Below are 57,671 nucleotides of genomic sequence, written 5' to 3'. Positions count from 1 at the left end.
AACACGCTCATATTTTCTTCTTTTACAAGCTTATGTATAAATTCCCTAAGTTCTCTAATCCCTGCTGGATCTAAACCATTCGTTGGTTCATCTAATATGAGCAATTTCGGATTTCCAAGGAGCGCCTGCGCAATTCCAAGGCGTTGTTTCATACCAAGTGAGTACGTTTTTACCTTGTCATGAATTCTTTCATCTAAATGAACCATTTCAGCAATTTCAATAATACGTTCATCTGATATATCACCTAACATACGAGCAAATTGCTTTAAATTTTCCCATCCCGTTAAATATGTATACAACTCTGGGTTTTCAACGATACTCCCAATTTGACGCATCGCTTCTCTGAAATTTTCCTTAATCGAATAACCACCGATAGAAATCGTACCTTCTGTCGCCTTAATCAATCCGACTAACATTCGAATGGTAGTCGTCTTTCCAGCACCATTTGGTCCTAAGAACCCGAACACTTCTCCTTGCTTTACATCAAAGGAAATATTCTCTACAAGAGTCTTCTTTCCAATTACCTTCTTCAAGTCTCGTACGGAAAGTATCGTCGTCATTTTACCCCTCCTTGTTCTAGTTTTAATTTACTTACAACATTTTGAACTAAACGTTCTGCCATATACGTATAACCTACTTCGTTCGGATGAAAATGATCAGAGTATAATAAATCTTTCCCGCGGTTTTGGAATAAATCAAATGTCGGTGTAATATACACATTTTTATTGTTTAGCGCTAATTTCTCTAAAGATGCATTCCAGTCCACAACAATGTTTGAAGACCCTTTTAAATCTTCTACATCTTCAAAAGGATTGTATAAACCAAGCCAAAAAATCGGACTATCTGTATTTAATTTACGAATTTCTTCTATAATTTTCTTTGCTTCATTTTGAAACGTCTCTGTGTCAGGACGATACGTCTCTAAATCTATTTTCCCAAGTGATTCCCAGCCTGGGAACAAATCATTTCCACCAATCGTTAACACAATTACATCTGCTTGCTTAATTGAATATTGAGCGCCATTACTTTCAATTTGTTTTAATAAATCGGGCATTTTTGCACCACTAACTGCTAAATTTGTTAATGCAATTTTTTGCTTATAATCTTTTTGTAAATCCTCTTTCATTCGCCCAACATAGCCAATTCCTTCTTTATCACCAACGCCACGCGTTAATGAATCACCTAAACTAACGATTTGTAACGTTCCCGTTTTCTTTTTCTCTTTTGCCACTACATCGGTCTTTTTAATTAAATTTGAAGCTTTCGGATTTAATACATCATTTACACCTGAAACAAAGCCATATGCAAATAAACAGAAAGATGCAATTGTAATGAGTAGAATTACTTTTACTACTTTTGATCTCATATCAAAACCCCTTTTAGCCCTCATAGATTGTCCATAATTATACCAAACGAAATTTTGAAAAGCGATTTTCACACCTTCTCAATTATGTCGTTTCTCTATCTATTAACTCTGGTAATAACTCTATATGCTTCACATCTAATTTCTCTTCATTAATCTTTTCATATAATAATTCAAACGCTTTTACTCCAACGTTTTTACTAGAATGCGAAATCGTCGTTATACCCAATATATCTGCCACCTCTTGATCATCACACCCGATAATCGTAATATCCTCTGGAATACGAATTCCTTGTTTTTTTGCTTCTGTAACCATTCCCGCTGCAATATGGTTACAAGATACAAGGAACGCTGTCGGTTTTACTGACATATGAGCCCATTCTCTAATTACATTGCGTCCATCTTCCACTGTAAAACAACCCTCAAATTTCCAGGTCTCTAACGGTGTTACGATACTCTGTTGAAGCGAATCTTCATACGCCTTCTTTCGTCTTTGGCTATTAACACTATTACTTCTTCCAATACAATATCCAATACGTGTATGACCGGCATCTATTAAGCTTTTCATCCCACGTGAAAATACTTTGTAGTAATCGATATGTACACTTGAAATGCATTTTGAATCTATTTCTTCACACATAACAATCGGGCCGAATTTCGTATATTCTTCAAGCTTCTCCTTACTATTTGTCCGAGAACAAATAATAACCCCATCAAGCTTTTTCATTTTTAACATATTCAAAATTTCTAGTTCTCTTTCTTCACTATAATTCGTCTGGCAAAGCATCATATTATAATTATTCTTTGCTGTCTCTTTTGATATCCCCTCGATAATAGCGCTATAATATTGATCATTTACGTGTGGCAATAAAACGCCAATTACATTCGTTTTTCCTTTCACTAAATGAATTGCATTCACGTTTTGCGTGTAATTTAATTCTTCTATAATCGCTAAAATTTCTTTTCGTTTCTGTTCATTTACGTACGGATGATTATTTAGTACACGTGAAACAGTTGAAACAGATACTCCAGCAAGTTCAGCAATCTTTCTTATATTTGTCATCTCATTTTCCCCTTCTCACAAAAATTCTTCCTTGACCTGGTAAGCCTTCCACAATATATCCTTTCCTAGCAAATACATTTAGAAAGGATATACAACTATGCTTCGATTCAAATTAGAATATATATTTTTCATTGGCGGTTTACTCATTCTTGCCATCGGTATTAATATGATGACGACAATTACTTCCTTTGGACTTAGCCCTTATGATTCCTTCTTTATTGCACTATATCAAAATTTTGGGATAAGTATTGGTTTTTGGATTTTCATGATTAACTTTGCCTTTACACTTATCGTACTCTTTTGGAATAGAAAACAAATTACAATCGGTACAATTGTAACGATGGTTCTTATTTCTCTTTTTGTTGATTGGATTGGTTCCATTACAACTATTATGGACGCTATCCGCTCTCTTCCAAAATATATAACACTTATTTGCGGAAATCTATTCGTTGGAGCTGGAATTGGTCTTTACGTTTCTACAAACCTTTGTGCAGCGCCTCAAGAAGCTTTCGTTTTAACGGTTGCCGAGAAGAAAAAATGGACGTTTAGAAGAACAGAGATTTCATTAGCCTTTTTATTTTTAACGTTAAGCTTTTTATTAGATGGACCTATCTATTTTGGAACAATCATCTTATCCTTTACAACAGGCTGGATTATCCAAGCATTTATTCAAGTTGGTACGCAGATTTTAAATAGAAAAGAGCCTATTAAGCAAGCTGCTTAATAGGCTCTTTCTGTTTTATGGTAAGAGATACTACTTAGCATCCCCTTCAATTCGATAGTTCGCTTTCAAACAATCGATTTCTTCATACCCTTGCAACGTATGTAGAATATAATCATAATCAGCAAGAGACGCACGATGCGTTACAATTACAATTTCAGCCTTTCCTTTCTCTTCAAGCGGCATTTGAATAATCTTTTCAAAGCTAACGCCGCGCTCAGAGAACAATGAAGTAATTTTTGCAAATACACCAATTTCGTCTTTTACATGCAGTCTTAAAAACTTTTTCACGACAATTTCGTCTGGCTCTTTTAATACTTTTTGATATTGTGGGACTACAGCACTATTTCCTGTTACTCCTAATCTAATGTTTTGCATTACAGCTACTAAATCAGAAACAACAGCGGTTGCTGTCGGTAAGCTTCCTGCACCTGGTCCATAAAACATCGTTTCTCCAACTGCTTCACCATACACATATACAGCGTTATATTCGTTTTGCACGGCCGCAAGAGGATGTGTATTTGGAAGTAAAGTCGGTTCAACTGTAACCTCTAATTTTTCACCATCTCGCTTCGCAAGACCGATTAATTTAATTGTGTATCCTAAACTCTTACTGTATTCAATATCTTCTTCTGTAATAGAAGTAATCCCTTTTACCTTCACATCTCCAAGCTCTACATTTGTAGAGAAACCAAGGGTAGCCAAAATTGTCATTTTTCTTGCTGCATCTAAACCTTCTACATCTGATGTTGGATCCGCTTCTGCAAATCCAAGTTGCTGGGCTTCTTTTAACACGTCGTTATATGCTCTCCCTTCATCTGACATTTTCGTCAAAATAAAATTAGTCGTTCCATTTACAATTCCCATTACTTTCGTAATAAGATCTGAAGAAAGTCCTTCTACGATACTTCGTAAAATTGGAATCCCTCCGGCTACACTTGCTTCATAAAACAAATCTGCTTTATTATCTTTTGCTACCGCTAGTAGTTCCGCCCCGTGCAACGCCATTAAATCTTTATTCGCAGTCACAACGTGCTTCCCACTTTGTAAAGCTTGCAGAATATATGCTTTTGCATCATCAATGCCACCCATTACTTCGATGACAACGTCAATATTTGGATTATCTAAAATTTCATGTGCATCTTGTGTTAATAGAGTAGAGGGTACCTCTACTTCTCTCTCTTTTTCAATATTTTGCACTAGTACTTTCGTTACTTTCACAGGACAACCTACTTGGTGTATAAGTCGCTCTTGATGATCCGTAATGATACGAACTACACCGCTACCAACCGTCCCAAGACCTAATAAACCAACTTGAATTTCTTTCATAATACTGTCCACCCCTCAAAAATTGTGTTTAGATGAAATTATATGAGTAAAAAATCTGAAAAACAATGTTTTTCGAACATTCGGAATAATATAGATTAACCTTTACAAAGAAAACGTTGCCACGTGTGACACAATCTTTTTTATAATACATAAGGGGTTTCTTGATACACGTAATAATTCAGCCAATTAGAGAATAATAGATTCCCATGGCTCCTCCACCGTACAAGCGGCTTCTCATTTGGATTATTATGTTTAAAATAGTTTTTCGGCACATCAATATTTAACCCTTTTTGGCGGTCCCGTTCGTATTCTTGTTTTAACGTATCACAACTATATTCACTATGCCCAAGCGCAAACACTTGCCTTCCTTCTGGTCCAATAACAAGGTGAACACCTGCCTCTTCAGAGTTTGCTAACAATGTTAATTCTTTCACTCCTCTAATATCATTCTCTCGTACTTCTGTATGACGAGAATGCGGAGCAAAAAACAATTCATCAAATCCTTGTAATAATTTCACATGTTGCTCGCAAACTTCATGTTCAAATACACCAAACATTTTTTCCTTAAGAGGATACTTTGGAACGCCATAATGATGATACAAACCAGCCTGTGCTCCCCAGCAAATATGAAGCGTAGATGTTACATTCGTTTTTGAATACTCCATAATACGTTTAAGCTCTTCCCAATAATCTACCTCTTCAAAAGAAAGGGTTTCAACTGGTGCTCCTGTAATAATGAGTCCATCAAATTTCTCATTCTCAATATCACGGAATGTTTTATAAAAACTTGTTAAATGTTCCTGTGCTACATTACGGGACAGATGTGATTCCATATGAAGTAAATGAACAGCTAATTGCAATGGTGTATTTCCAATTAAACGAAGTAATTGCGCTTCTGTTTCTTGCTTTGTAGGCATTAAATTTAATATAGCAATTTTCAATGCCCGGATATCTTGTGTTTCTGCTCGCTCTTTTGTCATTACAAAAATATTTTCCTCCTGCAATACTTTGCGAGCTGGTAAATCTTTATCAATTATGATCGGCATGTTGTTTGCCTCCGACTAGCGCTGCTTCTAAATCTGCAATAATATCAGAAACATCTTCTATACCAACCGATAAACGAATTAAATCAGATGTAACACCAGCTAAACGCTGATCTTCAGCATTTAATTGTCTATGCGTCGTACTAGCAGGATGTATAACGCAAGTTCGTGCATCAGCTACGTGCGTTACAAGAGTTGCTAGTTTTACATTTGCGATAAATTCCTTTGCTGCTTCTAATCCGCCTTTAATACCGAAAGTTAAAACACCACTAGCACCTTTTTTCAAGTACTGTTGTGCTAATGAGTAATTTTCATTACTATCTAAGCCTGGATAATTCACCCATTCAATACGTTCATGATTAGCAAGCCACTTAGCAACTGCAAGAGCATTTTCACTATGACGTTCCATTCGTAAATGCAATGTTTCTAAGCCAATATTGCTAATATATGCATTGAATGGGCTCATACAATTTCCATAATCTCTTAATAACTGAACACGCGCTTTCACAATATACGCTGCTGCACCAAAGTTTTGAACGTAACTTACACCGTGATAACTTGGATCTGGTTCAACAAGTTCAGGATACTTCCCATTTGTCCAATCAAAGTTTCCACCGTCAATTACAATACCGCCTAAGGAGCTCGCATGCCCATCGATATATTTAGTCGTAGAATGAACAATAATATTTGCCCCATGTTCAAACGCCTGGCATAAATAAGGAGTTGCTAATGTATTATCAACGATAAAAGGTACCTCTAATTCTTTAGCGGCAGCTGAAAATTCTTTAAAATTTAAAACATTCATCGCTGGATTTCCTAACGATTCTGCATAGATAAGTTTCGTCTTATCATTAGCAAGCGCCGTAATTTCATCTGCCGTTAAATTTGGATTAAAGAACGTAACATCAATGCCCAGTTTACGCAAACTCACTCCAAATAAATTAAACGTTCCCCCGTAAACCGTTGACGAACAAAGTAAATGATCCCCACTACTACAAATATTTAAAACTGCGAGCATAATAGCTGCTTGCCCAGAAGCCGTTGCAACAGCTCCTACACCGCCTTCTAAATCTGATAACTTCTGCTCAAATGCGGCTAGAGTAGGGTTTCCAATACGCGTATAAATATATCCTTCTGCCTCTAAGTTAAATAGAGCTGCTAAATCATCCGAAGTATCGTATTTATACGTTGTGCTTTGATAAAGTGGTAAAACACGTGGTTCACCATTCTTTGGCGTATAGCCACCTTGCACACAAATTGTTCCTTTTCCCCATGATTCTCCCATCTCTCATTCTCCTTTCTTTTATACAAAATAAAAAACTGCCCCTTTCCTGAAAACAAGAAAGGAGCAGTTTGAAAACACGCTCTAAAGGCTCTTTCTTATCTCTCAGGATTACTACCTGCAGGATTTGGCACAATTCCGTTATACGGCTGTTGCCAAGGTTTCATCGGGCCTGTCCCTCCACCTTTTCTTGATAAGACTATGCAATTACCGTTGATTTTATAGCAATAATTTCCTAATGTCAAACAGTTTTTCTGAATGTTCTAAAATAAATGTTAACAGTTTCATATAAAGCAACAAAAGAAATATATTCTAGTCTATTTCAAAAAAGACCTTTAAAAACCTCAAATCAGTCTATAAAATTAAATAAGTAATTTAACCTATAAATTCAAATTCCCCAAAAGTTAGCCTATATGTTGAATAGGCCATTTTCTCAAAAAGATACTATATATATTCAATCCATTTTCCACTAGTATATTTCACTTTTCCCCTACTAAGATTTACATAACGGAGGTATAATATGACAAATAAAAAAGATATGCATTACATACTTGCTCTATATGGCATTATTCTAGGATCTATAGTAGGAGCTACAGTCTGGTTATTTTTAGTCACAATAAATATTGGAATCCACTTTATTTGGGGATACTTGCCTGAAGTTCTCTCTTTTCCCTCTTATTACACCCTTTGCGTAACAATAATCGGCGGGGTCCTTGTTGGTCTATCACAAAAACATTTCGGTACATACCCACGCCTTATGCCTGAAGTGATGGCTGAATATAAAAAAACTGGTCGAATCGAATATCGCTTTGTCCATCGGGCTACTTTAACGGCGATTATTGTTTTAATTTTCGGTGCTAGTCTTGGTCCAGAAGCCGCACTAGTTGGAATTATAGGCGGACTGTGCACATGGGTAGGGGATCGCTTTAAATTTGCCTTAAAGGGTATGAATGAGCTAACCGAGATCGGAATTGGTGCTACTTTAAGTGTCATTTTTAACGCACCATTATTCGGTTATTTAGCACCAAATGAAAATGAGGGGGAACAAATTGCTGCTTTTTCTAAAGGAAAAAAAGCGATTGTATACTTGGCTACTACTTTCGCAGGTTTTTCTGTTTATTTACTACTGAGTAAACTTGATAATCGCGGATCCTTTATTGTTGATTTCGGGGAAGGTGCACTTTCTTTCAATGAATGGATTGCATTTCTTCCACTTGCTAGTATCGGTGCTATAGTTGGTTTCTTTTATTTCAAGTTAGAATTCACATTAGAAAAGTTAATTCACCCTTTTAGAGAATACAAGCTGACACTCGGAATTATCGGTGGTATTTTATTAGGAATTGTGGGAACCTTTCTTCCGTACACATTATTTTCAGGGGAACATCAATTAAAAGAATTAGTTGTTGAATGGAGCCATTTATCTTTTTGGATACTACTTCTTTCAGGGATTTTAAAGTTGTGCAGTACTGCCGTTTGTTTGAACACAGGGTGGCGGGGTGGACATATCTTCCCAATTATATTTTCTGGGTCAAGTATCGGATACGCTATAGCATCTATTCTTCCTATAGATCCAGTAGCATCTGTTGCCATCGTAACAACAGCAATTTCAAGCTATGCGTTACGAAAGCCAATAGCTATAACATTACTATTACTTATGTTTTTCCCGCTTAATTTACTATTGCCCATGCTTGGTGCAGCTGCTATCGGGAATGCCTTTCCACTCCCAAAACATAACGAAAATAAAAATTAATAAAAATAGGCAGTGGGGACGAAAGCTCCACTGTCTATTTTTTTATTACACATGCTGCTTTAATAACGCTTCTAACTCCTCAAAATTATGCACTTCATATGTCGGTATAATCCCACTATCATTTAACTTCCTTTCTGGATTAAACCAACAAGTATCAATTCCCGCTACATATCCACCTTTAATATCCGCGCTTAATGAATCCCCAATAATCAGCCCTTCTTCAGGTGCAAAGTTAGGAATCCGTTCAAAAACATAATCAAAATACTCTTTCATCGGTTTTTGAAAACCTGTATCTTCCGAAACAAAGACATCTTTAAATAATGAATGTAACCCTGCATTACGCAAACGTTTATCTTGCGTCTTAGAAACACCATTTGTCACTATATACAATTCATACTCCCCTTGAATTTGATTTATAAATTCAAACGCACCTTGCATGAGTTGATTTCCTTCTTCTAAGTAGTTACGATAATTATTTTCGAATAATATTCCATTTACTTCTTCTCCATACTCTTTAAACAACAGAGAGAATCGTGTATTTACAACTTCATTGCGTGATAGTTCACCTTTTTCAAAAGCATCCCAAAGACCTTTATTTATTTTTTTATAACGAGTCTCTATCTCGTCTGTTAAAGGGATTCCCTTCTCTTCAAAAAGTACCCGTAAAGCCACTTTTTCAGCCTTTTGGAAGTCTAGTAATGTATCATCTACATCAAATAACAATGTTTTATATTTTTTCATAAATTCATCACACTCTCTTTTCTACAAAAACAAATTTACATAAATCGTATCATTCCTTCTTGTAAAGATAATAGGAGATATCTCATACTATAAATAGGGGTGAAAATATGAAAATCAGCAAAAATGAGGAAGAAATTTATCAATACATGCGAATCCATCAATTCCATACCCTATTTTCATTTCATGTCTTGCCATATGTAGAGCTGCATTCTTTTCAAACGAAAGAGATGATATGTAGCGAAGGAAATGCTCTTCCTTATCTCTATTACTTAATTTCTGGGAGAGCCAAAATATATATGAGTCATAAAAACGGGAAGGTTTCATTAATTAATTTTATTCAAGCACCATCTTTTATCGGGGAATTAGGATTAATAGGAGTAGAAAATATTACTAAGTCCGTTGAAGTACTAGAAGACTGTGTGTGTTTGGCACTTCCTCTTAAAGATTGTCAGCAACTTTTATTACAAGATGCAACGTTTTTACAGCACTTATGTAAATTTATTGGAGAAAAGACAATTACTCGCACTGAAAATTACGCAAAAAACTATAGTTATCCTTTTGAAAATCGATTAGCTGCTTTTATTTTATTAACAGAGCAAAATAATTGTTATATAGAAAAGCATACCGAGGCCTCGGAATATTTAAATGTCAGCTACCGTCATCTTTTATATGTATTAAATCAGTTTTGCCAACAAAATTATTTAAGAAAAGAAGGCCGAACATATTATATACAAGATCGAAATACATTAGAAAAGCTTGCTGATGAACTAAAAATATAAAAAAACAGCATTAACATGTAAACATTAATGCTGTTTTTTCGAGTGACGATTATAATTTTAATTAAAATTTACTTGCTACTTTAGCTGCTTCTTCAAGACCTGCAGCAATAATTTCTTCTGCTTTATCTGGGAATTGGTTATGTCCTTCAATAACTACTGTTTCCATGTTTGTTGCGCCGAAGAAGCCCATCATACTTGCTACATATTTAACAGCCATTTCTACCTCAGCTGCTGGACCTTCTGAATATACGCCGCCTCTTGCATTTAATAATGCAATCTTCTTATCTCCAATTAGGCCAACTGGACCCTCTGGCGTATATTTGAACGTTTTACCAGCACGGTTTAAATAATCAATATATGTGTGCAATACTGCTGGAATCGTTAAGTTCCATAATGGGAAGCCGAAAACAACTTTATCAGCTTCTAGGAATTGATTTAAATACTTATCAGCAACTGCTACTGCTTTTGCTTCTTCTTCTGTTAAATCAAATCCTTTACCTACCTTGAATGTACCATTGATCATGTCTACGCCTACGTATGGTAATTCTTCTTTATATAAATCAAGTTCTACTACTGTATCATTTGGGTGTGCTTCTTTATAGTTTGCTAAAAATGCCTCATATAATTTTACACTAACTGCTTGTTCCGCTGGACGGTTATTTGCTTTAACGAATAAAACTGTTGCCATTATTTATTCCTCCTAGTACTCACTCTTATGTTGTTATATGCTTTCAAAAAAGGTATCCCTTGTAATTGTTGTTTTGTTGCTTACAAACATATTTTATCTTTATATAAAGACAATTTCGTCCTCACATAGACGTATTTTTCCATAAAAAAAGTCCACCTTCTAAAGGCGAACTTGGTCTTACGACTTTCGTCTTATACAATTCCATTTTTAACTGCATATAATGCCGCTTGCGTACGATCAGATAAATTCAACTTACTCAAAATACTACTTACATGCGCCTTAACCGTCTTTTCTGTAATAACTAAAACAGATGCAATTTCCTTATTGCTCATCCCTTTCGCTAATAGCTGCAATACTTCATTTTCTCTCGCTGTTAGCACATCCACTTGAATAGAAGATTCTTCTTCCTTTTCTTCTACAGGTAATGTTTGAGAGAGAAGAGCATTTGCTATATCCGGATGTAATTGAATATTACCTTTATATGCGCTTCGAATAGCCTCAACAAGCTGATCTGGTTCTACATCTTTTAAAATATACCCACTTGCTCCAGCCCTTAATGCAGGTAACACATGCGCCTGATCAGAAAAGCTAGTTAATACAATTACTTTCACATTTGGATACTCTTTTTTTATATATGCCGTCGCCTCAACACCATCCATTTCAGGCATATATAAATCCATTAATATAACATCAGGATTTGTTTCTCCTACTTTCACTAACGCTTCTTTCCCATTATTCGCTTCTCCAACTAACTCTAAATCTTCCTGTGTACTTAAGAAAAATGCTAATCCTTTTAAAACGACTGTATGATCATCAACTAACAATACTTTTATTTTCACAAACTTCCCTCATTTTCACATCATAATGGTACATTTACTTTTACGCTCGTTCGTTTATTACTACTTACAATTTTAATTGTTCCACCAACTAATTCTACTCTTTCACGCATCGTAGTCATACCTAGTGATTTCTTTTCTTTTATATTCTTTTCCACAAAGCCCTTTCCTTGATCAACTATTTCTAATGATACATTTTTCTCATTCACTGTAAAATAAATCGTCGCTTCTTTTACACCTGCATGCTTACTTACATTGTTCAGTGCTTCTTGGCCTATGCGCCACAAAGCTTCTTCTACTACACGAGGTAAATCACGAACACCCGTAACTTGCTCCCTAATTTTCAGTCCCAAATTTTCACCGTACTGCTTTAGAGCTGGCAATAATCCTTTTTCTAATCCTGCCGGACGAAGCTGCCAAATTAATGTCCTCATTTCTTTCAAAGCTCCTTGCGCAAGTTCACGCATCTCATGCAAAGATTGATCTACCTTTTCATTTTTACCTTTTAAAACTGCCTCGGCGCCTTTTGTCATGAAGGTTAATGAAAATAATTTTTGCGAAACAGAATCATGTAAATCTCTTGCTAACCGATTTCTTTCTTCCATTCGTACAAGTTCACGGCGCTGCTCGTTTAACCTCAAATTCTCTATTATTAACGAAACATGGTTCGATAATGCTTGAATTACATCTATTGTATTAGCATCAAACTCTCCATTATTCAAACTAACACATAAAACACCAAATATATGGTTTTGAATATGTATTGGTGTAGCAATAACAGCTCGATTTAGATGTACATTATGTCCTATTTGATGTTTTATTAGAACTGGTTCATCTTGTTCTAACGCCTTCTTGGCCGCCTCTTTTACATCCTCTTGTAACTCTTCCTGAACGTAAGACGCTCGCAGAGATAATTCTTTTTCCTCCCTAATAAAAAGCGCTACTTGATTCCATTGAAATACTTCACCTACGTGATTTACCACCTTTTCAGGTAGTACATTAAACTTATGAATCATTTTTAAATCTTGAATGAAACGCTCTAATTTCACATAATAATGTGCTCTTCTCTTTTCATTTTCATATAATTTTGTTCGCTTTAAAGCCGTACCAATTTGGAAGGCAACCGATTGGAGTAATACTAATTCTTCTTCTGAAAAATGTGTTTTACCCGGACTTGCAACATTTAACACCCCAAATTTTTCTCCCCCAGCTTTTAAAGGAACCGTAGCATGATGAAGAATGCCCTCCGTATCCCCCCAATTATATTCAATTGCATTATTAATTCTTTTACATTCAATAATATTAACGGCTCTCTCTAATTTTCCATCTACAAAACCTCGTAAACACCAACATTCACCTTCGCACATCGGGCGTTTATTTTTATATGTAAGTGCCTCTGGTAATTGATAATCAATTAACTTCGTATACTTCCCATTTTCATCCGCAAGAAAAATCCATCCTGTCGTTAAACCTGTTACACTTAGCAATTTCTCGAGGACAGCTTGCAATACATGATATGTATCATTTGATGTATTTAATGTTTCTGCAATTTCCTTTAATATAACTAATTCATTTGTACGATTATCTCGAAACATACTCAGTCTCCTGCATACAAGATTTTAAATAGCTCTTAAAATAAATCATCTACTTTTCACTTTGTACTTATTCGTAACATTGATATAATGGTGAAAACATAGTTTTCATTATATCACTTGAGGGGGCTTTCATAATGACATTAAATAAAGCACTTACTATCGCTGGTTCTGACACAAGTGGCGGTGCTGGTATACAAGCAGATTTAAAAACATTCCAAGAACTTGGCGTATACGGAATGACATCTCTTACAACAATCGTAACGATGGATCCACATAACGGTTGGGCACATAACGTATTTCCAATCCCAGCTTCTACATTAAAACCACAATTAGAAACAACAATTGAAGGTGTTGGCGTAGATGCTTTAAAAACAGGTATGCTTGGATCGGTAGAAATTATTGAAATGGTTGCAGAAACAATCGAAAAGCACAATTTCAAAAATGTAGTAGTTGACCCTGTTATGGTATGTAAAGGTGCAGATGAAGCATTACACCCTGAAACGAACGATTGTTTACGTGACGTTCTTGTGCCAAAGGCATTAGTTGTAACGCCAAACTTATTTGAAGCTTACCAATTAAGTGGTGTGAAAATTAATTCTCTTGAGGACATGAAAGAAGCAGCGAAGAAAATCCACGCTTTAGGTGCCAAATACGTACTAATTAAAGGCGGAAGTAAACTTGGTACAGAAACTGCAATCGACGTCCTATATGATGGAGAAACATTCGATCTTTTAGAATCAGAAAAAATTGATACTACAAATACACACGGTGCAGGTTGCACATATTCTGCTGCAATTACAGCAGAACTTGCAAAAGGAAAACCTGTGAAAGAAGCAGTAAAAACTGCTAAAGAATTCATCACAGCTGCTATTCGTTACTCATTCAAAATTAACGAATACGTAGGTCCAACTCACCATGGTGCATATCGTAAATTCATTGTATCAAAAGAACTTGTCTAATATATAAATAAAAACACTCACAAGGTTCATACATTGCCTCTGTGAGTGTTTTTTATAAGCTTTATGTCTTCCGGTCATCTTATCTTTAAGATGCAGAGCTGACCTTATTTCTACCATTTCGTTTCGAGTAGTATAACGCATCATCCGCCGCTTGAATAAATTGCTCTGATGCCCCTTCATACTCTGAAACCCCTACCGAAACTGTAATTTTTATTTTTGTTCCATCTAACAATTCAAATGAATGTTTTTCAACAGCTATACGAGTTTGTTCCCCAACATGAATTCCATAAGCTATTCCTTTCCTTGGTATCAAAAGCGCAAACTCCTCTCCACCCTTTCGAAAAACCAAATCCGGAAATGCTGACATTTCTCGCAAAATATGCCCTACTTGTTTTAACACTTCGTCTCCCGCTGGGTGCCCATACGTATCATTTACATGCTTAAAATGGTCAATATCTATAAGTAGTAAACAAAGTGAATCATTTTTCAAGTGTTTATTACTAATATGACGATTCATCTCTAAATCAAACTGTCTTACGTTTCCTAGACCTGTCAATGCATCTATCGTTGCGTATTGCTTCATCGTTTGAAATAGCTCATTGGATTGTAAAACATAATTTGCACTTATGAATGTTATGTAACCTGTAATAATACTAGAAATTAAATATAATCCCACTATGTGGATCTCTTTAATTAACCATATATATAACGCTGGGATTAGAATAGATAAAATATATGCGTGTAACCATACCCACTTTTCCCCTAAAGAAAGCTTCATACGCGAAATAAAGATACTCCCTATTCCTATCGCAATGATTGTATAAAAGGCCACTTGAGAAGCTAATGAATAATCCATAAACAACAGTCTAGTTACTAAAATCATAATAATTGTTATGGTACTCGCTATCGGCCCTCCAATAATAACAGCTAGAATAACAGCTAAGTAGCGTAAATCCAATAGGATGGTACCAACACGAACACCGAAATACATTAGTAATATACCTAGTATCCCAGTAAAAATGCCTACTACACATTTCTGCCCAAAAGAGAATCCTTCTTTTAACGGCTTATCTCTTAAAAGCTGACCTCCAACAAAAATAAAGGAAAGAATAATTGTTGTATTTACAAATAAGTCCTTTAACATAAAATGATCTCCTTACTTTTCTATCTATCCCTTTCCTTACTTTATTGTATACGAAATCCCTATAATTCCCAAAGTTTTTATTTATTTTTTGCTGTTCCACGTGAAACAGCAAAAAATAAAAAGGGCGAAAACTCGCCCTTTTTCATTAACAACAGCGTGATATTTTTCCACCCTTTGCGTTAAATCTTGCTTCTTGTGCCTCAGCAAAAAATTGCTTTTGACATAAAACCTCTTCTTCAGGATGATGCTTTTTCATATGCTCCACATATACTTCATAACTTGGTACCCCAACGAGCAAACTAATAAAGCGTTTTCTTTCCCTCCATACTTGCCACAGCTTTTTAAGCATAGTTCCTCGACTCACTTTCATCTCTCGGAATATATGGTGCCTCCTTTAACGGCATTGGCTTATTTCTTAATACTTGTATCCAAATTCGAAGTGCTGAAATTAACACAGCGATTACAACTATCATAAAAATCCCACAAAGCGCTGCATCAATATAATCATTGAAAATAATTTGCTTCATTTGAGCGACATTTTTAGCTGGCGCTAACACTTTTCCCTCATCTAATGCTCTCTGAAATACCTTTGCATGCGATAGAAATCCAATTTTAGGATTTTCATGAAATAGCTTTTGATACCCCGCCGTCATTGTTACAATCAGCAACCCGACAGTTGGAATAAGTGTTACCCAAACGTACACCTTTTTTCCCATTTTGAACAAAATTGTCGTTCCAAGTAATAATGCAATACCTGCTAGCATTTGATTTGCAATACCGAAAAGTGGCCATAATGTATTAATTCCACCGAGCGGATCTATTACCCCTTGGTATAAGAAATATCCCCACCCTAATACACATAATGTTGTAGCGATTACATTCGCTAATGTAGAATCCGTTTTCCCAAATGGCTTATATACATGCCCTAAAATATCTTGAATCATAAATCGGCCGACACGCGTTCCGGCATCAATCGTTGTTAAAATAAATAGGGCTTCAAAGAGAATCGCAAAATGATACCAAAATGCCATCATGGCCGTTCCACCTATTACTTGTGAGAAAATATATGCCATACCTATCGCTAATGTTGGCGCACCACCTGTACGTGATAAAATCGTTTGCTCTCCAACATTTACAGCGAGATCTTTTAGTTCATTTGGTGTAATAGCAAATCCCCATGAGGAAATAACTTGAGCTGCCTGCGAGACATCTGTACCGATAAGTGCTGCGGGACTATTAATTGCAAAATACGTTCCCGGTGTTAATACACAAGCTGCAATCATCGCCATCGCTGCTACAAACGACTCCATTAACATTGCTCCATAACCGATTGGCTGTGCGTGTCCCTCTTGCTCAATCATCTTCGGCGTCGTACCTGATGAAACAAGAGCATGGAATCCAGACACTGCACCACAAGCAATAGTAATAAATAAGAAAGGGAATAAGTTTCCAGAGAACACAGGACCAGTTCCATCAATAAATTTCGAAACTGCTGGCATTTGTAAATCTGGTGCTACAATTAAGATACCGATTGCTAACCCTACAATTGTTCCGACTTTTAAAAATGTACTTAAATAATCACGTGGTGCTAAAAGCATCCAAACTGGTAATGCAGATGCAATAAATCCATATACAATAAGCATAATAGCAATCGTTTCACCACTAAATGTGAACATACTTGCAAGTGTTGGATTTTCTGCTACATACTGTCCTCCAACAAGAGATAAAATAAGTAGGATAATACCGATTACTGATCCTTCTCCAACACGACCAGGCCTAATATAGCGCATATAAACTCCCATTAAAATAGCGATAGGAATCGTTGCTGCTATCGTAAACATTCCCCAAGGACTTCCGATTAGTGCCTTTACTACGACCAACGCTAATACTGCTAATAAAATAATCATAATTCCTAAAATACCTATCATTGCAATTAGTCCTGTAACAGGTCCAATCTCATCTTTAATCATTTCTCCTAACGATTTACCATTACGTCTCATTGAAGCAAATAAAATAACAAAATCTTGGACAGCCCCCGCAACAACTACCCCAACAATAATCCAAATGGTCCCTGGTAAATACCCCATTTGTGCCGCTAAAATCGGTCCTACTAAAGGTCCCGCTCCAGCAATCGCTGCAAAGTGATGTCCAAACAATACCCACTTATTTGTTGGAACATAGTCTTTCCCATCATTTAATGTATGGGCTGGTGTTTGCCGATTATCATCTAAATTAAAAACCTTTCTCGCTATAAATCTACTATAAAAGCGATAAGCAACTGCATATACACATACGGCAGCTACTAAGAGCCATACAGCATTAATGGTTTCACCTTGTGATAAAGCTATTACCCCAAAAGCACCTGCTCCTACTGCTGTAATAACGCCCCAAAGTAAGATCGATTTCAATGTCTTCACATACAATTCCCCCAATACTATTTCTTAGTGGAGATTGTACTAAATTTTCTGAATATTTAACTTGAATCCTCCCTATCATGAAGGATTTTCAGTTTATCATGTTAAAATACTCTCATTATCTACTATAATTCAATGTTATTTCGAAGGCGTTTTACATAATTACGACTGACTGGAATCGGTTGCTCATCATACCTATCTAAATACAAATTATACGTGCCATTATAATAAGGTTTCAGTTCTTTTACATATGACATATTAATTAAATAGCTTTTATGTACACGTAAAAAATCATATGCATTTAGCTTATTTTCTAATTCCTGAAGTGTATATGTTGAAATATACTGATTATTCGTTGTGTAAATTGAAACGGTTTTATTTTCTTTATTTTTACTTACATATACGATATCTTCTGGAAGAATATATCGTATGCCCTCTTGACTTTCTATCGGTAGTTTTCGCAAATAACTCTTTGCTTTCTCACCTTGTTCTTTACCTATTTTATATAAAAGAAATTGTAAATCTTCTTCACGAAATGGTCGCAATAAATAATAAAATGCTTGGAAACGAAAAGCTGTAATAGATTCTTCTATGTTTTCACCTACAAAAATAAATTTTGTATAGCAATTTATTTCTCGTAATAAACTTGCATATTCAAAACCAGTACCATCTAGTAATTTGGAACTTAAAAAAACAAAGTCTGGTATATGTTTTTTCATCATAAATAAAGATTCTGTTCCTGTCTTTGCTTCAAAACATTCTACATTTCTCATATTTTCAGTGAAATTTTCAGCTAACTCTCTTCTCTCTTCTGCCTCTTCCATAATCAGTAAAATTTTCATTTCTTCAACCACCTAATTCTTTGTCCATATGTCCTGTTGTATACATTCGCTTTTATAAGAAATAATCCCTTTTTCTTACTATACCATTATTTATCTAAAAAAACAGAAAAAAGGAAACCACTTCGGTTTCCTCTCCCCTTTATCCCGTACTAACTGCCTATAAAGAGAAGATTAGTGTAGAATAATAAACGCTCTAGGATACGTTTGAATTTTCAATTTATACTAATTCTCGTTGCTTCGTTTCCTGTCCAAGTATTATTACAGCGAATACACCAATTAAAATTGATCCACAGAAAATCGTAAATATTAATGATAGTGAAGCTTCTGAGGCAACTAAATATCCCACTAATAGTGGCCCAAGGATACCACCGATACGACCAAATGCTGCTGCCATTCCTGCACCTGTACCACGAATAACCGTTGGATACTGCTCAGGTGTATAGGCGTATAATGCTCCCCAAGCACCTAAGTTAAAGAAGGATAGTAGCATACCTGCCACAATTAATACTGTTAATGAATCCGCAACCCCAAACAAATAAGCACTGCAAGCTGTCCCAATTAAATACGTAACCAAAACAAATTTACGACCGAGACGTTCAATAAACCAAGCAGCGGTGAAATATCCTGGAAGTTGAGCTAATGTCATAATAAGTACGTATTGGAAACTTTTTATTAAACTAAATCCTTTTAGCACCATTACACTCGGTAACCAAAGGAACATTCCATAATAGGAAAAGACAACACAAAACCATAGAATCCATAGCATAATTGTTGCTTTACGATATTCCCCAGACCAAACTGATTTTATATTTTCAATAACAGATGGCCTTTTTTCAACTTTTTGGAACCTTGGGGAATCCGGTAAATTCCATCTTAAATATAAAGCATATAGTGCTGGAATTGCACTCAATACCATCGCAACTTCCCAACCATATTTAGGAATAACAAAATACGAGATAAGAGCTGCAATTAGCCATCCACCTGCCCAAAAACTTTCTAATAACACAACAATTTTCCCACGCTCATGCGCTTCAACACTCTCTGATACTAGTGTAGAGGCAACTGGAAGCTCTCCGCCAAGCCCCATACCAATTAAAAAGCGTAAAACGAGAAACATTGCAAGTGTTGTTGTTAATGCAGTTAAACCACTACCGATAGAAAATAACAATAATGTAATAATAAAGACTGATTTACGCCCTATTTTATCTGATAGTATCCCAAAAATAAGCGCTCCTACTGCCATACCGATTGAGTTAATACTGCCTATCCAGCCCATTTCTTGCGTACTTAATCCCCAATCCTTTTGCAAGGCTACCATTACAAATGAAAGCATTCCAACATCCATTGCATCAAATAGCCATCCAAGCCCAGCTATACCAAGTAGTTTGCGCTTCGAAATTTCTTTTACCTTGCCCACTAGAAGTCCTCCTCACACAGGTGTCTTTACACATCATTTTACATGTGTGAATTGTATAAGTAAAATACTTTTGTGTAAAAAATTCTCCTTCATCATTCCCAAAAAGTAAAACGTCTATCCCGATTGGTGAGAGCTAATAATCAGTGGGGATGCCTCACTGATTAAAGTTTCAATTTATTAAAAATGAACAAATAAAAAAAGCAGCGATATTTCGCTACTTTTTCGAACGCATTACTTCTTTTAAAAATTCCGCTAATACTAACTGACGACGCCAGCGTGTTGGATTACTGCATAATCTATAAAACCACTCTAAATGAATCGCTTGAATCCATTTTGGTGCACGTTTTACTTCTCCAGCCCATACGTCTAAACTTCCACCCACTCCAACAGCCATTTTCGTTTCTAAACGATGCTTATTGTTTTGGATAAAGTTCTCTTGTCTCGGGAAACCGAGTGCAACAAGTAATAAATCTGGTTTTGCTTCTTGAATGCGAGAAATAATATTCTCTTCGTCTTCTTGTTTAAAATAACCATCTTGTGTACCGGCGATGGATACAGCTGAATATGTCTTTGTTAAATGATCTGCTGCAGCTTGTACAACATGCGGCTTTGCACCTAATAAGAAAACAGATACCGGCTTACTATCTTCTGATAACTTCGCAAGTAAATTACACATTAAATCAAAACCTGCTACACGTTCTTTTAAAGGTGTACCAAGCATCCCGCTTGCCTTTACAACCCCAATACCATCAGGTGTAATTAAATCTGTATTCAATAATGTTTGATAGAACTTTTCATCCTTTTTTGCGCACATAACAATTTCAGGGTTTGCTGTTACTACCTGAAACGTATGAGTTCGCTCCGCTTCTAGTTGTTCTTTTAAATATTGGACCGCTTCATCCATTGTCATTGTAGAAAAAGGAACGCCTAGAATATCAACTGTTTGTACTGCCATAGTTAACTATCCTCTCTATCATTACAAGTTTTTCGCTATTAATTGCTTATATGTTTCCTTTGTATCTTCATATAGTTTTTGAAGTGAGAAGTTCATAGTAGCATGCTCATAAATATGTTTACCCATTGCTGCTAACTCTCCAGTTTTCCACTTATCATACGCTTCTTCTAAAGCTAACGCTAATGCCTTTCCATCACCTGTTGGCACAATCCATCCGTAAGTTTCATCTACGATTAATGGTTCAATTTCTCCAGCCCTAGTCACAATTGATGGTACGCGTTGATTTGCCGCTTCTAATAAAACTAGTGGGAACCCTTCACTATGGGAAGTTAATAAATTTACATGTGACGACGCAAATAATTGTTTTACATCTTGACGATGTCCTAAAAACTCTACTTTATCGTTAATCCCTTTTTCAGTAGCTAATGACTTTAGATTTTCTTCTAATGGGCCATCGCCAACTAATAATACTTTAATTTTCTCTAATTTTGTTTGTTGTAACGCATCGAATAAAACTTCATGTCCTTTGACAGGATGTAATCGTGCTACTTGGATTGCCGTAAATACATCTTCATCAATATTGAACATTTCTTTTTTATTATAGCCTTCTGCTTTTTCCTTATCGTATTCAATTCCATTATAAATAACATGCATCTTTTCATTTGAAATACCTAATGCTGCCAGGCTTTTTTTCAATCTATTTGTTACAACGAAAAATAAGTCTATATTTTTTAAGGCTTTCAAATTTAATTTCGTAAAAATCCAACCTTTTAAGCCCTGTTTAGTAAAGTCTTGAAATGGATCACTATGAATAGTCGTTACCCATTTTGCCTTTATTCTCTTTTTCATTAAAGAAACATAGAAATTAGCCCTAGGGCCATGTGTATGAACTACATCAAATTTTTCTTTATTAATAAATTCACTTATATTCTTTAAAATGGATAAATCATAGCGCGATTTTTGTGAAAACACATGGACTTTTATCCCTAACTCCCTTGCTTCCTTCGCAACAATTCCATCTTCAAATACTGCTAATTCTACTTCACCAGTTGGAAACTGATCGAGAAGTGAAATAATATGTGTTTTCCCTCCCCCATCTTCTGCTCCTGCATTCATATGCAATATTCTCATATTTTTTCCTCCTTTAAATCCTCGCTACGTTTCCATCTATTTTTATTTTACTGTACTAAAAAATAAAAGCTAACAAAAGTTAGCTTTTATTTTTATCATTCAATTTCTAGGTCTACTATTAGATAAGCTAACACCACTACAAAGTAAATCCCAACTCCTGGTGCTGTTAAAATATGTCCTGCAATATAAGCAATACCTAACGCTAACAATAAGCTTGCTGAAATCATTCCATATTTTATATTGAATATGTCCTTAAATCTCGTAGCAAATGCTAGTAAAATTCTTAGCCCGTAATAAATAAATGGAATCATTAGTAATACAAAGCCAATAATCCCGAAATCATAAAACCAATCATGGAAGTCCATTTCAATTAGTTTTGGATCTGGCTGCTTTTGTTCATTGTATTTAAAGTTACCTGCATAACCCATTCCTAATAACTTTTGTGACATTGGCGCTTCTTTAAAGAACTGCTTATGTCTTTCTTCATATACTTGACGTCCACTGAAAATAAGATTTTCTTGATTTTCTTTCTTTTGCTCTTTCTCAAGCTCTTTCTTAACTTCCTCTTCTATCTTCGCCTTTTCTTCTGGCTTTTCAACTTTATGATGATTTTCTTCTTTTGCTTTAAGTTCTTGCTCTTTTTTCAGCTTCTCTTTAATTTCTTTTTCTTTTTGACCTTGCTGTGCCACATTTTGCTCTGATAAATAATTATTGTGAATACCCATATTTTGTGCTAATGGTGTTTGTTTAAACGTCCCAACTACACCAGCTAATAGGACCATAGCAATTACTGCATTAAGCGCAAGGGATTTTTTGTTCGGATTTTTTCTATCAAATAATAATTGTAGTACAATGATTCCGATTGCTGCCCCTAACGTAGCACCAATTGAGCCCATTCCAACTTTTGTACCGACTTGAATTAGCGAATAAATCATTAAAAGTGATGGAATCCAATATAAAATGTGTTTCCAGCTCTTTGTTTTTTGAATAGAATATAGTACCACAATAGGGAAAATAATAGCTAAGATTGAACCTAGTTCATTCCCTGCATAGAACCAACCTCGAGAACCAACCTTCATCCATTCATAACTACCAAAGTCAGTAGATGTTGAAATAGAAATAACCATAATTGCGTTAATGATTAATGTAGAATATACAATACTATTTCGAACCTTATCACTAATATTAACTGTCTTTTTCAATGATTTTAAAGCTAAAATGTATGATCCCAGCATGATATATATATATAATGCTTTCGCAACGAATTTAACCTCTTCACCAAGTACAATAGGATTTTTAACTAGTTTGTTATTAATAAACCCTATCCCTAAAACTCCGGCTAATAATATAAGATAAATTAAAAACTTTCTATTTTCCTTCTCTTTTGCCTGAATTAAAATGTAAATACCACCAACAGCCATAATAAGGAATCTTACTAAAATTCCAACGGTAGCATTTGACTTTAATAAAGTGATGCTAAGAGACGTTAATAAATCTAAAACAGGCTGTAAAATAATAAAAAAGAGCAAAAAATGCTCAAATCTAACCCTAGCTTGATTTGCTAACATTCCAAGACCTCCATACAAAATCTTAACATTATCTTTTAATCATAATTTTTTATCATTCAAACACACCTAGCAATTATAACATAACTCATATTCAAATCGAGAACTATTTTTCCAGCTAAAACTAGCCAGGACAAGTATTAATAAGTAATAAAAATCATCGTCCTTTAGCTATACTCCCCTATTTTTACAAAATCTATCTAACAACCATCCCCTTATTTTTGTCAGTATATACATATTTTTTTATCATTTTATGCAAATATAAACATCTCACCTCTAATTGTAATATTTTACCAAATTAACAACATCAAAAAATGTAAAATTAATCTTTTCATATCTTTTTCAGATTACTTTATGGTTATTTTCCAAACATTTTCAAACGCTTTCTTTATGAATTTTATCCGTTTTTCTACATGTAGCGAAAAGTAATTGTTATTTCCAATACTTTAGTGTATATTTTTTCTCTGGAACATCTTTAAGAGGAAGGGATTAAGGCCATGTTATTAATCGATATATTTACGTTTCTTGGCATTATCGCCGCTGCCATTTCTGGTACATTAGTTGGTTTAAAAAAAGATTTAGATTTATTTGGTGTCCTTTGTTTAGCTGTAGCCACTGCGCTCGGCGGCGGTATTATTCGTGATATCATGATTGGTAACCTGCCCCCTGTCGCATTTGTAAAACCCATTTACTTTTTCGTAAGTGTATTATCAGCATTATTTACTTGTATGTTTTTTGAGCGTATCAATAAACTTCAAATCGTTATTATGCTTTCTGATGCTGTTGGCTTAGGCGTTTTTACAGCTATTGGTGCAAATGCGGCAATGTCACATCATGTTGACGCCTCATTTCTAGTTGTTTCAATGGGAGTCATTACAGGTATTGGAGGCGGTATTTTGCGTGACATTTGTGCTCAAGATATCCCTTACGTATTCCGAAAAGAGATTTACGCAATCGCTTCTATCTTAGGAGCAATTAGCTTCCTAATCACACACGCTATGGGGGCGCACGTATTAGCTTTCTATGTTTGTTTATTAGTAACATTCGTTATTCGTGTCGTCACTGTAATATATAATGTGCATTTCCCTGTTTTCTTTAAAACACATGCTAAAATTAATAAAGGCCATTAAGAGAATTCTAGATAGAATTCTCTTAATTTATATACTATTCAACGAACTAATATAGAGTAATTATATATAAGCATATATAATTACTCTATATTAGTTTTAAAATTGAAAACGTTTTATATACAGGGGGAAGAATGATGCTTGGGGTTTTCAAAAAAAATATTAATAAAACAAATGCCAGTATAATCGAATTAAGTAAGGACCAACAAATAACTTTTAATGTACCTACTAATTCTGAATTGAAAATTCAAATGGATATGCTGCATATTTCAAAAGAAGATTTACAAGTTGTAAAAGTACTACAGCCTTTTATTTATGCAGAAATTGATTGGATTACTGAAAAATTCTATGCCAACATTACAAAACAACCTAATTTAATTACTATTATTGAGCGTTACAGCTCTATTCCAAAACTAAAACAAACTTTAAAAACACATATTAAAGAATTATTCAGCGGCAATATGCATGAAGATTTTATTGAACAGCGTGTTAGGATTGCCAAAAGGCATGTACAAATTGGTTTACATCGAAAATGGTATACTGCTGCTTATCAAGAATTATTCCGCTCTATCATGAAGATTTTACAAACAAAATTAACAACAATCGATGATTTTTCATATTCTATAAATGTTATAAATAAATTATTCACTCTTGAACAAGAACTTGTTCTTGCAGCTTATGAATCTGAATATGAAAGAATGCAAAAAGAGCATGAGAAAGAAAAAGAATTAACTGCTATGACAATTACGCATATCGCAACAGAACTAGCCGCTGTATCTGAAAAAACAAGCTCTTCTATTCAAAAACTAACCGCCAAATCTGAAACTATTGTAGAGATTGCTAAAACAGGTACATCATTAGCTACAACATCTGAAGAAAAAGCGAATAAAGGGAAAGAACAATTAAACCAGCAAAACAAACGAATGGGATCTATTCAAATGAATATGGAAACGATTATTACAGATACTCATGAACTTCTCAATATTTCTAACAAAATTAATGAAATCATAGATATTGTTAAATCGATTGCGGAGCAAACAAATTTACTCGCACTAAATGCTGCTATTGAGTCGGCACGTGCTGGAGAATTTGGGAAAGGGTTTTCTGTTGTTGCTGGCGAAATCCGAAAATTATCAGAGCAAACGAAAGAATCTATCTTTAACGTTACAAAGCTCGTCGAAAAAACAAATGAACAAATTATCCGTGTCTCGTCTTCCGTGAAACAAATTAGCTCTCTCGTATCAGAAGGAACGGATAGTATGTCGGCAACAGATCGATACTTCGAAGAAATTGTAAAAGATATGTCTAACTCAAAAGAACAGAATAAGAAAATTGAACATGAGCTACAAGCTATTTCACAAGTAATGAAAGGAATTCAAGATGATTCCTCACAAATGGCTCTAACAGCCGATAATTTGCAACTAGAACTAAATCGATAAGATGAAATTTAGTAGTCAAGCATACTTTTCATCTGTACTAACTACTAAATTTCATCTTCCATCAAAAAAAGAATCCAGAATGGATTCTTTTTATTTTCTGAAAAATATTTTTTGACAATACACATAACTCATATAAACACCAAAGCTCTGCAAAATAAACAATGCTGGCATAATTACATTGTAATATGCCATATCTACTTGGAAGAGCTTTAACAATACGTATCCACTAATTAAAAATAAGAACAACATATATCCCTCATTTTGTTGTTTCTTAATAAGGAAGTGTAATAGAGCTATAGTCATAAACAATGTTACGGCTATATATATCAGTTTTTCACATTTGAAAAGAATAGAATTTATCCCCTCATCTGAAAACTGATTTATCATCGGTTCTATAAGTTTAAATCTTTCTCCCTCAATCTCTTTTAACTTTTGATCAATATGCTCTGTTACACTTTGATTTTTCGATATTTTTTCCTCATGTTGCGTTTTTCCAATTAAAACAGATTGAACATACGTCTCATTCGCAATCGTATATTGTGACATTCCCATTGTCTTAATTCCATAATTCACACCAAAATGGGCACTATAAAATAGAATAAGTATCCCTATCATCTTTAGTAACACCTTTTGTTTCGTTGCTGATTGAAATACTTCGATTAATAATACATATACCGTGATAAAAATAGGAAGAAATAACCCCATTGGGAAAATCATATTACTAAATGCAAATAAAATCGCTGAAAACACCCACATATAAGGATGATCTAATCCTTTATATAAAAGTATGTAACAAGCAAAATAAAATAAAAATATTGCAAGTGACTCAGGAGTTAATACGGAACTCATGAATATATTTGGAATATACAGAGCATAAAAGATAGAAGCAATACGACCGCATTCTTCTCCAAAAACCATTGCTGCAATACGATAAATAAAAAATGCGGTTCCTGCGCAAAATAACACATTAAATAGTTGTAAAGCGAATAATGTATCACCGAATATACGAATAATTACTGACTCATATATAATAAAAGGCAAATGAGTTACAGTCTCTATATTATTACCAATTGCAATCTGCTTTGCAGACTCATACATCACTTTCAGATCACCAATTATTGGAGCGTCTACAAATAACAGCATACTAAGTCTCACAACTATAGATATACTTATAAGAAAAATAAGAAATTGTTTATCTGTAAAACGATATTGTAGAATTGATGCCACTAACAAAATGAGTATGATAAAAATTGCTAATATGATTGTTACACTTGCTGTACTTCCTCCAAAGAATTGCTTACTTGTCTCAAATGCTGCCCAACAACTATAAACAAAAAATGCGAACATCGCACCGATCGTAATTTTATTGAAGAAAGATGAAAAATTTGTTTGTATATGATTCATATGTCCATTGCACCTCTATTTCCATTCATAACAAAACGATTCTATCATGAATGAGTACACGGCTGATAGAGAATTTCTATGACAAATACATAGTCATTACTTTTTACTTGCAATGTAAGCGAATCCTCTTTTACACTACATTTTAGATAAAATAAATTTTCTTTCAGTTACATGAATACAAATACAGAAGTTTAAATAATCCTCTTTTGGAATACACTTTACTTCATTAAATATCTAATATGAGTAATCCGCTTACACATATTACTCTGATTGAAAACAGACTATAGGGGCTGAATATATGGAAAAGAAATTCATGCGAGAATCTAAAGCAATTAAGACAACACGTGTTTTTCCTAACGATTTAAATAATCACCAAACACTTTTTGGAGGGAAATTATTAGCAGAAATTGATAGTATTGCTTCGATTGCGGCTGCAAGACATAGTCGTAAACATTGCGTAACAGCATCTATTGATTCAGTTGATTTTTTAACTCCAATTCACCAGGCTGATTCTGTTTGTTATGAAGCATTTGTATGTTATACAGGGAAATCTTCAATGGAAGTTTTCGTAAAGGTAATCGCAGAAAATTTATTAGCAGGCGAGCGTAGAATTGCTGCTACTTGCTTCATTACATTTGTCGCAATAAAAGATGGAAAACCTTCGTCCGTACCACAAGTACTTCCTGAAACTGAGGAAGAACATTGGTTACACACAACCGGTTTAGAACGAGCAGAAAACCGAAAAAAGGGACGTTTAAAAAGTAAAGAGATGGCTGAAGTTTTAACTTTAAGTAAGCCATGGAATATATAATACGATACTCTCACTCCATACATGCACAGGTTTATTTCATCCTTGCATGTATTTTTTATTGTAAAAAATTCCACCTCTTATCTTTTATCTGCTGTTTGTCTCCTAAAATAACCCACCAGTTTTTCCTTTATTTTGCTATACTATTAATGGTATATTAGATAAGGTTCGTTTAAAAATAACTATAATATAATTAAGTATATAAGGGATGGTGCGATAATGTCTATTGAGGTACCAATTTCAATACCAAAAACGTTAATTATTATTCCTGCGTATAACGAGGAAGAAGCAATTGCAGATACATTAACAAGATTATTAAAACTAAAACAGCATTTTACAGAATTAAGCATTTGCGTTATTAATGATGGATCACATGATAAAACAGCTCAAATCGTAAATGATTTTCCTGTTCACCTTGTGAACTTACCATATAACCTAGGTATTGGCTCAGCTGTACAAACTGGTTATAAATACGCTTATGAGAATGGATATGATATTGCGATTCAGTTCGATGCTGATGGGCAACATAATCCTGATGACTTGTACAAAATTATAAAACCTATTGCTGAAGACCAATGCGATATGGTGCTAGGTTCACGTTTTACAGAGAAAACAGCCTATAAAGGTAGTATTTCCAGAAGAATTGGTATTTTTTATTTTACTGCTCTACTGAAAGTACTAACAAAACAAACCTTTATGGATCCAACTTCTGGGTATCGTGCTATCAATCGAGAAGTAATTAAGATTTTTGCACATAATTATCCAAAAGATTATCCAGAACCAGAAGTTCTTATTCATTTAAAAAAGAAAAAATTACGCATTAATGAAATATCCGTAAATATGCAAGAGCGCCAAGGGGGACAATCTTCTATCACCCCCCTTAAATCTGCATATTACATGATTAAAGTAAGCCTTGCTATATTGATGCAAAAAATTGTGAAAGGTTGATAATAAATGCCTATAATTACCTTTTCATTTATCTTCATTCTATTATTATTTTTATTAATTATTAATTCCATTCGTCGTGGAGCTTTAGAAACTAAATATGCCATTTTATGGATTTTTGTTTGTGTTGCAATGGCTATTTTAAGTTCTACTGAAAAAATTATAAATTGGATTGGCCAACTATTACACGTAGAATATCCTCCATCTGTTTTATTCTTATTTGGACTATTGTTCTGTTTCATATTAATTTTTGACTTAACAAGAAAAATTTCTAAATTACATCATCAACTTGTAACGTTAACGCAAGATTATGCGTTATTAAAGCAAAAATTAAAAGTAACGCAACCTGAAACCGATAACGAATAGTTTTCTATTTAAATATTAATATATACAAAAAAACATCTTAATTTTTTAAAAAAATTAAGATGTTTTTTATTGCAAACTATTTTTTTCTAATTAATAATTTACTAATTTTCATAACCGTTGCCACGGTCCCTACTCCAATTATAATAAATAAGAATGGTATTAACGGTAATGCATATCGTTCATATGCAACATAAAAACATGTTAAAGCTGTTTGCAATAAAAGGATTGACCATAAAAATGTAGTCTCTCTCCACCTTTTTAAAAGGAAAATAAATGAAAGTACTGTACATATTAAAAACATCGCCTTAATAAAATTATATATTTCATTCATATCCTTTGAAGAAACATTGAATACTTCAATATTATGCTCTATAGAATAATACGGTTTTTTCCAAAGAATTTCCGGCTTCAAGACTAAATAACTCTCTATCATAGATTCCTTATCAGTTTTCCACCATTCCTTCATTTTATCAATCGCTATTTTTTCTTCTAATTCCATAAATTCATGTGCTTCAAGATTAGGGTACTTTGCATGTAACTCTATTTCAAGTTCCCCCATATCCTTACCTTCTGGGTAGCCTTTCCCTTGATACGTACCAAGTAATAACGGATTCCCTGCCCCAGCAGTTAGTGGGATAAATTTATCAAATTGAATGTAATTGCGAGCCCACCATGGTCCAAGTAGGATAAGTCCTATTCCTATGCTTATAATCGCTTGCTTCATCATAATACGGAATGGGTAGCGTTTCATTAAAAGATACCCAAATAGTAAGATTGGATATAAGGCAATTTGTACGCGGAGGTACAGTGCTAAAAAGTAGAAAATTAATACAATCAGAAGATATTTCGTTTTATGAGTATCAGCTAATTTTAAACTCCAATATACTAATCCTAATGAAAGGAATAGAAACGGCCCTTCTGTTAAAGTTAAATTTTCCATAACAATCTCTGGAGGATACACAGCTAATAAGAAAGCACCTATTAATCCTGCAGCAGGATTCAATAAATAAGTACCAATCTTATAAGTTAGCAAAATACTAAGTACCCCTAATAGTATAATAATTAATTTCGCTACAAAAAGACCTTCACTGCCATTTCCAAAAAAATAAAATACAGCAGCTAATAAGGCTGGAAAACCCGGCATAATATGAATCGTTGGTTTATCTGGTTCATGATATGTTAACATCCCTGTTTCCAATAAAATATTTGCCGTTTTTTGATAACCTATATCATCGCTAGCTATAGATAAATCTGCACCATGTGTTTGTAAAGTTGCAAAACGAAGTGCAAAACCGACTATCATAATAATCCCTAAAAGGATTACATTAGATTTGCGAGTGAATCGCCCTAACATCTCATCATCTCCCTTCAGATACATAATTTTCAAAATATATTTCTATATTTTTACAACACAATACGTTCTATAATAAATACTTTTTATACAAAGTACAACAATAGAAAGTTGATTTACAAAGTTTATATGCGTTAAACTTATACAGATGTTCTTGTAATCTTCTTCCTTCCAAAAGGCTTGTATATATGATGCAAGACATAAAAAACTTGAGGAGATAAAAATTCTATGATGGAACAAAAGCAACTTGTTTCTGTTGTCATACCCCTGTATAACACGGAAAAATATATTGAAGAAACGATGCAGTCAATACTAGATCAAACATATAAAAACATTGAAATTGTAATTGTAGATGATGGAAGTAAAGATCAATCACCTTCTATTGTGAAAAACCTTGCTGAAAAATACCCAGGGCAAGTAAAATACGTTCATCAAAAAAACCAAGGTGTTTCGGTAGCCCGTAATACAGGTATCGAAAATGCTAGCGGAGAATATATCGCTTTTCTTGATAGTGATGACTTATGGCATCCAACTAAAATTGAGAAGCAAGTCGAAAGTATGCATAAAAACGAAATGGACGCGTGCTATTGTGGTTATATGAATTTCTACGAAGAAACAGGCGAGAAGGTTGAACATACAACAAACTTTATTAAAGGTGATATGGCAAAAGCATTCCTAACACATCAAGTTGTTGCTCAAACAAGTACTTGGATTTTCAAACGATCCATCGTAATGAATCATAACATTCGTTTTACACCAGGATGTAGTTGGGGCGAAGATTTAGAGTTTTTATTTAAACTTATGAGTGTGACAAATGTATGTTATGTCGATGAATACTTAACTTATTATAGAATCTTATCAGAAGGAAATCTTTCTTCTAAGTATAAAGATTATGAATTAAAAACGACAAAAGAGCTAGAAGTATTCAATCGTATGAAAGATTGGGTACATAATAAATCTCAAGATTTCATTACAAAAGACCCTCAGTCACTGATTGAGATTCTTGAGACTTATTTATTCCCTTATACAGTCATCAATAACGCTTGTATATATATTAAAGAAAACTCTCGATTAGATAAATCACAAGTTCAATTAATCAAAAAAGATATAAGGAAATATTGCCGTAAAATCTATTCAAAGAATGGAAAGCGTAGTAAAAAACTATATGCAATGCTTTGGTTTGTACGAATTAAATTTCTGTTTTCTTAAACTGAAAATATAACGATACTCTCTCTTTCTGTGAACAAATCAAATTTACAAATAGGACAAGCTAACCAGGTCCTAAAGAATAGAAAGGTCTTTTCTCATGAAAACAAATAAAATTCTAAAAAACGCATCCTACCTCTTTGTAGGAAACATTACTGTCCGTTTTGTACTGGCTATTGCAACAATTCTCTTTGCACGATATGTTTCTCCAGAGGATTACGGTATGTTTACAACTGCATTAGCTGTTTCAGCTGTTATTTGTTACTTTACAGATGCAGGTTTAACACATACATTTATGCGTGAAGGAACAAGAAGCGATGCTAATATTAGCGTACTCATAAGTAGTTATTTGCGTATTCGTTTAATATTAGCTATCGTAATTTCTGTACTTTTCGCTATTTTTGCCCAGTTCTTCTATCCCGACGCTTACTTACGTGCGATGGTATATTGGGTTGTTCTACCAACGATGTTCGGAGCAACCTTACAAGGTGTTGGGATGGCTTACTTCCAAGTTACAGAGCGCATGCAATTTACAGCTATTATTTCTGTACTACAAGGTGTAACAGCTGCTGCTGCCCTATTATTAGGGATGTCTTTTCAATGGTCACTTATGATGGTTGCTGCCATGTACGGGGTATCTAGTCTTGTAACAGGTGTTATTGCCTTTATAATGACAATACGCTATACGAAAGTACATAAGGGTTGGGATAAAGGTATTTTAGATCAACTACTTATTTTCACAATCAATGGAATCATCATTATGCTCTTACCACAATTAGGGCCTATTATATTAGAAAAAGTTTCAACATATAAGCAAGTTGGATTCTTTGGTGCTGCATATAAAATACCTGCCGTACTATATCAAATACCTGGAGTAATTGCAGCTGCCTTTTATCCAAGGCTTTTTGCTTTTGGTAATGAGCAAAATATTGAAGAACATAGAAAATTATCAAGCTTTGAACTAAAACTTATGTCTTTTTTAGGAATGGGAATTTCTATCCCCTTTATTGCTGATCCAAGTTTCTGGATTGTTAGTTTATTAGGAGAAAAATACGCTCCCGCTGGTGACGCTCTTGCTATTTTAGCGTTTATGGTTATTTTACAATCAATTAACTATCCACTAGCCGATAATTTAACAACGATTGGCCAGCAATGGAAACGTGCAACAACAATGACTATTGGATTGGTTGTTGCCATCATAGGTTATATTGTATTAGGTAGTAAATATGGAATGATGGGAGCAGCTGCCGCAGCTATCCTTACCGAAATTACACTATTAATCGGATTTACCCTCTTTATTCGTAAAGGCATGCAATTATTAGTTAAAGGAATTATATTTAATTCCTTAGCCTTTATTATTAGTTACGGTATATACCGAATTGCATTAATCAACTTACCGCCACTAATTGCTTTAACTCTTACTGGTATACTATACGGTATAATTGGAATTGGAATTGATCCTCAAATACGTGGATTTGTTTTAGGGTTTATAAAACAAAAGCTCATTCGCAAACATGCTTAAAAGCAAAAAGCTTTTCCTATTTAAAAATGGAAAAGCTTTTTGCTTTTTTTATATACCATCATTTTTCTTCAGTAAAAAAATGCTATATATTCCAGCTCAAATTGACTTACTTTCTGAAAATGCCTTATACTAAATTATATATAAACTATGAAATTCAACGCTTGTAAAAATATATATGCTTCAACAAAAATATATATTTTCTCATGTTAAAACTAAAGAACACACCTTTAAAAATTGGTGTGTTTTTATATGCTACCTAAAAACTAGTTGCTACATGTAACGACTTTCAAAGGAGGATTATCAATTTTTATGAGCATAAAGCCGAATAATAAATTCTTTTCCAAGAAAACAATGATAATTATACCAATATTATTATTGTGCGCTTTTGCTTTTCATTATTTCTTTTTAACATCTAATCAAGCCTTTTCTGGTACAGGGGATGCGTTACGTCAATTTGGCTTTTTTACGTTTCTTCTACAACATGCCTTTAAAGATGGCAACCTTTTTTGGTCTTTTGATTATGGATTAGGTGGAGATTTATTTGGAGAGTTTAGTTATTATTACAGCACATCACCGTTTTTCTGGATTACACTGTTACTACCTAAACTAAGTCTTGAGCAAGTATATGACGTGAAATTATACATGAGTATTTTAAAAAACTTTTTAGCTATGGTATTCATGTATGGTTCTTTACGTTACCATAATAAAACAGCATTCTCATCTTTTGTTGCTGCTATTATATATGGTGGCTGTATTACTTTCATCCGCCACTCTTTACTATGGGATTTCATGGCTGATGCCATTGTATTTTTACCATTAGTAATATGGGGACTTGATAAATATATTATTGAAAAGAAGCACGGCCTTTTCCTAATCGCTGCTACTTTAATGTTAGCATCAAACTTTTATTTTGCTTTTATCACAAGTATTTTCATATTTATTTATGCATTATTCCAATACTTTGCGACACAACAAAATAAAACGATTGTCTCTTTTCTAACTTATTATATTAGAATCGGTTTATTGTACGGATTATCACTCGGTTTAGCCGCCGTTTGCTTCCTCCCATCAGTTAATGCCGTATTTAGCGCTGATCGACTATCAAAAAAGTTTGAGATACCATTATTATTTGAAGATAAATTTTATAAAGATTTAATGGAAAATATTTTCTTCATGTATAATGCTGAAAATCATCAATTAGCTTTACCAGCTTTAATTTTATTCTTAATCGTATTTGGAATGTTTATACGTGATAAACTCGTAAAGAATAAAGTATTCTTTACGTTATTCATGTTCATTCTGTTTATGCTTCCATATACATATTCTATGTTTAATGGTTTTTCAGCAATGCAATCTAGATGGTTTTATTTATTTGTATTTGTAATTGCCCAAACAATTGCATACATTCTAGATTGGATGATTATTCATAAGAAAGACTACAAATTACCTTATTTAATAAGTTTATTAGTGTCTATTGGATTATTCATTTATGCATTTTATAGAAAGGCAAATATAAATGTAACTGATAAACCTTTACAAGACGTTGATAACATTTTACTCGGAACTGTCGTTCTTTCTGTTATTACAGTATGTTTATGGCGTTATATTTCTAAACCTTTCATACAATTTTTAGTTGTATTGAACGTACTCGTTAGCACAATTTCTATGAATTATATGTATGCGAATAATATACTTAGCACAGTTTACGGGCAGAGCCAGATTTCAACTGAAAAGTTACACGAACCAGGCTATGATAATCAAGAAGAAATTGCTGCAATTCGCTACATACAAGAAAATGATAAAGACTTTTATCGTATTCTTAATCCATATAGCGAATATAACACACCAATGCTACAAGGATATCATGGCGTAAGTACGTATCAAAGCTTGGTTAATTATTATGTCCATGACTTTATGAAAAATAAATATGGCGTATTCCAAATGTACGATACACCTTCAATGTTTTATCAAGCTGATAGTCGACTACTACTCGAAAATATGCTAGGTATAAAATATCGCGTATTAAGTGCTGATACAGATTCAAAGAATGTACCTTATGGATATAAACTATTACAGCAAGTAGGACCATATAATATTTACAAAAATGACTATGCTTTACCGTTAGGATATGTATATGATTCGGCTATAAGTGAAGAAGAATTTTCTAAATTAAACTTCGCTCAGCGTGATCAATTATTATTACATGCTGTTGTCGTTAATAATACAAAAGAATTTTCATTAAACCATTTTAATAAACAAGACCTTAAATCAAAGGCAGTATCTATTAAAACGGAAAAAGCAAAATTCGAAAACATGGAAAAACAAGAAAATAAACTAATTGTTCATGGCTTTGGAAATATGATTGTACCTATCAATTATCCTGATACACCTGGTGATCTACTGATAGAATTAAAATTAAAAAATGCAGGCACATTCAATGCAACTGTTAATGGAAAAACGATAGGAAAAGGGGACGATGCTGGTGCATACTCTTATCCGTTAGAAAGGTTTGTTTACAATTTGGGCAATGAGCGTCCAGAAAACCTAACTATCTCTATTGATATGGCAGGTGAGTATGAATTAGGTGACTTGCAAGCAAATATTGTAAACTATGAAAGTATACAAAAAGAAACAAAAAAACTAACTGAAAATAGGCTTGAAAATATTTATTATAAGAACAATTATTTAAAAGGGGATATCAAATCAAATAAAGACGGGCTCTTATATCTATCTGTCCCATATAGTAAAGGCTGGACTATAAAAATTGATGGGAAAGAAACAGAATTTACGAAAGCGAATTCTGCCTTTATCGGTGTTCCAATTACAAAAGGTTCACATGTAATCGAAATGACTTACGTTACACCTTACTTCAAATTAGGTATGACTATATCAATCATCTCACTAATTATCTGTATAGCTTTACTAATTTTCAAAAATCCAAAAGCACGACGAAAATTTTCTTTTAAAAAGCAATAATGAGCACTTAATGAATCATGAAGCTATCTATTTAGATAGCTTCCTAAAATAATATCTAAATATTATTTTAATCCACTACAAACAAGGAGTGTCAAACATGACCCTTTCAATAGTTGTACCATGCTACAATGAAGAAAAGGTGCTTCGAGCCTTTTATTCAGAGACTTCCCTTGAAATTCATAAATTAACTACCGATTATGAATTTGTTTTTGTTAATGATGGTAGTAAAGATGATACTTTAAATATTTTACGTGATTTAGCTAGTGCAGATTCATCGGTACACTACATATCATTTAGTCGAAACTTCGGAAAAGAAGCTGCAATGTTAGCTGGTTTAAAATATGCTACAGGCGATGCAATTGTTATTATGGATGCTGACTTACAACACCCTCCTACGTTAATAAAAGAACTGTTAGAAGGATATAACGACGGCTACGACCAAGTCATTGCAAAAAGAACAAGAACTGGTGATTCACCCGTTCGCTCTTTCGTCTCTCGTCTTTACTATAAAGTGATGAATAAATTTGTAGATATTGAATTAGTAGACGGTATTGGTGACTTTAGACTTTTAAGTCGAAGAGCAGTAGATTCTTTATTATCTTTAAGTGAATACAACCGATTTTCAAAGGGCTTATTTTCTTGGATCGGTTATAACGAATTAATCATTGAATATGAAAATGTATTACGTTCTGATGGAGAAAGTAAATGGACCTTCTCGAAATTATTAAATTATGGAATTGATGGTGTAATTTCATTCAATAATAAACCGTTACGTCTATCTATATATCTTGGATTACTAACAACCATTTTAGGACTTTTATACGTAATCACTACGTTCGTTCAAATCATCCTCGGTGGTGTGGAAGTTCCTGGTTACTTTACTCTCATTTCCGCTATACTATTTATCGGCGGTATTCAACTCATATTCCTAGGTGTTATTGGTGAATATATCGGTCGTATTTATTATGAAACAAAACGTAGACCGCATTTTATTGTAGCTGAAAAGAAAGTTAGTGAAGTTAAACAAAAGGCATAACCAAAAAGTTACTTCTGTAGGAGAAGTAACTTTTTTATATACTAACATTTACAAACACTTCTTTTGAAAAAATATACATTTTGAAATGATAGCATTATATGAAAGAATTTAGTATCATGATTCAAGGTACTATTTCAAGTTGGACGGAGGATACTATGAGCTTATTAACAGTTGAAAAATTAGGACATACATTTGGCGATCGTACATTATTTAAAGATGTATCTATGCGATTATTAGCAGGTGAGCACGTTGGATTAGTTGGTGCAAACGGTGTTGGTAAATCAACATTCATGAATATCATTACTGGTCAGCTTATTCATGACCAAGGTCGCGTAGAATGGACACCGGGCACACATTACGGCTACTTAGATCAGCATACTGTTTTAACACCTGGGCGTACAATCCGTGACGTACTAGCGGATGCATTTTTACCGTTATTCGAAAAGGAAAAAGCTTTAAATGAAGTTACAGAAAAAATGGGAACTGCTACACCAGAAGAACTAGAAGAACTTCTTGAGCAAATGGCAGAAATACAAGATGCACTTGAAGCAGGTGGTTTCTACTTACTAGATATGAAAATTGAAGAGGCTGCACGTGGTCTTGGAATTGATGCAATTGGTTTAGATCGTGATGTTTCAGCATTAAGTGGTGGACAACGTACAAAGGTATTGCTTGCAAAGCTATTACTTGAACAGCCAGAAGTGTTATTGCTTGATGAACCTACTAACTATTTAGACGTTGAACATATTCATTGGTTAACAAATTATTTGAAAGAATATCCACATGCATTCTTATTAATTTCTCATGATACGGAATTTATGAACAAATGTGTTGATGTTATTTTCCATCTAGAATTCACAAAAATGACACGCTATACAGCGACATATGAAAAATTCCTAGAACTAGCAGAAATCAATAAAAATCAACATATAAACGCTTATGAAAAACAGCGCGAGTTTATCAAAAAGCAAGAAGACTTCATTGCAAAGAACAAAGCTCGTTATTCAACGACAGGTCGTGCAAAGAGTCGTCAAAAACAACTTGATCGCATGGAGCTTATTGATCGTCCGGAAACAGCAATTAAACCGGAATTCTCATTTAAAGAAAGTCGTGCAAGTAGTCGCTTCGTCTTTGAAGGTGAAAATGTAGAAATCGGATATACACATCCGCTACTACCAAAGCTATCAATGACGATTGAACGTGGTGAAAAAATTGCTATTGTTGGATGTAACGGTGTTGGTAAATCAACGTTGCTAAAAACAATCTTAGGTAAAATTAAACCTTTAAGCGGTAAAACAAGTCTTGGTGACTTCTTAGAGCCTGCATACTTTGAACAAGAAGTTAAAGCTGATAATATAACACCAATTGATGATGTATGGAATACATTCCCTGGCCTAGACCAGCATCAAATTCGTGCGATGTTAGCAAAATGCGGATTAAAAAATGAACATATTTCTCGCCCATTAAGTCAATTAAGTGGTGGAGAACAAGCAAAAGTTCGTTTATGTAAGCTAATGGGTGAGGAAAGTAACTGGCTATTATTTGATGAGCCGACAAACCATCTTGATGTTACAGCAAAAGCGGAACTTAAGAAGGCTATGAAAGCATATAAAGGAACAATTCTCCTTGTATGTCACGAACCGGACTTCTATGAAGATTGGATCACAAAAGTTTGGGATGTTGAAGAATGGTCTCAAAATAGTAAGTAGTCTTTAAGAAAAAACTCCTTGTGTAGACAAGGAGTTTTTTACTTATTTTTATTAAGAATTTTTTATATTGTAGTATCCTATAAGGCGTAATCGAAATTCTTTTAATTCCGGATACGCCTCTAAATTTGCTAACATACCTCTAATTACCGGAATTCTTGGATTAAGCAATCGTATTTCCGCCTCTAAAACATCTAATGTAACCAACAGCTCATCATCCTCTAATTGATCAGCTAAAGTGCGCTTAAATACAATAATCTCTTTTAAAAAATGTTCTTTAACTTGTTCCTTAATAAGCTCTGATTTACAAAGGAATTCTCCAAGCTTTTCTTCATGTAAAATAGGTTCTTCCGAAGATTCTACTAAGCCATCTACTAAATTATCTACTCTTTTTAAAATAAAAGCAGCTACATACGATAAATCAATTTCTGGTGCTTGTAAAATAATTAATTCTAAATACCCACGGCATATGCCTTCTACCATAATTACTAAATCCAATAAATATGGCATAACCTTTTCACCATAAATGGACAATAAACTATTCCGATAAAATGCGTGAGACTCTAACTTCATCCGCATCATAAATTCTTCTACTTCTTTATTAAACGGAATCGCATTTTCTCTCGCATGCATAATAATAAATTCTTTATGCTTTTGTATATCATTAAACTGACAATGTAATTGTTTTGCAAATTTTTCACGCGGTAATAAAGACTCTTGTTCAATATCCAGCATTTTCTTTTGGATTTTGTCATAATAATATCGAAGTGTCGCTAATAAAAGCTCATCTTTCGATTTAAAATATAAGTAAAAAGCTCCCTTAGATATACCACTAGCTGTCACAATTTCCTGCACTGATGTCGCATTTACACCCTTAGTAGCAAATAACTTCATAGCCGATTCTATAATTAAACGCTCTTTTTCTTTCATATCTTCTCTCCTAAATTTAATCTCGCATCTTATTATAAATGTATTATACCATCTCTTTTTATTGACGATTGACCGAACGGTCAGTTATATTATGTATTAGACTGACCAGTTGGTCAATATAATAAAAAGGGAGCGCAAACATGAACAAAATCATCAATTTCTCGTTAAAAAATAAGTTCGCAGTTTGGCTACTAACCATTATTGTTACTATTGCGGGGATCTACTCTGGACTCAATATGAAGCTGGAAACAATCCCTGATATTACAACACCGATTGTGACAGTAACTACGGTCTATCCTGGTGCTACACCAGAAGAAGTAGCTGATAAAGTTTCAAAGCCGATGGAAGAACAACTACAAAATTTAAGCGGTGTTAACGTTGTGAGTTCATCATCTTTTCAAAACGCATCTTCTATCCAAGTAGAATACGATTTTGATAAAAATATGGAAAAAGCAGAAACAGAAATTAAAGAAGCTCTCACAAATGTAAAACTCCCAGAAGGTGTTAAAGATCCTAAAGTTTCACGAGTAAACTTCAATGCCTTTCCAGTTATTTCGTTAAGCGTGGCAAGTAAGAATGAATCTTTAGCTACCTTAACTGAAAATGTAGAAAAAAATGTTGTACCAGGATTAAAAGGACTTGATGGTGTTGCATCTGTTCAAATTGCTGGCCAACAAGTAGATGAAGTACAGCTTGTCTTCAAGAAAGATAAAATGAAAGAACTAGGACTAAGTGAAGATACCGTAAAAAATGTGATTAAGGGATCGGATGTATCTTTACCACTTGGCTTATACACATTTAAAGACACGGAAAAATCAGTTGTTGTAGATGGCAATATTACAACGATTAAAGCGTTAAAAGAACTTAAAATCCCAGCTATACCTTCCTCACCTAACGGTCAAGGTAGTCAAAATGCTGGCGCTGGTGCACAAACGCCGCAAATGAATCCAGCTGCTATGAACGGGATTCCAACAGTTACATTAGACGAAATTGCTGACATTAAAGAAGTTGGGAAAGCAGAATCTATTTCTCGAACAAATGGAAAAGAAGCAATTGGAATTCAAATTGTGAAGGCCTCTGATGCAAATACAGTTGATGTTGTAAATGCAGTAAAAGATAAAGTAAAAGATCTTGAGAAAAAATATAAAGATTTAGAGATCATTTCAACATTCGACCAAGGTGCACCTATTGAAAAATCAGTTGAAACAATGCTAAGCAAAGCAATTTTCGGTGCTATCTTTGCGATTGTTATTATTATGCTGTTCCTACGAAATATTCGAACAACGTTAATTTCTGTCGTTTCAATACCACTTTCTTTATTAATTGCTGTTTTAGTCATAAAGCAAATGGATATTACGCTTAACATTATGACACTTGGAGCAATGACCGTTGCTATAGGCCGCGTTGTCGATGACTCAATTGTTGTTATTGAAAATATTTACCGACGTATGTCGTTATCAGAAGAGAAATTACGTGGAAAAGATTTAATTCGTGAAGCTACAAAAGAAATGTTTATCCCGATTATGTCTTCTACCATTGTAACAATTGCTGTATTTTTACCGCTTGGACTAGTAAAAGGTATGATTGGTGAAATGTTCTTACCATTCGCCTTAACTATCGTCTTCGCTTTATTAGCATCATTACTAGTAGCAGTTACAATCGTACCGATGCTAGCTCATTCCTTATTCAAGAAAGAGAGCATGAGGGAAAAAGAAGTACATCATGAAGAAAAACCAAGTAAATTAGCAAATGGGTATAAACGCATACTTGCATGGGCTTTAAATCACAAAATTATTACATCAAGTATCGCTGTCCTTCTATTAATTGGTAGTCTTGCACTTGTACCAGTTATCGGTGTAAGTTTCTTACCTTCTGAAGAAGAAAAAATGATTATTGCAACATATAATCCTGAACCAGGTCAAACGTTAGAAGACGTTGAAAAAATTGCAACAAAAGCTGAGAAGCACTTCCAAGATAATAACGACGTCAAAACAATTCAGTTCTCATTAGGTGGAGAGAATCCAATGAGTCCTGGTCAATCAAACCAAGCAATGTTCTTCGTGCAATATGATAACGACACGAAAAACTTTGAAAAAGAGAAAGAACAAGTCGTTAAAGATTTACAGAAGATGTCTGGCAAAGGCGAATGGAAAAACCAAGACTTCGGAGCAAGTGGCGGTAGTAACGAAATTAAACTATACGTTTATGGAGATAGCTCAGAAGACATTAAGCCTGTCGTAAAAGATATTCAAAATATCATGAAGAAAAATAAAGACTTAAAAGATATAGATTCTAGTATTGCAAAAACATATGCAGAGTACACTTTAGTGGCAGATCAAGAAAAGCTGAGTAAAATGGGCTTAACGGCTGCTCAAATTGGAATGGGACTTTCTAATCAACATGATCGCCCTGTTCTGACAACAATTAAAAAAGACGGTAAAGATATCAATGTATATGTAGAAGCTGAAAAACAAAATTATGAAACAATCGATGACTTAACAAATCGCAAAATTACAACACCACTTGGTAATGAAGTAGCTGTGAAAGATGTTATGACTGTAAAAGAAGGTGAAACATCGAATACAGTAACACACCGAGATGGACGTGTTTATGCAGAGGTTAGTGCCAAATTAACATCTGATGACGTTTCAAAAGCATCTGCTGCAGTACAAAAAGAAGTAGATAAAATGGATCTTCCTTCTGGTGTAGATGTTTCTATGGGCGGTGTTACTAAAGATATTCAAGAATCATTCAAGCAACTTGGCCTAGCGATGTTAGCTGCGATTGCCATTGTATACTTCGTTCTTGTCGTTACATTTGGTGGTGCCCTAGCACCATTCGCAATTTTATTCTCGCTACCATTTACAATTATTGGGGCTCTTGTTGCCTTATTAATCTCTGGTGAAACATTAAGTGTATCTGCAATGATTGGTGCGCTTATGTTAATCGGTATCGTTGTAACAAACGCAATCGTGCTTATCGACCGCGTTATTCATAAGGAAAATGAAGGACTATCAACACGTGAAGCTTTATTAGAAGCTGGTGCAACACGCCTTCGTCCAATTTTAATGACTGCAATTGCAACAATCGGTGCTCTTATCCCGCTTGCATTAGGATTTGAAGGTAGTGGCTTAATTTCTAAAGGACTTGGCGTAACGGTAATTGGTGGATTAACAAGTTCAACGTTATTAACACTTCTTATTGTTCCAATCGTTTATGAAGTATTAAGCAAATTTAAAAAGAAAAAAACAAAATAACAAAAAAATAACCTCGCTAACTGCGAGGTTATTTTTTATTTCCAAACAAGATTAGGAAATCGCTATAGCCCTCTTTCTCTAATTCCTCTTTTGGAATAAATCGAAGAGCTGCGGAATTAATACAGTAACGAAGGCCATTTGGTCCTGGACCATCTGGAAATACGTGCCCAAGATGTGAATCTCCTTCTTTACTTCTCACTTCTGTACGTGTCATATTATGACTCACATCCATCTTTTCTTTCACACTTGCTGACATCACTGGTTTTGTAAAACTAGGCCATCCACATCCACTATCAAATTTATCTAGAGAAGTAAACAACGGCTCACCTGAAACGATGTCTACATAAAGACCTTCCTCTTTATGGTTCCAATACTCATTTCGAAATGGTGGTTCTGTACCATTTTCCTGTGTTACATAATACTGCATCTCATTGAGTTTTTCTTTTAAATGAGCATTATCCTTTGGCCAATGTTGCTTAATAAAAGCATCTCGTCCTGAGCCTTTACGATATAACTCATAGCGGAATGTGTTTTTCTTATGGTATCCTTGGTGATATTCTTCAGCTGGATAAAATGTAGCTGCTGGTAGTATTTTTGTCGCAATTGGTTTTGAAAAGCGTCCACTCTGCTCAAGCTCTTCTTTTGAGGCCTCTGCTTTTTTATGTTGTTCTTCATTATGATAAAAAATCACCGTTTCATAAGACTGTCCGCGGTCGTGGAATTGTCCACCAATATCGGTCGGATCAATTTGTCTCCAATATATATTTAACAATTCCTCATACGGCATTTTATTTGCATCAAATGTAATTTGTACTGCCTCATAATGTCCCGTCGTTTCTGAACATACTTCTTTATACGTTGGATTCTCTTTATGACCACCTGTGTAGCCAGAAACAACCTTTATAATCCCTTCCATCTCTTCAAATGGCGAAACCATACACCAGAAGCACCCTCCAGCAAATGTAGCCAATTCTACCTTTTCATTTACAGCCATTACTTCACCCCTATTCTATGTTCTGCTTACAGTATGGCATAAGAAACATCATATTATAAAAGAAAAAGCACCGAACATCGATGCTTTTTCTTTACTTCACTTTATTTTTTCCAATATCCTTCTCCATTTCATCACTTGTCACGTCTAAAACATCTAATAAGAAGATGAAGATTGGAATACCGATAATTAATCCCCATACACCTAAGAAGTGTTCTGAGAAGATTAATACCATAAATGTATAGAAAATCGGTAAATTTGTTTTTTGCGACATAAACTTCGGGTTTAATACGTAACTTTCAAGCGCATGAATCACTGTTACGATAACCAAAATATAAACAACGTACATGATACCGCCAATATTGTAAGCAATCATACAAAGTGGGAATAACGAAATGATAACCCCCGCTACTGGAATTAAGCCAAGCAAGAAAATCATTAACGCTAAACCTAATAATTGCGGGAATCCTAATATCCATAATGCGATAACTGAAAGAACACAGTTAACAACAGCAATTAAAAATTGCGCTTCGATTACCTTTCCAAATGAACGTGCAAATTTCTTTCCGAAGTACTCAATTTCAGTATAGAAAATTGCAAGCCTGCTTTCTTTAAACTTTGCAGTAAAACCGACAATACGAGATTTTTCTAATAAGAAAAATAAACTCAAAATTAAAGAAAGTAAAACTTGAAGGCCAAATTTACCAACATTCGTAATCGATTTATACAAAATGTCTACGCCTTGTCCTACATATTTAGAAAGCTCCATATGATTGACAGCATTAACTGCATACTTAATTAGTTCACTATCTGGTGGGTTTCTTAAAAATACATTGAATTGGTAAATCAGTTGTGAAATTTGTATCGTCAATACTGGTAAATATTTAAATAGCGTAATAGCAATTCCACCAATTAACATTACATATAGAAATGCTATAATAATTTTTCGATTAATAGGCATGAAATGATCTAATTTGCGTGAAATAAACTTTTGGAATCGATCCATTAAATACGTGAGAATAAACGTAATTAATATTAAATTCAACATACTTTGCAGCCCGTATAACACGAGAGCAAGTATTACTAATACGAGTAACCTCTGAAATCCTTTGCTTTGAAACAGGTTTTTTATTTGCATAATCGACGAATACTCTCTCCTGTCCTATAAACTAAAACGTTAATAAGTAGATTTCTCTCTCTTTTCTACTTTTAATTATTCATTCATATTAAGATTTTTATAAACTCATTATATGCCTACCTTACCAGGTATATAGTAGCCTACTTCTTATTTTACAATACAATGACCTAATTCAAAACGTATTCTACATAGTATTAATGAAGATTTAAGGAAACTTACATTTTTTAATAGGTCTTACCACTACTGTAACATAAAAAGCAAGCTATCAGTAGAAATCTGTCCTACAAATAGCTTGCTTTTCTTATTTTTTAAGTAAGTTTTACTATCCAATGAATGGCATGAACATTGGGATGACAACTACTGTTACAACCCCAACTACCGTTACAGCAATACTTGCCATCGCTGCCTCTACCTCACCCATTTCAATTCCTACTGCAACTCCTAATGCATGACCCGCTGTTCCAAGTGCTAAACCTTTTGCAATCGGATGTTTCACTCTAAATGTTTTTAAGAATAATGCTCCTAATGCGTATACGATAACTGCGTTGAAAATAACTGCAAACGATGTAATTGCTGGAATACCACCAATACTTTCTGAAATTGGTAACGCAATTGCTGTTGTTGCTGCTTGTGGTAGCATTGAATTCATTACTGCTGTATCTAAACCGATTGCTTTTGCAACAATGAACACGACAATTACTGAGCAAATAGATCCAACCACGATAGCTGATAAAATTTGCCACCAATATTTTTTCAACTTATCAACTTGTTTATATAGTGGGATAGCGAATGCAATTGTTGCTGGCTCTAAGAAGAAACTAATCATTTTTCCGCCAGTATTATATTCTTCAAAAGTAAAGTTACCTACCTTTAGAAATACAATCCCTAATACCATCGCTACGAATAATGGTGTAAATAGGAAGAACCCTTTTGAATGCTTGAATAATAATGTTCCGATTCCGTATGCGATTAATGAAACGACGATTCCGAAATATGGAGTCATTGTGCTTGCCATGTTCATTACCTCCCAACAATATATAAATACAATGTTTACGCAACCTTTCCGTGCTTGCGTCCTTTATTTACTACTTTCAATTCTTTTATATCTTCTGTTTCTTTTTCATCTTTTCCTAAAATAAATTGTGCAAATAATCCTGTTACAGCGAGTAAAATAACTGTCGCTACAACAATTACAGTTAAAATTTGTACAAAGTATTGCCCCATTACACCAAGAGAATTAATAACTGAAATACCTGATGGGACGAATAAGAATCCAATAATACCTGTTAAAGCTGTTCCGAGTGATTCAACTTGCTCCAATTTAATAACTTTTAAACATAATAGACTAAATAAAATAACTAACCCGATTACCGATGAAGGCATTGGAATTGGTAAATGTGTTGCAATAATATTAGAAATTAACATAATAGCTGAAAATATGAATGCTTGTGATAAGAAACTATATACTTTTTTCGTACTCATTTTGGCCACCTCTTTCGATTTGGTACCTTTATTGTATAGGATACAACCGCCCAAGTAAGCGTTTACATAACGGAACGTCAAATATACAGAATCAGTTACAAATATAAAAGGATGAAATACAAAAGCTGCTTCTTAAATACGAAGCAGCTTCTTGAGTTCTTTTGCATATGTACGACTAACAGGTACTTTTGATCCTTCTTTCATAATTAAATTATAAGTAGAGTTAAACCATGGCTGAATTTCAGTAATATGATTAATATTTGCAATAAAGCTACGATGAACACGCATGAAACTTACTTGCGGCAACTTCTTTTCCAAAATCACAAGTGTATCGTGTGTTACATATGTTTCCCTCATTGTTTTTACTGTCACTTTTCCGTCCACAAGTCCTACATATACAATATCTTCAATATTAACAAGTACGATTGATTCTTCAATTGGTAATGCTAATTTATGCATCTCTACTGTTACATCTGTCCCCTTTATTTCGTGCTTCGTTTCTATTTGCGATTGTTTTTGTTTTTTATACTTCTTTAATGTCTGCACAATACGCTCTTCATCAAATGGTTTTAAAATGTAGTCTAACGCATCTACTTCAAATGCTTGCAGTGCATATTGATCATAGGCAGTAGCAAATACAATTGCAGGTGGATTTTTCATCTTCTTTAATATATTGGCGATTTCAAATCCGTTATCATCGGATAATTGAATATCTAAAAACACAATATCTGGTCTACTTTGCATTAGTTCTTCTAATGCGTCTTCCACACAATCAGCCTCACCAATTATCTCAACTTCTTTCGTTCTCTCTAATAAATACTTTAGTTCATCACGTGCTAACATTTCATCGTCAACTACTAATACTTTTAACACCCGGCTCTTCCTCCCCTACTTTTTTTGGAATAACAAAAGTAATCTCTGTCCCCTCATTTAATTCACTTTCGATATGAAGCATCGTTTCTTTTCCAAATAATCCAATAAGACGTTCATTAATATTATATAAAGCTGTTCCAGTCCCTTTCTTTGACGAAACTACCATCTTTCCTAATTGTTCTAAACGTTCTTCCTCAATTCCCTGTCCATTATCTTTTACTTCAAAATGAACCATACCCTCTTTTTCAAAAACATGCACTTCTACTTCACATACTGGTTGCTTCTTCGGAAAAGCGTGTCGCAATGCATTTTCAACCAATAGTTGAAGAACAAATGGTGGTACTAAAGTTGTCTTTAGCTCGTCCTCAATATACATCTTTACCTCATACTTATTTGGGAACCTTGCTTGTTCTAAGGATAGATATGCCTGTACATGGTTTAATTCTTGTTCTAGTGGAATCAATAACTGACGTGCCCCTTGCAAATTACATCGGAAATATACGCTAAGCTGTAATAATAACTTCCTTGCTTTTTCTACATCTGTTCGGCATAAAGCTGATACTGTATTAATCGCATTAAATAAAAAGTGCGGGTTAATTTGCGCTTGTAATGCTTTTATCTCCGCATCTTGAAGTAATTTACTTTGCAACTCAGCTTCTCCTAACTCTAACTGCGTGGAGAATATTTTTGCTAACCCTTCTGCTAATTCTTCTTCAACGCGACTTAACTGGTTAGGATTTTTAAAATACAGTTTTAATGTCCCTATCGTATTTCCATGCGAAGTTAGTGGAATAACAATCGCCGCTTGCAAAGGGCATCCTTCATGTTGACAATTAATGACCTCACGTGATTTTGCTTTCATTATTTGCCCTGTATGTAAAACTTCTTTCGACAAACCAGTTATTAAACTATGTGAAGGAATATGGTGATCTGATGCTAATCCAACATGAGCTAATATTTTCTCTGTATCTGTTAAGGATACCGCATCTGTTCCTGTAAAACGGTGAATAATTTGTGCCACATGCTTACATGATTCTTCTGTTAAGCCTTGGCGAAAATATGGTAACGTTTTATCTGCAATACGTAATACCTTATGAGTCTGAAGTGCCTTTGCGTTCTCTTCCTGACGCAAAATAGCTTGTATCATAGAAAGTAAAATAAAACTTCCAAAACTATTTACAAGGATCATTGGTATCGCAATTGTTTTCACAATGCTCATTCCATCCTCTACAATTAATAGGATCATAATCATTTCTAAAGAAACGATAAAAACACTTAAAATCGCTGAAAACTTAGGAGTAATTGTACGATTATACTTTTTGAAAATGTATCCAATATACCCCGTTATAACACCTGCTAAAATTGACGAGATTGCACAACTTAGAGCTGTCGTCCCTCCAAGCATATAACGGTGAATACCAGCAATTGATCCTACCCCAATTCCGACGATAGGACCACCAAGCAATCCACTAATTCCAACACCCATAATACGTGTATTCGCAATGGTACTCGATGATGAAACACCTTGTAACCAATTTTCATTCATAATCGTATTTCCTGCTATTTCAATCCCAGTGTAATTGCTTACAATTGTAAATACCGAAAAAATACAAATAAGCTTAAGCTTATCTACATAGCCATCCTGTTTATGAAGGAGGCGTCTGAAAGTTTTAATATGAGAGAGTAAAAATCCTAAAATAACTATAAGTCCGACTCGTTCAATCATCATGAGTACTAAATTTAGCATCTTTGATTCATTCCTTTTTATTTAGTTAGTTTTATTATGGGAAAATAATGAAGTCGGCGTCAAGAAGAACGAAATGTTTTTTGAAATATTTTACACATAATAACTTCCTCTTTATTTGACAAGACATATAGAAGAGTGCTAAAAATAAAGTAATATAATACAGTCCTTTAACCCAACCCCGTGAGGTTGAGAAGGAAGTCGGAATACAATATACGTATGTTCTTTTCTTGGGGATACGTATGCTTTTTTGGCCTTCTCATCATATCAGGTGAGAAGGCCTTTTGTTATTCTTCCATAGCGACTGTAGAAAATAAGGAGGAGTAATAATGAACGTCACTACTGATGTACAACAAACAACAGAGGAGACAAAAGCGAAAAGATATAAAACATTATTTGGTTCTGCGCTAGGATATGCAGCAGAAGGTTTAGATATGTTGCTATTATCTTTCGTACTTGTCTATATTTTAAAAGAGTTTCACTTAAGTCCTGTTGAAGGTGGAAACTTAACTTTAGCTACCACAATAGGAATGTTAATTGGTTCTTATTTATTTGGATTTATTGCTGATTTATTTGGCCGTATTCGTACAATGGCCTTCACAATCTTACTGTTTTCACTAGCAACCGCACTCATTTATTTCGCAACAGACTACTGGCAATTATTAATTCTGCGCTTTTTAGTTGGAATGGGAGTTGGTGGTGAATTCGGAATCGGAATGGCCATCGTAACAGAAACATGGTCTAAAGAAATGCGCGCTAAAGCGACATCTGTTGTTGCACTTGGATGGCAATTTGGTGTACTGATTGCTTCACTCCTTCCAGCATTTATTGTCCCACACTTTGGATGGAGAGCCGTTTTCTTATTTGGATTAATTCCAGCTTTACTAGCTGTCTATGTCCGTAAAAGTTTAAGTGAACCGAAAATATGGGAGCAAAAACAACGCTACAAAAAGGAACTATTGCAAAAAGAAGCTGCAGGTAAATTAACAACTACTGAAGCAGAACAACTAAAACATATAAAAAAATTTCCACTTCGAAAGTTATTTGCCAATAAAAAAGTAACAATTACAACAATTGGTCTTATTATTATGTCGTTCATCCAAAACTTCGGATATTACGGAATCTTCACATGGATGCCCACTATTTTAGCAAATAAATATAACTATACATTAGCAAAAGCAAGTGGCTGGATGTTCATTTCTACCATCGGTATGCTAATTGGAATTGCAATCTTTGGTATTCTAGCTGATAAAATTGGTCGCCGTAAAACTTTTGCAATCTATTATATTGGCGGTACAGTATACTGTCTCATTTACTTCTTCTTATTCACAGATTCAACATTATTATTATGGGGAAGTGCATTGCTTGGATTCTTTGCAAATGGAATGATGGGAGGATTTGGAGCAATTTTAGCTGAAAACTATCCTGCTGAAGCTCGCTCTACCGCCGAAAACTTTATTTTCGGTACAGGACGTGGATTAGCTGGATTTGGGCCTGTTATTATTGGCTTACTTGCTACAGGTGGCAACCTACTTGGAGCATTGTCCTTGATTTTTATCATCTACCCAATCGGGTTAATTACAATGCTACTATGTGTACCAGAAACAAAGGGAAAAGTATTAGATTAAACGTAAAAGAGGAAGCATCTCATTTAAGATGCTTCCTCTTTTACGTTTTTATTTATTTTGATTTACTAGCCTTCTGAAATAAGAATGCAGTTTTATCTTCTTCTTTTACAATACCTTGTTTTAATGCTAATTCTCCCGCAACTTTAGGCGCTAACCATAGCATTGGGAATAACAAAATTGATACCGGAACTGCCGTCACCACGATAAATGATTGTAGCGCATTAATACTTCCTTCACCCATATATAAAAGAATTGCTGCAACTGCGCCCATAATAAGCGACCAAAAAATTCGCAAACTAATTCTAGGATCTCCGTCTCCAGTCACTGCCATTGAAATGGAATATGCCATTGAATCTCCTGTTGTCACTACAAATAAAATTGTTAATAAAAGAAATGCTGGTCCAATAATATTAGAAAGTGGCAATTGCCCTGTAATTGCAATCATAGCTGCCGGCATACCAGATTCACTTAATGCGTCCGAGATAGACCCTGGATTCATCAACTCATAAAACACGCCTGATCCACCTAATATAGTAAACCAAAATGTTGTAATAATAGGTGCGATAATTCCAATTGCAACGATGATTTCTCGAATCGTTCTCCCTCTTGAAATTCGACTCACTAAAATTGCCATCATTGGTCCGTATCCAATAAACCATCCCCAGAAAAAGATTGTCCAAGATCCTAACCAACTTGTATCACCACGGTATGTGCTCATCGGTATAAACTCATTTACATAAAATCCAAACGAAGAAACAAACGAATCAATAATAAATCCACCTGGCCCAAATAGTAATATGAATGCCATTAACACAATTGCTAATCTAACATTTAAATTACTTATAATTTGAATCCCTTTATCAATACCTGTTACTGCCGATATGGTAGACACGGCCACCACACAAACAATAATTGCTAATTGAGTAGTAAACACATCAGAAACTCCAAATAATTCTTGTAATCCATAACTTGCTTGTAAACCTAAAAATCCAATTGGGCCAATTGTACCTGCAGCTACTGCAATAATTGCAGCTGCATCAATTATCGTTCCAAGCAGGCTCTTTCTTAATTTTTCCCCAAAAATAGGATATAAAAGCGTTCGAGGTTTTAGCGGCATATCTTTATGATAATGTCCATACATCATAACTACCGCACTAATTGTACCTAAAATCGTCCATGCTAAAAATCCCCAATGCATATAACTTTGTGCTAAAGCAGGCATGACTGCTTCTTTCGTTCCAGCAGATATACCATCATGTATTGGTGGCACCGTCATCAAATGATACATTGGCTCTGCTGCTGCCCAAAAAACGCCACCTCCAGCAAGTAATGTAGACATAATAATAGCAAGCCATTTTGCCGTACTAATCTCAGGTTTTTCTAATCCCCCAAGCTTAACTCTCCCATATTTGGAGAAAGCCATACACATCGCAACAATAAATGTACCTAATAATAAAACTTGCCAGAAGGCACCGAAATATTTAATTGAAAAAGCGAAACTTTTATTAATCGCACTCTCTACATAATCCTTGTTCAAAAAAACTGCAATTACAAATAATAAAAGTGAACCACCACTAATAATAAATACAGGCCAATCAGTTTTTCGACTCTTCATCCTCATTTATACTTCCTCCTTCCTCAGCAATCTAAAAAAACAACTTTATTATGTTTTATTGTTTAAACCTAAAACATAATAATTATATATGCATAACATTTTATCGACTTCCCACATACTTATGTTGTCCCTAAAAATATGCCAAATCCCTTATTAAAAAGAAAAATTCTCTTCCTCTTACATAAAAAAGCAAAACAAAAGACCTTATATTTCTATAAGGTCTTCGAAACAGAAATTTGATTATAACATAAGGTACTCCTTGGTTCAAAAAGCCTCTTCCAAAAATAACCGAGAGTAAAGGCTTCCATTTGCTACATAACAGTAATTAAAAAAAATATATTTTGCAGAAAAAAACTGCACTAAATATTATTTATGAAAGAAATTTGGCTTCAAAATTTCATTCGGATACGGTTTATGATAAATGTAAGTGGTAGCTGGAGATAATGGCGGAATAAGCCATACCCAATTACCTGTTACAACACGACCACAAGCAGCTTCTTGCTTCTCAAATTGCTGAAATTGTTGTGCAGCAGTATGGTGATCAACAATACTAACTCCTTGTTTTTTAAAGGAGTGTAGTACGGCAATATTCAACTCAATTAGCGCCTTATCTTTCCATAAGGTACCGTTTCTCGATGTATCTAAATCCATCATCTCCGCAACAGCCGGAAGTAAATTATAACGATCATGATCTGCTAAGTTGCGCGCCCCAATTTCTGTTCCCATATACCATCCATTGAACGGAGCGGCTGTATAAGAAATACCGCCAATTTCTAAACGCATATCTGAAATCATTGGAACACCATACCATTTTACTCCAAGTGATGAAATAGGGTATTCTGGGTGTTCAATTGGCACTTCTTTTACTTCTTCTCTCGGAATTTCTTTATATGTAGGTGCCTTCCCGTTTATAGAGAATACAAGTGGCAATACATCGAAATTCGTACCTTCTCCTTGCCAACCAAGCCCCTGACAAAAGTCCGTAAATGTAGCGGAATGAGAATCACCAATCACTCCCGTTTCTGTTTTATATCCTGCATATCGAATCAATTGGTGATTATAAATTCTTATATTATTTTCTTCACCTTGATATTGCTTAAAAATCGTAATGGTTGGTTTAACTTTCCCGTCGTTCGTTGCATATTTAATATGATGAATTAATGCATTATATACACCCTCTTCATCATTTACTTCGCGCGCATCTAATATGTGCATCTTACTCCAAAATAGTCTTCCAATACATCTATTACTGTTACGCCATGCCATTCGTGAACCATGAACAAGTTCTTCAAATGTATGCTCATATGTCCCTGTCTTCTCTATCTCAATTTGAATTTCTTTTATACGTTCTTCTATCAATTGTTCTTTATGAAGCTCCTTATAACAAATCGTAATAAAATTACTTGCTTCCTCTATTAATTGTTTCGTTTTACTCATAAACAATCTCCTTCTATTTCAACAAAACCCTGCTACTTTACAGTATAAGCAAAAAGGATAGGAGTCACAAATGAAAGTGAGAGTGTTACTTTTATTGTAATATTTTTCAGAAAATTAATGGACTTACTATTGACTTATATGGAAAATGGGTGTATTTTTGACTCAGGTAAAGTATTTTTACCTAGACCAACTTTTTAAATAGAAAGGAGGTAATGTTATGTCTTCATTTCAATTGCCAAAGCTTTCATATGACTATGATGAACTAGAGCCACATATTGATAGCAATACACTTTCCATTCATCATGGAAAGCACCATGCGACATACGTAAACAATTTAAATGCTACTTTAGAAAATTATACTGAATTACATAATAAATCTTTAGAAGAATTGCTATGTAATTTAGATACTTTACCGAAGGAAATTGTTACAGCTGTACGAAATAACGGTGGCGGTCACTATTGTCATAGTCTTTTTTGGGAAGTGATGAGCCCACAAGGTGGCGGTGAGCCTAATGGAGACGTTGCAAAAGTAATTGATTATTATTTCAATACCTTTGACAACTTAAAAGATCAACTTTCCAAAGCAGCTATTAGTCGTTTTGGAAGTGGCTATGGATGGCTTGTTCTTGACGGTGAGGAACTCTCTGTTATGAGTACACCAAATCAAGATACGCCTTTGCAAGAAGGGAAAATCCCCTTACTCGTAATTGATGTATGGGAACATGCTTATTATTTAAAGTATCAAAATAGGCGCCCAGAGTTTGTTACCAACTGGTGGCATACAGTAAACTGGGACCAAGTAAACGAGAAGTATTTACAAGCAATTCAATCACAAAAACATTAGTCATACGTATAAGGTAAATTTGGTAATGTAAAATCAGTATTGTCGAAATCCTCCAGAATCCCCCGGATTGCCACCGGGGGATTTATGATTACTTCATTGTATTTATATAATGTTTTAAAACATTTTTCATTTCTAGTTTCAGCTCTCGGAACAAAAATCCGAATTCACGAGCCTTTCCATTATGTAATGTACAGTTAGTTACCTCATTATAAGGAGCTATATTTTCCCCAGCTTTCTGAATGAGTGCTTTTATTCCTGTCTTCTCTTCTATGAAATGAATAATTTCTTCCGTAGAAACTACCCCGTTACTACAGGCGTTAATTGGCCCTTTCACATTTTCCATTCCGCACCAAGCTAGAAACTCTCCTGCCTCTTTTTCATGTATAAATGACAAAGTTCCATCTACATGATCCACAACGATAGGTTTTTGGTTCACAATACATTCAACGTAAAATTGTAACCTTTTCGTATAATCGTTTTCTCCAATAACAACTGGAAAACGAACTGCAACAACTGGGAATGTTGCTTGTTGAAATACAACGGCTTCAGCTAATCTCTTTCCTTCACCATAATTGAAGTCATTCCTATCTCCATACGCGATTGCATAATCGTACGGATTAAAGTCTTCTTCTGATAAGCTTAGGGCAGGTTCATAGACGGCCATTGAAGATGTCATAACATATTTCTTCGTTTTCCCTCTTAACACTTCACATATTATCTTCGCTGCATTCGAGCTATAGCATAAATTATCGTATACAATATCATAACTTTTTCCTTCTAGACGCTTTTCTAGTAGCTTTCCATCTTCTCTATCAATAATTATTCTTTTTACTGCGCTACCAAAAGAATCTTCAGTAACTCCCCTCGTCGCAATCGTTACATCGTGCCCCTCTTGCAAAAGTGCTTCTACTAAATATTTACCAAAAAATCTTGTTCCCCCTAGCACCAATACTTTTTTCAACTTCATCATCCCCATTTTAGCAAATTGTAAAATACTACCTCCCTATTATAAGTGCCAACATATAAAAAGCATGGAATTCGTTTAACGATTCCATGCTTTTCTACAGAAAATATATTAACGTACTCGATATTTATAAATACAATAACAGAAGTACAAAATAGAAATTACTGATACATAAACCCATAGTTCATATACAAATCCCTCTCCCCACACTCCCATAAAATAAAAGAGTGAAGGTAAAGTCAATGTTACCCATGATTGTACGAAGGCAATCCTTCCAAGATATTGATTAATGTTCTTCTTTTGTGTATTTAATACAAAGAATAAATACCAAAGTAATGCCCACATAAACCACGTTAACGCATTAACAACATCATGGAATTGAACAAATGAAACAACCATATAGAATAAGGCTATAATTGCTACCCAAATACAAAACCATCCTAGACCACTACTATCCATTCCTTTTATAAAAGTAACACCTACATATAAATAAGTTAATCCAAATAAGAAAGTAGCCGCATATGAATACACTGTCCAATTGCTTTGGTCAGAAATCATGATCAAATAAAACGGAATAATAATTTGTAGTGCACCCACAAATAAATTAAAAACACCCGCACTTTTCATCTCTGCTTTCCCTAATATAACAAGACTATTTAAAAATAAAGCTGCCCCTGAAAGTAATAATCCTACATAACCCATATATATTCGTGTGAAAATCTTTACCTTTCACACTTTTAACCTCCCCACACTATAAAGTGATACTTATATTATTTTTCTTCCCATTTAAAACTACATACATAATTTTTCATTCAAATAAGTCAGACCTCCTACCTCAAAAAGGAGCGAACTTAAAACGCTTTCAATAATAAATAATCCTATTAAAACATGAACTAGGATTCCTTGATTATAAACGGACTCTAGCAATGATACAAGTGTTGGAATACTTTTCAATAATACGCTTTCAATTTCTATAAAAAATTAATAAAATAATACATTCCTCTATCTCATTCTACTACCTTCTAGCATAAGATATTATAAAATCACATCATTTAAAACAGCGAACGCTCTTTTCTAGGTTCGCTAATAAAATTAATAAAAAATGACCTCTTGCTTTTATGCAAAGGTCATTTTTTTATATTCATCATTAAACTTCTAAATAGCCATTTTTATTATTTGATTGCCATTTCCAAGAATCTGCACACATTTCTTCTAATCCGCGTGTTGCCTCCCAGCCTAATTCACGCTTTGCTTTCGATGCATCA

At 34.3% G+C, this 57,671-nt stretch carries 49 protein-coding genes, 2 pseudogenes and 1 riboswitch (1 of these 52 running past the window's edge); of the genes and pseudogenes, 18 read left to right on the top strand and 33 right to left on the bottom strand.

Annotated elements, in window-relative coordinates:
- The 3 genes in view from ACS2QP_RS18525 to ACS2QP_RS18515 are tightly spaced (at most 10 nt apart) and all read right to left on the bottom strand, a layout consistent with a single transcriptional unit that may run on beyond the window.
- A protein-coding gene (locus ACS2QP_RS18525; RefSeq protein ID WP_332284132.1) for an ABC transporter ATP-binding protein crosses the window boundary here: on the bottom strand, positions 1-560 show its 5' portion. The gene continues 358 nt to the left of window position 1, outside the view; only the first 560 of its 918 coding nucleotides appear in the window; it begins with the start codon at positions 558-560; the stop codon falls past the left edge of the window.
- On the bottom strand, positions 557-1,438 hold the full coding sequence (locus tag ACS2QP_RS18520) for an SGNH/GDSL hydrolase family protein (RefSeq protein ID WP_002184098.1): 882 nt from the start codon (positions 1,436-1,438) through the stop codon (positions 557-559). The genes ACS2QP_RS18525 and ACS2QP_RS18520 overlap by 4 nt, the downstream gene beginning before the upstream one ends.
- Before the next feature lie 10 nt (positions 1,439-1,448).
- Positions 1,449-2,426, bottom strand: coding sequence for a LacI family DNA-binding transcriptional regulator (locus ACS2QP_RS18515; RefSeq protein ID WP_000181975.1), 978 nt, complete (start codon positions 2,424-2,426; stop codon positions 1,449-1,451).
- A gap of 97 nt (positions 2,427-2,523) precedes the next feature.
- Between ACS2QP_RS18515 and ACS2QP_RS18510 the strand changes: the two genes are divergently transcribed.
- A complete protein-coding gene (locus tag ACS2QP_RS18510) occupies positions 2,524-3,150 on the top strand; it encodes a YczE/YyaS/YitT family protein (RefSeq protein ID WP_000943416.1) in 627 nt (208 codons plus the stop codon).
- Positions 3,151-3,180: 30 nt separating this feature from the next.
- Here the strand turns inward: ACS2QP_RS18510 and ACS2QP_RS18505 are convergent, their stop codons facing one another.
- The 3 genes from ACS2QP_RS18505 to ACS2QP_RS18495 form a co-directional block, all read right to left on the bottom strand.
- Positions 3,181-4,476 (bottom strand): homoserine dehydrogenase, encoded by a 1,296-nt coding sequence (locus ACS2QP_RS18505; RefSeq protein ID WP_000659098.1) that lies wholly within the window; start codon positions 4,474-4,476, stop codon positions 3,181-3,183.
- Positions 4,477-4,616: 140 nt separating this feature from the next.
- Positions 4,617-5,522, bottom strand: coding sequence for a homoserine O-acetyltransferase MetA (metA, locus tag ACS2QP_RS18500; RefSeq protein ID WP_438882723.1), 906 nt, complete (start codon positions 5,520-5,522; stop codon positions 4,617-4,619).
- Positions 5,506-6,804: a bifunctional O-acetylhomoserine aminocarboxypropyltransferase/cysteine synthase gene (locus tag ACS2QP_RS18495; protein WP_063538228.1), complete on the bottom strand. Its 1,299-nt coding sequence runs from the start codon at positions 6,802-6,804 to the stop codon at positions 5,506-5,508. Before ACS2QP_RS18495 ends, metA begins: the two co-directional genes overlap by 17 nt.
- A 92-nt stretch (positions 6,805-6,896) precedes the next feature.
- Positions 6,897-7,001, bottom strand: a riboswitch (SAM riboswitch).
- A gap of 320 nt (positions 7,002-7,321) precedes the next feature.
- On the opposite strand from ACS2QP_RS18495, the gene ACS2QP_RS18490 reads away from it, so the two are divergent.
- Positions 7,322-8,551, top strand: a complete 1,230-nt coding sequence (locus ACS2QP_RS18490) for a chloride channel protein (RefSeq protein WP_332284134.1) — start codon at positions 7,322-7,324, stop codon at positions 8,549-8,551.
- A gap of 45 nt (positions 8,552-8,596) precedes the next feature.
- Here ACS2QP_RS18490 and ACS2QP_RS18485 read toward each other — a convergent pair whose 3' ends face one another.
- Positions 8,597-9,292 (bottom strand): YjjG family noncanonical pyrimidine nucleotidase, encoded by a 696-nt coding sequence (locus ACS2QP_RS18485; protein WP_069604551.1) that lies wholly within the window; start codon positions 9,290-9,292, stop codon positions 8,597-8,599.
- Positions 9,293-9,399: 107 nt separating this feature from the next.
- On the opposite strand from ACS2QP_RS18485, the gene ACS2QP_RS18480 reads away from it, so the two are divergent.
- Positions 9,400-10,071, top strand: a complete 672-nt coding sequence (locus ACS2QP_RS18480; protein ID WP_000703327.1) for a transcriptional regulator YeiL — start codon at positions 9,400-9,402, stop codon at positions 10,069-10,071.
- A gap of 61 nt (positions 10,072-10,132) precedes the next feature.
- Here ACS2QP_RS18480 and ACS2QP_RS18475 read toward each other — a convergent pair whose 3' ends face one another.
- The 3 genes from ACS2QP_RS18475 to ACS2QP_RS18465 form a co-directional block, all read right to left on the bottom strand.
- Entirely contained in the window at positions 10,133-10,759 is a 627-nt protein-coding gene (locus ACS2QP_RS18475; RefSeq protein ID WP_000246735.1) for an FMN-dependent NADH-azoreductase, read from the bottom strand.
- Between the two features lie 191 nt (positions 10,760-10,950).
- On the bottom strand, positions 10,951-11,598 hold the full coding sequence (locus ACS2QP_RS18470) for a response regulator (RefSeq protein WP_000695801.1): 648 nt from the start codon (positions 11,596-11,598) through the stop codon (positions 10,951-10,953).
- A gap of 20 nt (positions 11,599-11,618) precedes the next feature.
- Positions 11,619-13,190 (bottom strand): GAF domain-containing sensor histidine kinase, encoded by a 1,572-nt coding sequence (locus tag ACS2QP_RS18465; protein ID WP_025687491.1) that lies wholly within the window; start codon positions 13,188-13,190, stop codon positions 11,619-11,621.
- Between the two features lie 134 nt (positions 13,191-13,324).
- Between ACS2QP_RS18465 and pdxK the strand changes: the two genes are divergently transcribed.
- Positions 13,325-14,149 carry a pyridoxine/pyridoxal/pyridoxamine kinase gene (gene pdxK / locus ACS2QP_RS18460; protein WP_332284136.1) on the top strand — a complete coding sequence of 275 codons (825 nt, stop codon included), beginning with the start codon at positions 13,325-13,327 and terminating at the stop codon, positions 14,147-14,149.
- A gap of 85 nt (positions 14,150-14,234) precedes the next feature.
- Here the strand turns inward: pdxK and ACS2QP_RS18455 are convergent, their stop codons facing one another.
- The 8 genes from ACS2QP_RS18455 to ACS2QP_RS18420 all read right to left on the bottom strand — a co-directional run bounded on the left by ACS2QP_RS18455 (position 14,235) and on the right by ACS2QP_RS18420 (position 23,620).
- A complete protein-coding gene (locus tag ACS2QP_RS18455) occupies positions 14,235-15,293 on the bottom strand; it encodes a GGDEF domain-containing protein (RefSeq protein WP_000910190.1) in 1,059 nt (352 codons plus the stop codon).
- Between the two features lie 145 nt (positions 15,294-15,438).
- Complete coding sequence (locus ACS2QP_RS18450; protein ID WP_000914505.1) at positions 15,439-15,642, bottom strand: YbdD/YjiX family protein; 204 nt, start codon at positions 15,640-15,642, stop codon at positions 15,439-15,441.
- Positions 15,635-17,710, bottom strand: coding sequence for a carbon starvation protein CstA (cstA, locus tag ACS2QP_RS18445; protein ID WP_332284137.1), 2,076 nt, complete (start codon positions 17,708-17,710; stop codon positions 15,635-15,637). The genes ACS2QP_RS18450 and cstA overlap by 8 nt, the downstream gene beginning before the upstream one ends.
- Positions 17,711-17,832: 122 nt before the next feature.
- The gene (locus ACS2QP_RS18440; RefSeq protein ID WP_000698256.1) at positions 17,833-18,549 is read right to left on the bottom strand and encodes a LytR/AlgR family response regulator transcription factor; all 717 of its coding nucleotides are present in this window, start codon (positions 18,547-18,549) and stop codon (positions 17,833-17,835) included.
- A 217-nt stretch (positions 18,550-18,766) separates the two neighbouring features.
- A complete protein-coding gene (locus ACS2QP_RS18435) occupies positions 18,767-19,966 on the bottom strand; it encodes an MFS transporter (protein WP_000521075.1) in 1,200 nt (399 codons plus the stop codon).
- 214 nt (positions 19,967-20,180) lie between these two features.
- Positions 20,181-20,921, bottom strand: a complete 741-nt coding sequence (locus ACS2QP_RS18430; RefSeq protein ID WP_332284139.1) for a WecB/TagA/CpsF family glycosyltransferase — start codon at positions 20,919-20,921, stop codon at positions 20,181-20,183.
- Positions 20,922-20,942: 21 nt separating this feature from the next.
- Positions 20,943-22,052, bottom strand: coding sequence for a glycosyltransferase family 4 protein (locus tag ACS2QP_RS18425; protein WP_001221227.1), 1,110 nt, complete (start codon positions 22,050-22,052; stop codon positions 20,943-20,945).
- A gap of 95 nt (positions 22,053-22,147) precedes the next feature.
- A complete protein-coding gene (locus ACS2QP_RS18420) occupies positions 22,148-23,620 on the bottom strand; it encodes an O-antigen ligase family protein (protein ID WP_000880755.1) in 1,473 nt (490 codons plus the stop codon).
- Positions 23,621-24,114: 494 nt separating this feature from the next.
- Here ACS2QP_RS18420 and ACS2QP_RS18415 point away from each other — a divergent pair, with 494 nt between their 5' ends.
- From ACS2QP_RS18415 to ACS2QP_RS18405, 3 genes and pseudogenes are all read left to right on the top strand, one after another.
- Positions 24,115-24,747: a trimeric intracellular cation channel family protein gene (locus ACS2QP_RS18415; RefSeq protein WP_000924367.1), complete on the top strand. Its 633-nt coding sequence runs from the start codon at positions 24,115-24,117 to the stop codon at positions 24,745-24,747.
- A 131-nt stretch (positions 24,748-24,878) separates the two neighbouring features.
- Positions 24,879-25,427: pseudogene (locus ACS2QP_RS18410) on the top strand (protoglobin family protein); the annotation flags it as partial.
- A 15-nt stretch (positions 25,428-25,442) separates the two neighbouring features.
- The gene (locus tag ACS2QP_RS18405; RefSeq protein WP_415469826.1) at positions 25,443-26,183 is read left to right on the top strand and encodes a methyl-accepting chemotaxis protein; all 741 of its coding nucleotides are present in this window, start codon (positions 25,443-25,445) and stop codon (positions 26,181-26,183) included.
- A gap of 90 nt (positions 26,184-26,273) precedes the next feature.
- Here the strand turns inward: ACS2QP_RS18405 and ACS2QP_RS18400 are convergent, their stop codons facing one another.
- Positions 26,274-27,587 carry an ArnT family glycosyltransferase gene (locus ACS2QP_RS18400; protein WP_332284141.1) on the bottom strand — a complete coding sequence of 438 codons (1,314 nt, stop codon included), beginning with the start codon at positions 27,585-27,587 and terminating at the stop codon, positions 26,274-26,276.
- 298 nt (positions 27,588-27,885) lie between these two features.
- On the opposite strand from ACS2QP_RS18400, the gene ACS2QP_RS18395 reads away from it, so the two are divergent.
- From ACS2QP_RS18395 to ACS2QP_RS18385, 3 genes are all read left to right on the top strand, one after another.
- Positions 27,886-28,398 (top strand): acyl-CoA thioesterase, encoded by a 513-nt coding sequence (locus ACS2QP_RS18395; protein WP_000412120.1) that lies wholly within the window; start codon positions 27,886-27,888, stop codon positions 28,396-28,398.
- A gap of 216 nt (positions 28,399-28,614) precedes the next feature.
- On the top strand, positions 28,615-29,343 hold the full coding sequence (locus ACS2QP_RS18390) for a glycosyltransferase family 2 protein (protein ID WP_000021476.1): 729 nt from the start codon (positions 28,615-28,617) through the stop codon (positions 29,341-29,343).
- A 6-nt stretch (positions 29,344-29,349) separates the two neighbouring features.
- Positions 29,350-29,706, top strand: a complete 357-nt coding sequence (locus tag ACS2QP_RS18385) for a DUF2304 domain-containing protein (RefSeq protein ID WP_001121768.1) — start codon at positions 29,350-29,352, stop codon at positions 29,704-29,706.
- Positions 29,707-29,782: 76 nt separating this feature from the next.
- Here ACS2QP_RS18385 and ACS2QP_RS18380 read toward each other — a convergent pair whose 3' ends face one another.
- Positions 29,783-31,060 carry a glycosyltransferase family 39 protein gene (locus ACS2QP_RS18380; RefSeq protein ID WP_332284142.1) on the bottom strand — a complete coding sequence of 426 codons (1,278 nt, stop codon included), beginning with the start codon at positions 31,058-31,060 and terminating at the stop codon, positions 29,783-29,785.
- Between the two features lie 225 nt (positions 31,061-31,285).
- Between ACS2QP_RS18380 and ACS2QP_RS18375 the strand changes: the two genes are divergently transcribed.
- From ACS2QP_RS18375 to ACS2QP_RS18355, 5 genes are all read left to right on the top strand, one after another.
- The gene (locus tag ACS2QP_RS18375; RefSeq protein WP_000970522.1) at positions 31,286-32,266 is read left to right on the top strand and encodes a glycosyltransferase family 2 protein; all 981 of its coding nucleotides are present in this window, start codon (positions 31,286-31,288) and stop codon (positions 32,264-32,266) included.
- A gap of 97 nt (positions 32,267-32,363) precedes the next feature.
- Positions 32,364-33,785 (top strand): oligosaccharide flippase family protein, encoded by a 1,422-nt coding sequence (locus ACS2QP_RS18370; RefSeq protein ID WP_332284143.1) that lies wholly within the window; start codon positions 32,364-32,366, stop codon positions 33,783-33,785.
- 309 nt (positions 33,786-34,094) lie between these two features.
- Entirely contained in the window at positions 34,095-36,761 is a 2,667-nt protein-coding gene (locus ACS2QP_RS18365) for a YfhO family protein (protein WP_097961412.1), read from the top strand.
- A gap of 97 nt (positions 36,762-36,858) precedes the next feature.
- Positions 36,859-37,797 (top strand): glycosyltransferase family 2 protein, encoded by a 939-nt coding sequence (locus tag ACS2QP_RS18360; RefSeq protein ID WP_000175825.1) that lies wholly within the window; start codon positions 36,859-36,861, stop codon positions 37,795-37,797.
- 155 nt (positions 37,798-37,952) lie between these two features.
- Positions 37,953-39,506: an ABC-F family ATP-binding cassette domain-containing protein gene (locus ACS2QP_RS18355; protein WP_000055410.1), complete on the top strand. Its 1,554-nt coding sequence runs from the start codon at positions 37,953-37,955 to the stop codon at positions 39,504-39,506.
- 51 nt (positions 39,507-39,557) lie between these two features.
- Here the strand turns inward: ACS2QP_RS18355 and ACS2QP_RS18350 are convergent, their stop codons facing one another.
- Positions 39,558-40,433, bottom strand: coding sequence for a TetR/AcrR family transcriptional regulator (locus tag ACS2QP_RS18350; protein WP_000659648.1), 876 nt, complete (start codon positions 40,431-40,433; stop codon positions 39,558-39,560).
- Positions 40,434-40,573: 140 nt separating this feature from the next.
- Between ACS2QP_RS18350 and ACS2QP_RS18345 the strand changes: the two genes are divergently transcribed.
- Complete coding sequence (locus tag ACS2QP_RS18345; RefSeq protein WP_438882722.1) at positions 40,574-43,690, top strand: efflux RND transporter permease subunit; 3,117 nt, start codon at positions 40,574-40,576, stop codon at positions 43,688-43,690.
- A gap of 28 nt (positions 43,691-43,718) precedes the next feature.
- Here ACS2QP_RS18345 and msrB read toward each other — a convergent pair whose 3' ends face one another.
- The 7 genes and pseudogenes from msrB to lytS all read right to left on the bottom strand — a co-directional run bounded on the left by msrB (position 43,719) and on the right by lytS (position 49,921).
- Positions 43,719-44,171, bottom strand: a complete 453-nt coding sequence (gene msrB, locus ACS2QP_RS18340) for a peptide-methionine (R)-S-oxide reductase MsrB (RefSeq protein WP_227599596.1) — start codon at positions 44,169-44,171, stop codon at positions 43,719-43,721.
- Between the two features lie 45 nt (positions 44,172-44,216).
- A pseudogene (gene msrA, locus ACS2QP_RS18335) lies at positions 44,217-44,684 on the bottom strand (peptide-methionine (S)-S-oxide reductase MsrA); the annotation flags it as partial.
- Between the two features lie 91 nt (positions 44,685-44,775).
- Entirely contained in the window at positions 44,776-45,819 is a 1,044-nt protein-coding gene (locus ACS2QP_RS18330) for an AI-2E family transporter (RefSeq protein ID WP_438882721.1), read from the bottom strand.
- 322 nt (positions 45,820-46,141) lie between these two features.
- On the bottom strand, positions 46,142-46,834 hold the full coding sequence (gene lrgB, locus ACS2QP_RS18325; RefSeq protein WP_000168869.1) for an antiholin-like protein LrgB: 693 nt from the start codon (positions 46,832-46,834) through the stop codon (positions 46,142-46,144).
- A gap of 35 nt (positions 46,835-46,869) precedes the next feature.
- Positions 46,870-47,301 (bottom strand): antiholin-like murein hydrolase modulator LrgA, encoded by a 432-nt coding sequence (gene lrgA, locus ACS2QP_RS18320; RefSeq protein ID WP_000104900.1) that lies wholly within the window; start codon positions 47,299-47,301, stop codon positions 46,870-46,872.
- A gap of 132 nt (positions 47,302-47,433) precedes the next feature.
- On the bottom strand, positions 47,434-48,174 hold the full coding sequence (locus tag ACS2QP_RS18315) for a LytR/AlgR family response regulator transcription factor (RefSeq protein WP_000921843.1): 741 nt from the start codon (positions 48,172-48,174) through the stop codon (positions 47,434-47,436).
- Positions 48,152-49,921 (bottom strand): two-component system sensor histidine kinase LytS, encoded by a 1,770-nt coding sequence (lytS, locus tag ACS2QP_RS18310; protein ID WP_000933564.1) that lies wholly within the window; start codon positions 49,919-49,921, stop codon positions 48,152-48,154. The genes ACS2QP_RS18315 and lytS overlap by 23 nt, the downstream gene beginning before the upstream one ends.
- A 326-nt stretch (positions 49,922-50,247) precedes the next feature.
- Here lytS and ACS2QP_RS18305 point away from each other — a divergent pair, with 326 nt between their 5' ends.
- The gene (locus ACS2QP_RS18305; protein ID WP_001103412.1) at positions 50,248-51,546 is read left to right on the top strand and encodes an MFS transporter; all 1,299 of its coding nucleotides are present in this window, start codon (positions 50,248-50,250) and stop codon (positions 51,544-51,546) included.
- 52 nt (positions 51,547-51,598) lie between these two features.
- Here ACS2QP_RS18305 and ACS2QP_RS18300 read toward each other — a convergent pair whose 3' ends face one another.
- Positions 51,599-53,167, bottom strand: coding sequence for a BCCT family transporter (locus ACS2QP_RS18300; RefSeq protein ID WP_001242445.1), 1,569 nt, complete (start codon positions 53,165-53,167; stop codon positions 51,599-51,601).
- Between the two features lie 360 nt (positions 53,168-53,527).
- A complete protein-coding gene (locus ACS2QP_RS18295; RefSeq protein WP_438882720.1) occupies positions 53,528-54,598 on the bottom strand; it encodes a nitric oxide synthase oxygenase in 1,071 nt (356 codons plus the stop codon).
- A gap of 217 nt (positions 54,599-54,815) precedes the next feature.
- Between ACS2QP_RS18295 and sodA the strand changes: the two genes are divergently transcribed.
- Positions 54,816-55,442, top strand: coding sequence for a superoxide dismutase [Mn] (sodA, locus tag ACS2QP_RS18290; RefSeq protein ID WP_000094041.1), 627 nt, complete (start codon positions 54,816-54,818; stop codon positions 55,440-55,442).
- Positions 55,443-55,530: 88 nt separating this feature from the next.
- Here the strand turns inward: sodA and ACS2QP_RS18285 are convergent, their stop codons facing one another.
- The 3 genes from ACS2QP_RS18285 to ACS2QP_RS18275 form a co-directional block, all read right to left on the bottom strand.
- Positions 55,531-56,418: an NAD-dependent epimerase/dehydratase family protein gene (locus ACS2QP_RS18285; protein WP_438882719.1), complete on the bottom strand. Its 888-nt coding sequence runs from the start codon at positions 56,416-56,418 to the stop codon at positions 55,531-55,533.
- A 99-nt stretch (positions 56,419-56,517) separates the two neighbouring features.
- Positions 56,518-57,108, bottom strand: coding sequence for an AmiS/UreI family transporter (locus ACS2QP_RS18280; protein ID WP_000542569.1), 591 nt, complete (start codon positions 57,106-57,108; stop codon positions 56,518-56,520).
- A 445-nt stretch (positions 57,109-57,553) separates the two neighbouring features.
- Positions 57,554-57,671 (bottom strand): UDP-glucose 4-epimerase (locus ACS2QP_RS18275; protein WP_431148962.1); only part of this gene is annotated, 118 nt, incomplete at its 5' end.

It is taken from the genome of Bacillus cereus group sp. Bce019, assembly GCF_051781745.1.
In the GTDB taxonomy this organism is placed as follows: Bacteria; Bacillota; Bacilli; order Bacillales; family Bacillaceae_G; genus Bacillus_A; species Bacillus_A cereus.
The sequence above is the reverse complement of the archived record's forward strand: the minus strand, read 5'-3'. Positions and strand labels throughout refer to the sequence as shown.

Excerpts from the sequence above, each read along its gene's own strand:
- ACS2QP_RS18430 (WP_332284139.1), bottom strand. The coding sequence starts at position 20,921 with ATGGCAGTACAAACAGTTGATATTCTAGGCGTTCCTTTTTCTACAATG.
- ACS2QP_RS18475 (WP_000246735.1), bottom strand. The coding sequence starts at position 10,759 with ATGGCAACAGTTTTATTCGTTAAAGCAAATAACCGTCCAGCGGAACAA.
- ACS2QP_RS18360 (WP_000175825.1), top strand. The coding sequence starts at position 36,859 with ATGACCCTTTCAATAGTTGTACCATGCTACAATGAAGAAAAGGTGCTT.
- ACS2QP_RS18350 (WP_000659648.1), bottom strand. The coding sequence starts at position 40,433 with ATGAAAGAAAAAGAGCGTTTAATTATAGAATCGGCTATGAAGTTATTT.
- ACS2QP_RS18450 (WP_000914505.1), bottom strand. The coding sequence starts at position 15,642 with ATGCTTAAAAAGCTGTGGCAAGTATGGAGGGAAAGAAAACGCTTTATT.
- ACS2QP_RS18380 (WP_332284142.1), bottom strand. The coding sequence starts at position 31,060 with ATGTTAGGGCGATTCACTCGCAAATCTAATGTAATCCTTTTAGGGATT.
- ACS2QP_RS18495 (WP_063538228.1), bottom strand. The coding sequence starts at position 6,804 with ATGGGAGAATCATGGGGAAAAGGAACAATTTGTGTGCAAGGTGGCTAT.
- metA (WP_438882723.1), bottom strand. The coding sequence starts at position 5,522 with ATGCCGATCATAATTGATAAAGATTTACCAGCTCGCAAAGTATTGCAG.
- ACS2QP_RS18305 (WP_001103412.1), top strand. The coding sequence starts at position 50,248 with ATGAACGTCACTACTGATGTACAACAAACAACAGAGGAGACAAAAGCG.
- ACS2QP_RS18415 (WP_000924367.1), top strand. The coding sequence starts at position 24,115 with ATGTTATTAATCGATATATTTACGTTTCTTGGCATTATCGCCGCTGCC.
- ACS2QP_RS18375 (WP_000970522.1), top strand. The coding sequence starts at position 31,286 with ATGATGGAACAAAAGCAACTTGTTTCTGTTGTCATACCCCTGTATAAC.
- ACS2QP_RS18365 (WP_097961412.1), top strand. The coding sequence starts at position 34,095 with ATGAGCATAAAGCCGAATAATAAATTCTTTTCCAAGAAAACAATGATA.
- ACS2QP_RS18400 (WP_332284141.1), bottom strand. The coding sequence starts at position 27,587 with ATGAATCATATACAAACAAATTTTTCATCTTTCTTCAATAAAATTACG.
- lrgA (WP_000104900.1), bottom strand. The coding sequence starts at position 47,301 with ATGAGTACGAAAAAAGTATATAGTTTCTTATCACAAGCATTCATATTT.
- ACS2QP_RS18295 (WP_438882720.1), bottom strand. The coding sequence starts at position 54,598 with ATGAGTAAAACGAAACAATTAATAGAGGAAGCAAGTAATTTTATTACG.
- ACS2QP_RS18480 (WP_000703327.1), top strand. The coding sequence starts at position 9,400 with ATGAAAATCAGCAAAAATGAGGAAGAAATTTATCAATACATGCGAATC.
- ACS2QP_RS18455 (WP_000910190.1), bottom strand. The coding sequence starts at position 15,293 with ATGTTAAAGGACTTATTTGTAAATACAACAATTATTCTTTCCTTTATT.
- ACS2QP_RS18300 (WP_001242445.1), bottom strand. The coding sequence starts at position 53,167 with ATGAGGATGAAGAGTCGAAAAACTGATTGGCCTGTATTTATTATTAGT.
- ACS2QP_RS18440 (WP_000698256.1), bottom strand. The coding sequence starts at position 18,549 with ATGAAAATTTTACTGATTATGGAAGAGGCAGAAGAGAGAAGAGAGTTA.
- ACS2QP_RS18390 (WP_000021476.1), top strand. The coding sequence starts at position 28,615 with ATGTCTATTGAGGTACCAATTTCAATACCAAAAACGTTAATTATTATT.
- sodA (WP_000094041.1), top strand. The coding sequence starts at position 54,816 with ATGTCTTCATTTCAATTGCCAAAGCTTTCATATGACTATGATGAACTA.
- ACS2QP_RS18370 (WP_332284143.1), top strand. The coding sequence starts at position 32,364 with ATGAAAACAAATAAAATTCTAAAAAACGCATCCTACCTCTTTGTAGGA.
- ACS2QP_RS18420 (WP_000880755.1), bottom strand. The coding sequence starts at position 23,620 with ATGTTAGCAAATCAAGCTAGGGTTAGATTTGAGCATTTTTTGCTCTTT.
- ACS2QP_RS18330 (WP_438882721.1), bottom strand. The coding sequence starts at position 45,819 with ATGCAAATAAAAAACCTGTTTCAAAGCAAAGGATTTCAGAGGTTACTC.
- ACS2QP_RS18490 (WP_332284134.1), top strand. The coding sequence starts at position 7,322 with ATGACAAATAAAAAAGATATGCATTACATACTTGCTCTATATGGCATT.
- ACS2QP_RS18425 (WP_001221227.1), bottom strand. The coding sequence starts at position 22,052 with ATGAGAATATTGCATATGAATGCAGGAGCAGAAGATGGGGGAGGGAAA.
- ACS2QP_RS18280 (WP_000542569.1), bottom strand. The coding sequence starts at position 57,108 with ATGGGTTATGTAGGATTATTACTTTCAGGGGCAGCTTTATTTTTAAAT.
- ACS2QP_RS18505 (WP_000659098.1), bottom strand. The coding sequence starts at position 4,476 with ATGAAAGAAATTCAAGTTGGTTTATTAGGTCTTGGGACGGTTGGTAGC.
- lytS (WP_000933564.1), bottom strand. The coding sequence starts at position 49,921 with ATGCTAAATTTAGTACTCATGATGATTGAACGAGTCGGACTTATAGTT.
- ACS2QP_RS18355 (WP_000055410.1), top strand. The coding sequence starts at position 37,953 with ATGAGCTTATTAACAGTTGAAAAATTAGGACATACATTTGGCGATCGT.
- ACS2QP_RS18395 (WP_000412120.1), top strand. The coding sequence starts at position 27,886 with ATGGAAAAGAAATTCATGCGAGAATCTAAAGCAATTAAGACAACACGT.
- ACS2QP_RS18405 (WP_415469826.1), top strand. The coding sequence starts at position 25,443 with ATGCAAAAAGAGCATGAGAAAGAAAAAGAATTAACTGCTATGACAATT.
- ACS2QP_RS18345 (WP_438882722.1), top strand. The coding sequence starts at position 40,574 with ATGAACAAAATCATCAATTTCTCGTTAAAAAATAAGTTCGCAGTTTGG.
- pdxK (WP_332284136.1), top strand. The coding sequence starts at position 13,325 with ATGACATTAAATAAAGCACTTACTATCGCTGGTTCTGACACAAGTGGC.
- ACS2QP_RS18515 (WP_000181975.1), bottom strand. The coding sequence starts at position 2,426 with ATGACAAATATAAGAAAGATTGCTGAACTTGCTGGAGTATCTGTTTCA.
- lrgB (WP_000168869.1), bottom strand. The coding sequence starts at position 46,834 with ATGGCAAGCACAATGACTCCATATTTCGGAATCGTCGTTTCATTAATC.
- ACS2QP_RS18465 (WP_025687491.1), bottom strand. The coding sequence starts at position 13,190 with ATGTTTCGAGATAATCGTACAAATGAATTAGTTATATTAAAGGAAATT.
- ACS2QP_RS18285 (WP_438882719.1), bottom strand. The coding sequence starts at position 56,418 with ATGGGGATGATGAAGTTGAAAAAAGTATTGGTGCTAGGGGGAACAAGA.
- ACS2QP_RS18385 (WP_001121768.1), top strand. The coding sequence starts at position 29,350 with ATGCCTATAATTACCTTTTCATTTATCTTCATTCTATTATTATTTTTA.
- ACS2QP_RS18510 (WP_000943416.1), top strand. The coding sequence starts at position 2,524 with ATGCTTCGATTCAAATTAGAATATATATTTTTCATTGGCGGTTTACTC.
- ACS2QP_RS18485 (WP_069604551.1), bottom strand. The coding sequence starts at position 9,292 with ATGAAAAAATATAAAACATTGTTATTTGATGTAGATGATACATTACTA.